The organism is Bradyrhizobium sp. HKCCYLS3070, from assembly GCF_051167575.1.
Lineage (GTDB): Bacteria > Pseudomonadota > Alphaproteobacteria > Rhizobiales > Xanthobacteraceae > Bradyrhizobium.
In genome coordinates, this window is record NZ_JBNPTI010000008.1 from 1 (window position 1) to 54154 (window position 54154).

Here is a 54154-nt window from a genome sequence, read left to right on the forward strand (position 1 = left end):
CGTGCGCCGTTCGGCCCTCTTAGTCGCAGCCGATCTAGCTTGAGGATGCGCTTGAGATGCGCGAACAGCATCTCAATCTTCTTGCGGAGCCGGCGTGAAGTGCGGCCTTCCCATGAGCTTGCGATCTCGCGTGCCATGTCGCGAGCGCCCTCGTAGATCGAGCGCGGCACTTTTCGAGCCGGGGTGTTGGGGCAACACCTGCTTCTTAGAGAGCATGCTTGACAATCGCGCTTGCTCGCACGGTAGAGGACCGTCGTGTCGTTGTTCACCAGCGTCCCTGTAGTGGTGAGGGGTTTGCCAGCGGGACAGCGATAGACGTCCCTGGTATGGTCGTAGGTGAAGGCCTCACGCGAGAAGGTCCCGTCGGTGCGGGCCGACTTGTCGAAAACGGTCACGTGCGGCTCGATCCCGTGCTCGTAGACCAGCCACCCGAGCATCTCAGCGGAGCCATAGGCTCTGTCGCCGAGAAGCCGGCTTGGATAAAGATCGAACCTTTCGATTGAACGCTCAATCATGCGCTTGGCGGCCAATACTTCTGCCTGGCGGATCGCCGTGGTCGCTTCGACATCGACGATGATCGCATTCTCGACGTCGACCAGATAGTTCGTCGAGTAGGCGAAGAAGGCTTGGCCGCCGTGCGCTCCCGTCCAGCGCGCCGCCGGGTCGGAGGGCGATATAAACTTGGGCGTGACCTCCGTCGCGGCACCGAACGCGGCATCATCAAGAACGGCAAGATACTCGTCGATCGCTCGACCCGCAGCCTCCGGCGGAAGCCTCTTATCGCCTTCGATTCCCTTCTGCCGATTGGCATCCGCCTTGATCAGGCTCGCGTCGACTGCGAACCCTTCGCCGCCGATCAGGCGCTCCCGGATGCAGCGGCGCAAGACGGTCTCGAACACGCGACGGAAGAGATCGCTCTCACGGAAGCGGCCGTGCCTGTTCTTCGAGAACGTCGAGTGATCGGGGACGCCTCCATCTAGACCCAGCCGGCAAAACCAGCGGTATGCCAGATTGAGATGGACTTCATCGCAGAGGCGCCGTTCCGATCGGATGCCGAAGCAATAGCCGATCAAGAGCATCCTGATCATCAGCTCCGGATCGATCGAGGGCCGCCCGATGTTGCTGTAGAACGGCGCCAGCTCCCGCCGTAAGTCCTCAAGGTCGACGAACCTATCGATCGACCGCACGAGGTGGTCGGCTGGGATGTGCCTTTCCAGCGAGAACTCATAGAACAACGCAGCCTGTTCGACTTGCCGATGCCCCATCATGACCTTCAGTCCTGCCCACTAGACAGACTGAATCACCGATATCTCTGCGTCGCAACTGCTGACTTTTTCAACGAAATCGGCCCATAACGGATCTGGTCGCCGGCTCGCGTGAAGGTCTGCTTCTGATTCTCAACCGGAAGCAGGGGCCCGGGAACAGCGCTCCGATTCGGCTGTATTTTGCTGTCTTCTTAGGGTTGAGGAAACCGGTTCGCGCTATTCGCCTGTGACCTTCAAGACGGTACGGTTGGCCCCATGTCCGGTGTACTTCATCGCGTTTATGATCGTGGTCGTCTTGACTGCCGTGGTGTCGCTTCGCCGATCCATGACTCTATCACGGAACGCTCGGGGGGCTGGCCCGGCCCAGCGGCTGGCAGCGCGGCGGCGGGCGCTTTGGCCTGTATTCTGCGCGGCAATTTTTGAGCTTGGGCTGATTGGACTCAGTCATGTTCAAGACAACCAGGAACTTGGTCCCTCCGCGACGATCCATCTCATGGCGCTTACGGCCGCTTTTATCGGCGGCTGGTTTCTTGGCGTCATTGGCGGACTAGATTGGGACTGAAGCGCCGCAAGAAACGCAAAGCAAAAAAGCCCGTCGGGCGAATCGGTCGCGCGATCTGGTCTGCAACGCCGTCGTTCGCGCTCGCCGCAACTACACGAAACGCCTGTGCCGAAACGGCAATTTTGCGCATTGTCTCAACGTGATCGCACCCGTAGCCTCTCCCGGGCAAAAGATTTCACTTTCGTTTTTCCAGAATATGTGTCTATCCTCCGCCCATCCCGCCTCAACGAGAGGGGCGTACGCGCGGTCGTCACGAGACGCGAGGCGGGCAGGCGGTGGACGTGTCGGGTTGCAGCGTGGCTTTGGCTGCGCGGACGAACAATCCCGATGCGGACGTGAAGTCGCGTGGTCCTGGCCTCCCGATGCCGAGGTCAAGCCTGAGCGTGATGCGAGAGCATCGGCGCAGGCGATGGGGGCAATCAAGCCGGTCCCCAGGGAGAGCGCGAAAGAAGCGTTAAAACCATCGCGCAGGGAAGGCTGGGCTCATCCGGCTGCACCTGTGGTTCCTGCCCCGTGCACTTTTGTTCGCACGGGGGCCATGGGCGTCAGCCGACGCCCAGCCTTCCCTGCGCCCTCGATTGAATGAGGGCCGAACGTCGGTCATCGCTCGGACGCATCGCGCCGCGAGGACGATGAGGCGTGTCTCGATGCTGTTTGAGATGTGAAGACGGATCTCGGCCCCGATGGGCGCTCTTCGTTTTGGCTCCGTCATTGCGCTCGCAATGACGCGGAGCTTGTCGACGTAGTTGTCGTAGCCTGGATGCGCGCAGCGATTTCCGGGGGCAACGAGGCTGCGGATGAGACCCCGGATGTCGCTGTGCGCATCCGGGCTACCCGCGAGGAGCGTGAGAACCTACTGCGTCGCGCGCGACAGCGAGAACTCGCCGTTGCGGACGCGCTCCGGCAGGCCTTCGACGAAGGTCGCCACCGCGTCCTCGCCATAGGTGGTGACGAGTTCGGCCAGCGCCGCGAACAGGCTGGCCTGCGCCAGGCAGTCGCCGTCGACGCCGTCATGGCGCGCTTCCGCCCAGGCTTCGTTGAGGTAGCTGAGCGCGGCCTGCTTCTGCTCGTGGTCGGGCAGGACGGCGGGGAGGGCGCTGAAAGTGACGGGAAAGCTCATTGAATTCAGTCTGGCGGGGCCGCGAGGCGCGTTGAATTCCGAACGCGGACGCGCCGGACCAGTGAGGTTTACCACGCAGGCGGCGGACGCCTAGGCCAGTTCTTTAGGAAAGGTTAACAAGGTTAACGCAAACGTGGATAACGCCCGCGCGCCGTCAACCATGGGCCGTCAGTTGGCGTAGCGCGCCGTGAGGTCGCGCGAGATCTTCGAGCCCTCGTCGATGTAGCGGCGGATCGCCACCATCGCCGCCGGCGTGCAGGTCCGGTAGGTCTGCTGAAAGCCGTTATAGCCGCGGTTGAAGCCGGCGATCATCCGGGCGCGGCGTTCGCCCGACGGCGTCTCGGCATCGATCAGAGCCTGCATCTGGTTGCGCCATTTGGCGCCTTCATTGCTGCCGCAGATGCCGCGGAGGTAATGCAGGGTTCCGAGGATCTCGGCCAGCCGCTGCAGATCGCCATCGAACGGCGCGGCCGCATCCTGCGCGCGCGCGGGCACAATGGCGCAGGCGGCAACGAGCATGAGGGCGGCCAGGAGGCGCTTGGGGATCATGGGGAACACCGACGTCATATGCCTTTGCCGGACGGCGGACGCAAGGCGCCTACACCAGGGTCCGTGCGGCGGCGATGATCTCCGGCAGTCCGTCAGTCAGCGTGAGGCCCTCGAGCGCATCGGGGAGGCGCCACTGAAAGTCGTCCAGTTCCGGGTTGAGGCGGGGCTCTCCGGCCTGCCAGCGGGCCGCAAAGGGAAGGATCACATAGTGGCCGCCGCCGCCCTGGGCCGGCAGGACCTCGCGCCAGCCGGCCAGCCCGACAATTGCGATCGAGAGTGCGGTTTCCTCCATGACCTCGCGCGCGACGGCCTCGTGCAGGGTCTCGCCGAGCTCCACCCGGCCGCCGGGCAGCGTGTAGACGCCCTTGGCGGGGGAACGCGCCCGGCGCACCAGCAGGAGCTTGCCGTCGCGGAAGATGGCGGCGCTGACGGCGAGTTGGGGGTGGCGGGGCGGCGTCGGGGCGGTCATGCCAATGGCTCCAGGCGTGGTCTGCGCCGTAGCGTGAAGACGACCGGGCCGGTAGCCCGTGCTGCTCAGAAGCTTGCCATGATGGCATCGACGGTGTCGACCTCGTCGACCGGGTCAGGGTCGACCTCGATGTCGCCATTGATGATGCCGCCGGCCTGCGTCACCAGCGGCTTGACCCACGCCGCAGCCTGCTCGGCGAGCTTGGCCTTGGTGGCGTCCTGCTTGGCAGCGCGCATCGCGCTGCCGACCGCGAGCAGGATGTCGGTCATGGTCTTCGTGAGATGATCGAACTTGTCGCGAATCGCCGGGTCGGCCTGCTCATAGGCCTCGATGACGAGATCGCGGGCCTTGAAATTGGTGTGCGTGAAATGTTCTGGATAGGTCAGCGGCGACCACGCCAGAAAATCCTCGGCGCATTCCGGAATATCGGGAATCATTTCGAGCAGCATCACGGCTTCGTTGAAATGATTCAGATAGTCGGTGGCGAGCCCGGTGCGCGGATTGATGTTGGCGGCGCGCAGCATCGCGGCCCGCGCCGGGTCAATGGCGCTGCCCGCCGGTCGTTGGGTCGTGCGATCGGTAGGCACGGAATGGGTCGCCGCTGCGGTCATCCGCTGCAGTGTTGGCAACCCAAGTTAAAAGGTGCTGAACACACGACGATTTGAGTGAGATTATGTGTGGACGCTTCGTGATCACTTCACCACCCGCGGCTCTCAGGCAGATTTTCGGCTACGAGGAGCAGCCGAACTTTCCGCCGCGGCACAATATTGCTCCGACCCAGCCGATTCCCGTAGTTCTTCTGGATCAGGACATCAGGCATTTTCGGCTCATGCGCTGGGGATTCATTCCGGCCTGGGTCAAGGATCCCCGTAATTTCACGCTGCTGATCAATGCGCGTTCGGAGTCCGTACACGAGAAGCCGGCGTTCAAGAATGCGATCCGGCGGCGCCGCGTGCTGGTGCCCGCTGATGGATATTACGAGTGGCAGGTGATCGATGGTCGCAAGCGGCCGTTCTTCATCCACCGCAGTGACGGCGCGCCGCTCGGCTTCGCGGCCCTCGCCGAGACCTGGTGCGGGCCGAACGGCGAGGAGGTCGATACGGTGGCGATCGTCACCGCGGCTGCGAGCCGCGATCTCGCCACGCTGCATCATCGTGTTCCCGTGACGATCAGGCCGGATGATTTCGCGCTGTGGCTCGATTGCCGTTCCGATGATCCTGAGGAGGCCATGCGGCTGCTGGTCGCGCCTCGCGAGGGCGAATTCGCGTGGTACGAGGTGTCCACGCGCGTCAACACGGTGGCCAACGACGACGAGCAGCTGCTGCTGCCGATGACCGCGGAGCTGCGTGCCGCCGAGGACGCGCAGCGCAAGCCGGCGAAGAAGGTTGCATCCCGCAAAGTTTCGCCTGCGCCTGCGGATGACGGGCAGGGGAGTTTGTTCTGAGGCGGGATATCTCGACAGAGAAGATCGTCAGTACCGCGAAAGCGGGGATCCAGTACGCCGGGGCCTCTCGCGCCGAAACGGCTGCTGGTGGAATACTGGGTCCCCCGCCTTCGCGGAGGACGACAGAGGAGCAAGACCCGCGACCGAGCGTTGGCCGCGCTCAGCCAAAGATCCTCAGCGCGGCGTGCTGCAGCAGCATGATGGTCTTGGCGTCCTGGATGCGGCCGTCGGCGATCATCGCCAGCGCGTCGTCGATCGAGAGTTCCAGCACCTCGATCTCCTCGCCCTCATGCGCGAGCCCGCCGCCGGCGCCGACGCGCATGTGAGGCTCGTATTCGGCGACGAAGAAATGGATCTTCTCGGTGACGACGCCCGGGCTCATGAACGCCTCGAACACGAACTTGACGTCGTGCAGCCGGAACCCGGTCTCCTCCTCGGCTTCGAGCCGGATGCGCTCCTCCGGCGAGGCGTCGTCGAGCAGGCCGGCCGCGGCCTCGATCAGCAGATCGTCATGGCCGTTGACGAACGCGGGATAGCGGAACTGCTTGACCAGGATGACGCTGCGCTGGGCGAGGTTGTAGGGCAGGATCGCCGCCGCGTTGTCGCGGTCGAACACGTCGCGGCTCTGCATCTGCCACGTGCCGTCGTCGCGCCGCCACTCGAACTTCGTCGAGGTCAGCGTCCCGTAATGGTCGGAGAGCACGCGCGTCTCGTGGACGCGGATGCGGTCGGAGATGCTCATCGCTCGCCTCTATTTCATGCCGGGCGTCGGCGGGCGCCCGTCGAGCCATTTCGAGAACACGACGCTGTCCTGCACGGCATAGTCGAGCGCCTGGTAGAATTCCTGCACCTTGGTGTTGTCGCCGCGCACCATCAGCATCAGCTTGGCGATGCCGCGCGCCCGCAGCCAGTCTTCGGCGGCGGCCATGATGCCGCGGCCATGGTCGCGGCCGCGATGCTCGGGATCGACGCTGACATAGTAGACCCAGCCGCGATGGCCGTCATGGCCCACCATGACGGAGGCTGCGATGGCGCCGCCGCTGCGGCCGACCAGCACGGTGGAGCTGTCGCCGCGGCGGGCGAGCGCGATGTCGGCGGCCGGATCGTTCCAGGGCCGCGTCAGGCCGCAGCGCTGCCACAGCGAAATGATCGCGGGCACGTCGGCATCGGTGATGTCGGAAATGGCGAGAGCGGGAGCAGAATCCATGGGAGCGTCGGCAGCCTAGAGCACCTTGCCGGGATTCATGATCCCGAGCGGATCGAATTGTGCCTTGATCGCGCGCATCAGCGCGATGGCGGTCGGATCCTTGACGTCAGGCAGCTCGTCGCGCTTGAGCACGCCGATGCCGTGCTCGGCCGAGATCGACCCACCCATGCGCAGCACGATCTCGAACACGACCGCGTTGACCTCGTGCCAGCGCGCGAGATAGTCGGCGGTGTTGGCGCCGATCGGCTGGCTGACGTTGTAGTGGATGTTGCCGTCGCCGAGATGGCCGAACGGCACCGGACGCGCGCCGGGCATCAGCTTCACCACGGCGGCATTGGCCTCGGCAATGAAGGCGGGCACTGCGGCGACCGGCACCGAGATGTCGTGCTTGATCGAGCCACCCTCCGGCTTCTGCGCCGCAGAGATGTCCTCGCGCAGCTTCCAGAACGCCATGCGCTGGGCGAGGCTGCCGGCGATCGCGGCATCGTCGACGATGCCGTCCTCGAGGCCTTTCTCCAGGATCGTCTCCAGCGTGGCGCGGGCATCGTCGCGCGACGACGACAATTCCATCAGCACGAACCAGGGATGGGCGCCCGACAGCGGCGCGCGGTTGCCGGCGGCGTGGCGGATCGAGAAGTCGAGCGCGATCGCGGCGATCAGCTCGAAGCTCGTGAGGCTGCCGGCGGCCTCGCGTTGCGCGATCGCCAGCAGCTTGAGCGCGTCCTCCGGCGACTTGAGGCCGACGAAGGCGGTCTCGATCGCGCGTGGCTTCGGGAACAGCTTCAGGCTCGCCGCGGTGATGATGCCGAGCGTGCCCTCGGCGCCGATGAACAGATTGCGCAGATCGTAGCCGGTGTTGTCCTTCTTCAATTTCGACAGCGCATTGAGCACCCGCCCGTCGGCCAGCACCACCTCGACCCCCAACGCCATCTCACGCGCCACGCCATAGGCGAGCGCGGCGGTGCCGCCGGCGTTGGTCGAGAGATTGCCGCCGATGGTGCAACTGCCCTCGGCGCCGAGCGACAGCGGAAACAGCCGGTCGACCTCGGCGGCCTTCTGCTGCGCCACCTGCAGCACGACGCCGGCCTCGGCGATCATCGTGTTGGAGGCGGTGTCGACGTCGCGGATCCTGTCCATGCGCCTCAGCGACACCACCACCTCGCCATTGTGCGGCGTCTGGCCGCCGACGAGGCCGGTGTTGCCGCCTTGCGGCACCAGCGCGATGCGATGCTGGCTGGCAAGCTTGCAGATTGCGGCGACCTCGGCGGTCGAGCCTGGGCGCAGCACCAGGGGCGAGCGGCCGTGGAACAGGTTGCGCTCCTCGGTGACGTAAGGCGCGACGTCGGTCTCCGCGGTCAGCGCCTGGCGCTCGCCGACGATGGCAGCGAATTGCGCGATCAAATCGGGCGGCAGCGGCGGCAGGGCAGGCTGGCTGATGTTCATGCTTAGTCGCTTCCAGTGTTATCTCGGCGCGGCGGCGCGGCGCAGCCGGTCGTTGATGGCCTCGCCCAGTCCGTCGTTGGGGATCGGCATTACCGCAATGCTGCGCGCCCCCTTGGCATCGAGGCTGCGAAGATAGCCGAAAAGATGCGTCGCCGCCTCTGCCGGATCGCCAGAGGGCGACAGGTTCAGGATCGCGGCGGCCTCGTGGGCTCCGGGCAAGGTGGTGGGTCCGAAGGCGAGCAGCGCCTCGCCGGGCGCGACCTCGCTGGCGTCGAGGCGCACGCGGGCGCGCGGGGCATAGTGGGAGGCCAGCATGCCCGGTGCCAGCGGCTGCTCGGACGTCTCGGTCTCGGCGGCGGGCCGCGCCAGCGCCTGGCCGAGCACGGCCTCGATCGCCTCGCTCGGAACTCCGCCCGGGCGCAGCAGCGTCGGCGCATCGAAGCAGCCGACGATGGTCGATTCGACGCCGACCTCGACCGGCCCGCCGTCCAGGATGAGGTCGATTCGCCCGGTGAGATCGGCCGCGACATGCGCCGCCGTGGTCGGCGACACGTGGCCGGAGATGTTGGCGGAGGGCGCCACGACGGCGCCGCCGAACGCCATGAGCAGAGCTTGTGCGGTCGGATGCGCCGGGACGCGGATCGCCACCGTATCGAGGCCGGCGGTGGCGAGGTCGGCGACGGGACAGCCGTCGCTCTGCGGCACCACGAGGGTCAGCGGTCCCGGCCAGAACGCAGCGGCCAGACGCTCGGCGGTGGCATTGAAGCGGCCGATACGCTGCGCCGCCGCGATATCGGCGACATGGGCGATCAACGGATTGAAGGCGGGCCGGCCCTTGGCCTGATAGAGGCGGGCGATGGCCGCGGCATTGGCCGCATCGGCGCCGAGGCCGTAGACGGTCTCGGTCGGGAACGCGACCAGTCCGCCGCGCGCGAACGTCGCCGCGGCTTGCGCGATTCCAGCCGCGTCGGCGGGCAGGATCCTGGTCTCGATCGCTTGCATGTCTGGGGCGGGCATCGATGGTACGGGACGGCGGTGGCTTCCGCGCTCGGCTATAGCGGGCGCGGACGTCCGAATGAAGCGCGCAAATCGCCTGTCGCCTTGCGCTCGCGCCATGGCCGCCGGACAAAGCCCCACGGCCTCAAGCAGTTAACCCCTCCGCCGACGATCGACGATTTCGATGCGATTTCCTGCCTTGTGTCCTTGCGAAGACGGAAACCCGACGCTATAAGCCGGCTTCCCAAGTCGGAGCGTGGCTCAGCCCGGTAGAGCACTGCGTTCGGGACGCAGGGGTCGCAGGTTCGAATCCTGCCGCTCCGACCATTTTTTCAGGCGCCTAGCTTTTCATCTCCCGAGAAGCGCAACGAAATCACACGGCGCCACCCTGCACCATCCGGCTATTCGTGAGCATTTCGCCGCGGCAGACGACAGCGCTTCATCGAGCGTCCAATTCCTTCAGCTTCCGGTCAAGCGTGCGCAGGCTGATGCCGAGGGATTCTGCAAGCGATTCTCGATTGCCGCGATGCGTCAACAGGGCGGTCCGAAGCGCTCGCGCCTCGCGCTCCTTCGATGACGGCGGGTTCTCACCGTCAGCAGGCGCCAGCTTTGTTGCGGTTCGCTGCACCCGGTCGCGTCCCTCAATGTCCGGCGATCGCAGCGTCAGAGCACGCTCGATCGTCGCGGCTGAGATGACATCGTCATCGCAGAGCAGGGCCGCGCGCTCCAACACGTTGCGCAACTCGCGAACATTGCCCGGAAAGGCGTAGCCCCCGAGCCGCTCGAGTGCCGGCTGGGACAAGGTGGGCCTTCGCTCCGGCGCCACGCGGGCAAGCAGCGCTGCGGCGAGAAGCGGTAGATCAGCGGCGCGGTCGCGCAATGCCGGCAGAAGGATCGGAAAGGTCGACAGTCGGTCGTAAAGATCGCTTCTCGACAATGCGAGACGCGTGCGCGCGATCAATTCCGGGGACCAGCAGAGCGCGATCAGGAAGGCCGGTGCGCGACCATTCCGATCAGCGCAGAGCGGCCGTGATGGCCGCTGCCTTCGCTGAGCTCCGTCTCGTATTCGCGCAGTTCGATGATCTCCAACTCACGGAACGCCTCTCGGAGCATGGTTTCCGTATAGAGGTGCGAGAGGGCGGAAGGGCCGCCCGTCTTGTACTCCAACTGCTTGGGCGTATAGCCCTGCAGGATCAGCGTCCCGCCCGGCTTCAGGCTTGCGATCATGCGCGCGAACAGCCGTTTCCTCAAATCTGGGGCGGCGAACTGCACAAAAATCGCTGCGATGCCGTCATACGCCGCACTTGGCCACGCGAAGCCGTCGCAATCGGCAAGCTGGTAGTTCACGCTGACTCCGGCTGACGCGGCAAGTTTGCTCGCTTTCGCCAGACCCACCTCCGAGATGTCGAAGGCGTCGACCTGAAATCCCTGCCGGGCGAGCCAGACGCTGTTGCGGCCTTCTCCGTCGGCGACGCAGAGAATGCGACTGCGGTACGGGAACGTGCCGACATGGCCGCGCAGCCGTTGATTGGGTTCGGTTCCGAAAACGAAATCATCGCCTTCGAACCGTCGGTTCCAGCGGCCGGCGCCGGTGTCTGGCGGTACCTTCGTGACCATCGGCAGTCCCACTTTGAAGATGACAAGCGTGTTTGTTGGCAGCCGCAAGGAGCTTGCGAACTCCTCGGTATCAGCTTGCGAACCCTTGATCGCAAGTTAGGTGAACTGGAAGCCGGATCGTAGTTCATCAGCCCGTCAGACGCGGCAGGCGCGTGAGCAGGGGACGATCGCGCCGGCGGCTCGATACCGTCTCGCACGAACCGCGCTGGGACAGGCTCGACCGCCTGTTTGTTATCGTCTCGCCAAAGTGATAGCAACACGGGACGGCCTTGCGGCATGACGCCGTGGCCGCCGATGTAACGGACCGAATTGGTCGATTGAGGAATATGCGGACGAATATGGCAACCAAGCGTGCACGCAGCAGGTCTTCGCTCGAGCCTGACGCGCTGCTCGAGAAGGCTCACAAGGCAAGCGAATTCCTCAAGGCGCTGTCGCACGAAGCGCGGCTTGCCATTCTGTGTCTGCTGCTTGACGGAGAGAAGTCCGTCAGCAGCATTGAGGATTCGCTGCAACTCCGCCAGCCGACGGTGTCGCAGCAACTTGCCCGGCTGCGCGCGGACGATCTCGTCAAGGTGCGCCGGGACGGCAGGAACGTGTATTATTCGGTCTCGCGGCCGGAAGTGATCGAGGTCATGTCCGCTCTCTATCGCGCTTTCTGCTAAGTGGTGCTGATGGAGTCTCGCTGCCCGCGGAGATCGTCCGTCAGGCGGAGCCGGGGACGGCGGCGACCGTGTTTCCTGCGGTCACTCGATCGATGAACCCGGCTGCCGCGGCTATCACCGCGGAGGTCGCCTGTTGGTGGGGTGCATGTCCACAGCCTTCCAGCACGCAGGTCTCGATCCGGGCTGGCACGAGGGCGCGGAGCGTCTCAAGCTGAATATGCGTGAAGAACTCGTCTTCGCTGCCCTGAACAGCCAGCACCGGGGCGCGAACCCGTCCAACGTAGGGCTTGATCCCCCAGTCGCGCGCTTCTTCCCCAGTCCAAGCATCGACCAGCCGGCCAAAAAGATGATCGGTTCTGCTGCCATGATACCGTGCGAGCCGCGCCCTCAGGTCGCCGTGCTCGAAGTCCCTGATCTGGGCGGCGATGCCGTCAACTGTCCGCTGTTCGCGGAAGAGATGAGGGGCGATCGCGACGACCCCGCTGACCTCATCGGGAAACGCGCCGGCAAACGTCAACGCGATCGCAGCACCGTCGGAGTGTCCGACCAGGATCGGACGCCGCGCTCCGGTCGTCCGTAGCACTTCGGGCAGGGCGTCGAGAGCCTCAGCGAGCAGATATTGCCGCGAATGGGGCGGCTCGAGCGGCTCAGAGTCACCCGAGCCCCAGCGGTCGAACACCAGGACGGAGCAGCCGGTCGCAGCCGCAAGCCGCTCGGGAAAATCGCGCCAGAGCCGGGCGCAGCCCAAGGCGTCATGCAGCAGGACGAGCGGCGGACGTTCCGGTCGCGTCGCCGCGAGCCAATGGCCGCGAAGCCTCCGGCCGGCCGCAACGAAGCTGAGCTGCCGCGCCGCCGCGACGACCACGTCGCGAATGTCCGGCGGGCCGAGATTGACGAAGTCGGCCGACGTGCGCGAGAAGAAGTCCTCAACGAGGGATCCGGCATCAGCCAGTTCGGCGCCGCGCAGCGCTGCCTCGAGATCAAAGATGACGCGTGGCGGTGTAACGAAGAAATCGCCGGTGATCAGAGCTTCGCGAATTCGCCTGCGGTCTGGCCCCTCGAGGCGGATATCGGCGCGCAGGCTGCCGCCGCGCCGCGTCAGAGTGGCACTGACCAGCGAGCTGTCCACCTCGGGAGCGTCGACCATCTCGACGAAGTCGTCGCGGCCGATCTCGTCGCGATACAACTGGTCGGCGAGCTCTTCTTCGTGCATCGACGCCTGGCCCCATTGCGGAACAATGCCGAGGCCTTCCGCCAGGCCGTCGAGCAAGCCTCGCTGGATGGTGGCCAGATCAGGGAGCTTGTCGCCGAGGATCTCGCGCATGCTGACGACGCGCTGGTGGGCCGAGGCGAGGTCGCGCTTGGCGAGCTTTTCCACCGGCACTTTGAGCGCAGCGATCATCTGCTCGGGGTCGAAGTCGATCAGCAGTGTTCCCTGGTAGAACAGAGTATCGCCGTCAAAGAAGCCGCCGGTGCCGCTGATCTTGCGGCCGTCGACGTCGATGTCGTTGCGCGGGCGGTAGCGCGCGGGGACGCCGAGCTTGTTGAGCCCGAGTGCGACGCTTTCGCAGATCCGGCGTGTCGTTTCGGTGAGATTCATGGCGCCGAGGCTGGAGCGGCCGAACACGAGCTCCCATCCGATCTGACCCTCGTCGAGATAAAGACCTCCGCCTCCCGTGATCCGCCGGCCGATCTCGATTCCCTTGCTCCGGCAATAGTCGAGCCGGACCTCATGGCTCAGGATCTGATGGATTCCGACCAGCGCCGACGGACGAAACCGCAGGAAGCGGATGGTATCGGGAATCCGCCGTGCCTTGTGAGCGTCGATGAGCGCCTGGTCGAAGGCGATATTGGCGCGTCCGCCCCGAATCCCGGTGTCGATGACCCGAAATGACTTGGCGCTGCTGGCCATCGCATCTTCCTCCCGGTTATTTGGGTAGTCCGCGCCGGAGTTGGCTGCGCACGTGGCGAATGTCGCGGCGATCGGGCTTGAAAGGGTATGAAGCAATGTCGCGCGGCGGCGAGTCGCCATAGGGGCGGTCGCAGGCGGACACATCGGCGGCCTCCTTGCCCGGGCAGCCGGACGTGCGGAAGGCCACGCCCGCGTCGATGATCGCGTCGACTTCGTCCTGCGGCAGACCAAAATCGACGAGTTGACCGCGCTCGTCGAAACGCATGCGCTGCAGGGAGTGGCTTCGATAGTCGATGAGATAGCGGGCGAGCTGGATGCGTCGCCATTGCGGGCGCGGCGCCGGCGGGAGATGATCCATCAACGAGCCTTGTTCGGGAAAGAACGCGAACAGGTGGCTGTGGCCGCCGAGGTCGCGAATTCTCTGCACCTGCGAGAGAACGTCGTGGTCGCTCTCGCCCATCCCGACGATGAGATGGGCGCCGAAACGTTCCGGGCCAAATATCTCGGCGGCGGCCAGCAGGATCTCCCAATATTTGTCCCAGCTATGCGGCGATTGAACCCCGCGGCCGCGGGTGCGGTCAAAGATGACCGGGTTGGCTGCATCGAGCGCGACCGTAAATATCTCGGCGCCGAGATCCTTGAGCTCCTGCACATCCAGTCGCGTCATCGTCGTCGGGTTGGACAGGATGGACACGGGTACGTGCCTGATGCGTTCAACCCATTTCCGCAGGACAATGCGGGTGTCCTGGTCCGACCGCGGATGCGTGATCATGCTGATACACATGCGATGGAAGCGCCCGCCGTCGCCGCCCGATGCAACGATGTCAATCACCTGGTCGTAGGGCACCGCAGGCCAGTCGACCCGAATGAAGTTGCGGTCGGCATAGTTGCGCTCCGCTTCGCGATGGCGCGCAAGCCCGCAATAGGCGCAGTTGGCGCGGCAGCCCTCCGGGTAGGTCAGCAGCAGGTTCAGGCAACGGGTGCAACTGGTGCGATGCATGTAGCCGTTCATGATGCCGAGGGTGATGGCCGCTGCCGTCGACATTTGCACGTACTCGGGCGACCGCATGTTCGGCGTCAGAACATTGTCGTTCGGCAGGTACGTGCCGACCGGCCGCACATCCTGCGCCCTCACGCGCCCGCCGTTGCGCGCTTCCGCCGGCACGGCGCCCGGCGCGCGCGGCCGCATGGCTTCTGCCGCGTTGAAGGTGCGCGTCTCCCCGGTGAGGAAATCCGGTACCGGATGCGTCGGTCCTTCGAGACAGCTCATGACGTCCTCCCCTGATCCTGCATCTTCACGCCCAATAGTTCGGCGAACTGATCCATCCCTCGGCGAGCGCAGTCGCGTCGGGGCGACGGCCGTCGCCATAGTGCGCCAGCACTTGCCGTCGTCGCAGCAATGCCCGGCTCAAGGCTGCATCGAAAATGTCGCCGAGCTCTTCGTCATAGTCATCGAGGGCGCCGCTGCGGCCGGACAGCATGTCTGCCGCGGCGTGCCCGGCGAGCGCCCCCGATTGCACGGCGGAGGCGATGCCGGCGCCGGTCACGGGGTTGGTCAGGCCTGCCGCATCGCCGGCCAGCAACACCTGGGTTGCGCCGAGCCGGCCTGTCGAACCCACCCTGCCGCCCACGGGTATCGCCCCGCCCGTCAACGCGAACGGGCGCGTTCCGATGCGGCGCGATGCCGACAGCGAGGCGAAGAGCGCGGCGAGCATCGGTTTCAGTCGCCGCCGGTCCTCTATCATGACGCCGACGCCGATATTGGCCACGGCGCCCTTGGGAAACAGCCAGCCATAGCCGCCGCGGTAGTCGGCGCTCAGGAAGATATCCGTGGCATCGTGCGGCACGATCAGCGGCGTGGTCAGTTGCCTCGTATCGACAAGCGCGCGATTGATCTGGCCGATGGCCGCGCCGACCCGCGAGCGAGGGCCGTCGCAGCCGATGAGGACGCGCGGTTTCAGGGCAAGACCATCGGACGTATGAACTGTGCCGTCGAAATCGATGGCAACCACGGAGGTGCCGTATCGGCACGCGGTTCCCGCGTTCGCCGCCTCATCAGCGAGCATTCGATCGAAGGCGGCGCGATCGATCATCCAGCCGCGGAAGTCCCGCGTTTCCTCGCAATCCGTCGCTTCGGTAAAGGTCAGCATGCGGGTGATCTTCTGTTGGGCGACGGTCGTGACGTTCGGAACGTCCCGCTCGATCATGGCGGGCACGAATTCGGCACACTGGACCGGGCGACCCGCCTCGAGCCGGCGGTCGACGGCGACGACGCGGTAGCCGGCCTTCGCGGCAATCGCAGCCGCACGACTCCCGGCCGGTCCAAGCCCGACGACGACGATATCCGCTGCCTCGGCGTTCATGGTGCACCTCAGGCTGCGCAAGCCCGCCGTCCGGCGAGGCCGTCAAGCGCGATCGAGCAGCAGGCATGCTCCTGCTCGACCGGCCGGCCGATGGCGCGGGCGAGAGCTACGATGCCGTCCGCGGGATAGGCGATACCGTCAAATCCCGCCATGACGGCGTATGCGTCGGTCATCAGCTTATGGCGGCCCGCGGGGCGGATACAGCCAAGCTGAACCGGCGCGTGATTGATCCGTTGCCGCGCGGCGACCAGCACCTTCGCCACGTCGTCGGTGGATGTCGTGGCGAAGGGCCGATCCGGCGGCGCATAGATCGGGGTCACCACCACCAGGATCAAGGCGGCAACCGGGTGGCGCGAAACGATGTCCAGCGCGGTTGCTTCGCCGAGTAGCCGGCCATAGTGCAGACCGATGACGATGTGTGGCACGACCTGCATCTTGGTGCCTGAGAGCGCGGCGAGCGTCGCCTCGAAATCCGCGACAGGACGGTCGAGGTGATAGACTTCGCGGATCGTCTGCTCCGAGCCGATCACGTCGAGCATCGCGACGTCGACCCCGGCGGCCTCCATGGATCTGGCGCGCCGTTCGTCGAGCAACGCGGAATGGACGGCGATGCGCAGATGGGGAAAGTCGCGCTTGAGCCTTTCGATGGTCGGATAGAAGCGATCGTACGGAACCTCGTTGCGGCGGTTGGATCCGCCTGAAAGCAGGAACCCGCGCAGATCCTTGAGCAGAATGAGGTCGCGCACCTTGCGGTCGAGTTCGTCCGGTGTCGTTGCCGCGATCATCGGTTCGAGGATCTTCGCCTGACAGTGATCGCAATTCAGCGCGCAGGCGCCGCCCGTGATGGAAAAGGCGGGAAAACTCGCCTTGCCGCAGCCCTTGAGTTCCTCGCTGGCATAGGCGCGGAACGTCGGCGTGTAGAACCGCATCGGTCCGAGTGCGCGCTCGCGGGCTGCCGCCTCGAGTGCATCGACGAGCCCACGATCAAAACGCAGGTCGTCGAGCGGTTCGATCTCCTGCAGCTTCTCATACCACGCCATTGCGTTCCTCGCTTTTCATATGCGAAAAAACATATATATTGTCGGTCCGCCGTCGGCTTCGGCCGTCATTGATGCCTCATCAGTTGTCGCGGTTCGCCATGAAGACACTCTGCGTCTTGCAGCATTTTGAGGCGGACTATCTCGGCTTGATGGAAGACCAGTTCGAAGGACGCAACGTCGGCTTTCGCTATTGCCGGCCGTTTACGGCCGGAGGATCGATACCTGCGACGGCCGGGGACTTTGACGGCCTCGTTGTTCTTGGCGCCGGACCGCTCGGAGTCGTCAGCGGCAACCTGCTTCCGAGCCTTGGGCCCGAGTTGCGGTTGGTACAGGATTTCCTGGCGCGCGACCTGCCCGTCATCGGCATCGGAGCTGGCAGCTGCATAGTTGCGACCGCGTGCGGCGGCGGCACTCAGGAAGCTCCGCTCCGCTTCGTTGTGGAGACGGCCCGACGGGTCGATCCCGCGGCGCTCGGCGGTCATCTGCCGCAATCCTTTCCCGTCGCGATCTACATGCGCGATCGCCCGGTGCTGCCGGCCGATGCCCGTGTTCTCGCGATCGACGCTGCGGGGGAGCCGGCGGTGTTTCAGCTTCGTGATAACTGCTTCGGGTTCCTCGGCCATCCCGGAATCAAGTCGGCCATGATCGAGGATCTGATCATGGAATCCGAAGAATGTCCTGATCGCACGGCGGAAACGCTCGCCGACCTGCGCGTGGTGCAGCGCGAGATCGCTGCGGCGCTCGGACCGCTGATGATTGGTTTGATCGAGTCGACGCATTTGATGCGGCCGCTCCCGTAGGACCGTTCTCCCGAGCAACGAATTATTTTCTTCAGCCTATAGATGTCATTCAAAAAATGGAATATGTTTTGTGCGCTCGTCCGACGGATTGGATGAATTCGATGTGAGCTTGTTGTTCACCCAGGACTTCGGTTCTTGGGCATGTTGATCTTCATCAACTCCAAGGTGATGCGCCTCAAGATAAACTTATTGTGCACGCTCGTGTGTCGATGTGCGTTGCGCACGCTCAATAGCAGATGATCGGGAGGACATCGTAAGAATGGCCAAAAAGCTCATCATCATCATGGTCAATACCGATCCTCGCAACGGCGAGGAACTGGGCGCGCCGTTCTTCCAGGCCACCGTTGCCGCGGCGATGGACTACGAGGTGGAGGTCGTCTGTACCGCGACGTCGGGGCAGCTCATGAAAAAGGGCGTGGCAGAGAAGCTCGTGGTCAAGCCCGGGTCTCCGAAAACCGTCTATGACTTCATCAAGGACGCGCACGGAGCGGGAGTGAAGTTCTATTGCTGCTCTCCGAACCTCGATCTGTTCGACATGACCGAGCAGGACCTGATCCCTGAATGCGAGGGTATCGTCGGGGGTGCAAAGGTCATCGAAGAGGTGATGGAAAACGATAATGCCAAGGTGCTGACCTACTGAGGAGAGCCGCCAGATGACGAGCGGAGCTTCAATGGAGCTGACCTCTATCGGCGACCCGGTCTCCGAGGCGCCGGTCGTTCCCTACGAGAAGCTGGAAGAGGTGTTCGACGACATTCGCTCGCACGTCCTCTACGATCATGAGCTGCATGGCTGTCTCAATTGCGGCATCTGCACCGCGACCTGTCCCTCGGCGCACTACTACGATTATTCACCCCGCGAGATCGTCCAGCTGCTGTGGACCGAAAATCTCGAAGGCATCTACGACGCGATGCAGGAGAAGATCTGGTCCTGCGCGCAGTGCTACACCTGTGCGGCCCGCTGTCCGTTCGAAAATTCGCCGGGCGGGCTCGTCATGATCATGCGTGAGGTCGCGATCAAGCACGGCATGCAGTCGGCGAAGGATGTACTGCGACCGTTCTCGCGGGTGCTTCTGAAGGTCATTTCCACGGGAAACCAGCTCGCGCCGAACATGATCACGCGCGATGCGTTTCCCGACTGGGGCCCGAACGTCGCCAAGGTCGACGCCCCGCTCAATATCCTGCGCAAGGCCATTCCGGTCCCGACCATGCACACCATGGACACGGCCTGGGAGGTCAACCTGAAGACGTCCGTCGAACTCTACACCATTTGGGAGGCGACCGGCGTGCTCGATCAGCTCGAGACGATCGACGAGAATTTGTTCGATGTCGTCAGTGACGTGATGGATGAGAAGCGCGAGGAGTACAACGAGTGGCTAGAAGAGCATCAGGAAGAATAGGCCGCTGAGATGACCACAACAGACGGCGAGATCAATCGCTGCGGTGGACGACGGAGGAAACGATGGACGAAAAGCGCAGTGACAGTCAGTCGGCTTACGCCGGCTTTGGCGCGGAGTGGCGCCCTTCCAATCTGACGCCGGGCGAGGCGCAGACAGCGACGGCCTGGGTGGAAACCCGGATCGACCGTCGCTCGATGCTGACCAACAAGGAGCGTGTCCACGACATCCGCGACGCGATGTGGGAGTTGGAGAAGGACGGCGAAATCGTCGTCCATCGGATCGACGAGCGCCACGAGCCGGTGGTGGCGCGCACGCTGTACGGCTGGGACAAGCGCATTCCCACCACCAACCTCTGGCAGCACAAGTCCTGCGGACAGTGCGGCAATATCCCCGGCTATCCGTCGAGCGTGATGTGGCTGATGAACCAGCTCGGCGTGCGCTATCTCGACGAGACCGATCAAACCTCTTGCACCGCCTGGAATTATCACGGCTCCGGGGTCGGCAATGTCGTCAGTCTGGCCGCCGTCTTCCTGCGCAACTTCCACCAGGCATACATGTCGGCCAAGGCGCAGGGGCTGCCGGTCGGAACCTACTTCCCGCTGGTCCACTGTGGCACGTCGTTCGGCAATTACAAGGAGATGCGCATCTTCTTGATGCATTCGGCTGAACTGCGCGAGCAGGTGAAGAAGATTCTCGGCAAGCTGGGCCGCCTGGTCGACGGCAAGCTGCTGATCCCCGAGGAGATCGTGCACTATTCCGAATGGCTGCACGTCATGCGTCACCGCATCCGGGAGCGGCAGGTCATAGACGTGAGCAGCCTTCGCGCCACCGTTCATCCGGCTTGTCACGTCTACAAGATGGTTCCGGAAGACGTGATCTATGACGACACCGTCATGGATGGCAATCGCGTCGCGGTATCGACCGGCCTGATGCAGGCGCTGGGTGCACAGGTGATCGACTACTCCACTTGGTACGACTGCTGCGGCTTCGGTTTTCGTCATATCATTGGCGAGCGTGAGTTCACCCGCTCCTTCGCCATCGACCGCAAGATCAGGGTCGCGGTCGAGGAGGCGCGGGCGGACGTCATGATCGGCCACGATACGGGTTGCATCACCACGCTCGACAAGAACCAGTGGATCGGCAAAGCCGTCGACAAGGTCTACGCGCTGCCAGTCATGGCCGATTGCCAGTTCGCGGCGCTCGCCCTCGGTGCGCATCCATACAAGCTCGCGCAGCTTCATTGGCACGCCTCGCCGTTCGAGGGGATGCTCGAGAAGCTCGGCATCGACTGGCAGAAAGCCAAAGCCGAATTCGAGGCCTACCTCGATGAAGTGAAGGCCGGCCGCATCGAGACGCTCTACGACCCCAAACGCGCGATTACGTCGGGCCCAGGCTATGTCAAGCCGACGGCGACCTTGTCAGGAGCCGCATCATGACCTGTCCCGTTCTCATCGTTGGCGGTGGGCCGTCGGGGCTTTCCGCCGCACATGCGCTGGCCGCGGCCGGCCAGCGCGTCGTTCTCGTCGAGAAGGCGGAGCAGCTCGGCGGCGCGCCGATCCAGTCGGGCTATGCCAAGCTGGTGCCGTCCGGCGAATGGGCCAAGGACGCCATCGGTGGCATGGTGCGCCGGGTCGAAACCGACAGCCGTATCGAGATCCGAAGGCGCGTCACGGTGAAGGCCTTCTCGGGCAGCCCAGGCGACTTTCGCGTGACGCTGTCGGATGGCACGGTGCTGGAGGCGGGGGCGGCGATCCTGTGCACCGGCTTCACGCATTTCGATTCCGTCAACAAGCCGGAATGGGGTTTCGGTACCTACCCTGATGTGGTCACGACGACCCAGGTCGAGCAGATGCTCTCCTCCGGCAGGGGCGTGCGCCGTCCGTCCGACGGACGCGAGCCGGAGCGGGTCGCGATCCTGCTATGCGTCGGCTCGCGCGACCGCCAGATCGGTCGCGAGTGGTGCTCGAAGATCTGCTGCACGGTCTCCGCCAACATTGCCATGGAGATCCGCGAGGCGGTGCCACGGTGCAACGTGTATATCTACTACATGGATATCCGCACCTTCGGCCTCTACGAAGATCTCTACTACTGGGAAAGCCAGGAGAAGCATCGGGTCAAATACATCAAGGCGCGGATCGCCGAAGTGACATCGGACGGCAGGCGGCTGATCGTGAAGGGCGAGGACACGCTGGTGAAGCGGCCGATCTCGATTCCGTTCGACATGGTGGTGCACGCCATCGGCATGGATCCCAATGTTGACAACATGACGTTGTCGGCGGTGTTCGACGTCAAACTGCAGAAGCACGGCCATATCCAGAAGGCATCGGTCTATTCCAACACATCGGCGACCTCGCGGCCCGGCGTCTTCGTCGCCGGCGCGGCGACCGGGCCCGAGACCATCGACGATTCCATCGCACAGGGCCAGTCGGCAGCGATGGCCGCGCTGACCCTGGTCCGCGGCGCCATGATGGAAGCGGCCGAGTGATGTGGCCGATCACCAGCCATAGAGGCAAGGCGGTGGCCGAGCCGACGCGGCCGGTGCTTGATCTGTCCGGCCCCAGGCTGCGGCGGGCGTTCGAGAACCTCGTGGAATCCGCCGACGACGCCGGTGGCGTCGAGCGTTATGTCGGAGCGCTCGCGCTCAAGGCCTCGCTGTTCGAGGAGGTGCTGGGCAAGGGGCGGGTCAGCGAGCTGACGGAGGCCGAATTCTGCGACCTCGCCACGTTCATCACGCCGGTGCGCCGGCGTGTGGGTGCGTGGCTCGGCCGCAACGGATTCGCGGCGATGCGCAGCAGGCTCGAGGTCCTGCTGTGCGGATGGTCCGATCTCGGCACCACCGACCAGCGCGTCGCCGCGTTCGTCACGAGCTTTCCAGCCGATCGCGAGCACCGCTGGTCGCGCGATCTTGCCGCCGAGCTCCTTCATTTCACCGCGCCCGACCGCTATCCGCTGATGACGCGCTGGATGTGGGACGCCAGGGTCAATACCGGCGTGTTGCGCGAGATATGGTACGACGAGGATGCCGAGGCCGGTACGATCGCCGTCGGCGACGGCCTCGCCACTTTCACGATGCTACGCGAGGAGCTCGAAGGATTCCTGCAGGCGAACGGTGTCTTCCGCGATCTGGCCTTCTACGTCGATCTGCTCTGCGCCCACACCTATGCAAACTATATCAACGACAAGGGCGGCCAGTTCCTGCACGCGGACTTCTGCGGCGGCTTCAAAGCAGACGCGATGGCGCATACTCGGCGTCTCCTGGGACTCGATGCGGTCGATACCGAGTCGGGGCGCACCCGCCTGAAGCTGATCGATGGCAGGGCCTATGTGCTCGGGCAGCCTCGCCTGCTGAGCGAATGAGGGAACATCCATGCCGATTCACGAAAAATCGCTGATCCGGCCCGAGAATCTCGTCACGCATGAGCACCTGGAAATCGATGGCGTCGATGTCTCCGGGCACTGGAGCACGTTCATCACCTCGCGCGCCATCACCGACTACAACGAGCAGATGCAGGAGGAGATCGCGGCGCTCCCGGGGGGCGAGTTCATCCACCGCTGCTGGCAATGCGGCTCATGCACCAACGCCTGCACGATCAACGCCGTGAATCCCGACTTCAACCCGCGCTATTGGATCTACCTGATCCGCATGGGCTTCGAAAGCGAGCTGCTGCGTGACAAGGACATCATCTGGCAGTGCGTCTCCTGCAACAAGTGCACCTATGCCTGTCCGCGCGACGTCAGTCCCGAAGGCGTGATGAAGGCCACGGCACATTGGCTGGAGCTGAAGGGCTATACGGAGAAGAAGCCGTCCACCGCGTTCGATGAGGTCTTCTCCGAGCAGGTCTTCGCCACCGGCAAGATCGAGGAAGGCCGCGTGTTGCGCCGGTTCTTCGCGCGGACCGGGCAGTCCCTGTCGCAGGGCTGGCTTGTCGAACTGATACGCAGTCTCGCCAGCCGATTGCCGGTCGGCCTCCTGGTGAAGTTGGGACTTGCCAGCGTGATCCGTCCCCGCACGCGCGGATGGCGGGGCGCCAGCCTCGCGATCGACGAGTATGTCCGTGAGTGCGAAGCAGCTGCCCGCAAGGCGCTTCGGCTGGACGTTCAGGGAGCTGAGTGATGAGCGACAAACACAAGCAGGTCGCCTACTATCCGGGCTGCGCGCTCGAAGGCACCGGGCACGCCTACAACCGCTCGACCAAGGAGGTCGGCAAGGCACTCGGCCTCGACCTGGTCGAGCTCAAGAACTGGAACTGCTGCGGGGCCATGGAGGTCAAGAACATCGATCCCAAGCTGCAGACCTATCTGTCGGCCCGCAACCTCTCGATCGCCGATGCGATGGGGTTCGATACCGTGATGGCGCCGTGCAATGGCTGCTATCACAATCTCAAGAAGGCCGAATACGACCTCGCCAAGGATCCCGCGTCGCGCGAGGTGACGGACCGACTGTCGCGCAAGGCCGGCCACGCAACCTACGAAGCGGGCAAGGTCACGACCATTCACGCGCTCGACTGGATCAAGGAATCGGTCGGCGAACAAGGCCTCAAGGCACGCGTGAAGAACTCGCTCAAGGGCCTGAAGGTCGCCAACTACTACGGCTGCATGTACACGCGGCCGCGTCACATCTTTCCGGAAAAGGACAAGGGGCCCGGCTCGGAATCGACCTCCAAGCCCCATTTCATGGACGACCTGCTGGCCGCGGCGGGGGCCGAAAATGTCGAGTACCCCCTCAAGACGGCATGCTGTGGCGGCGCTCACACGCTGTCCGACAGTGACACCTCGACCAAGCTCGTTCTCAACCTGCTCACGACGGCCGAGGCCTGCGGCGCGGACGTGATCGCCACCGAATGCCCGACCTGCCACACCGGGCTCGAAATGCATCAGGTGCGCGCCGAAAAGGTCTTCGGCCGCAAGACGAGCGTCAAGATCCTGTACTTCACCCAGCTCCTCGGCATGGCGCTCGGGCTGTCGGCGCGCAGGGTCGGCGTGCAGGAGAACTTCTCGGATTCGACCGGTCTGTTGCGTGCGCGGGGGCTCGGCTGATGGCGGATATCGGTATCACGAGCCTCGACAACGTCGCGATGCGGCTCGACGGCATGTTGGCCGCGTCCGATGCCGCACTCTCGGCGGCCGCCGCGCCGCTTGCCGAGGAGTTGCTGCAGCTCGGCGAAACGATTCTCGAAACATGGCTCGCTGCGCACGGCGAGATCGCGACCGATCGCAAGGTCGAGACGTTTCGCCTGTTGGCGCTGCATCGGCAGGGTGCGCGCGGCGATGCAAGCTTCAACGCATGCCGCGAAACATGCCGCGAGCTCGTCTATCATTATAATCTGGTGCGCCTCGAGCCAGGCCACGCGGAGGTCGCCCGGCGGCTGCGGCTGGGCACCATGGTCGCGCGGCACCTTATGCTGTTCATCGGAGGCAAGCTGGAGGTGGCCGGGCTCGGCGACTTCTGCTGCGCGTCCCGGCCGCTACGTCAACTCGATGCATCGATGCAGACCAACGAAACTGTTTGAGACAAGGAGAAGACGATGCCCATCGTCCGCGGCTGCAACCTTCCCGACGACCTCCTCTACGACGTCGAAAACAACATCTGGTATCGCGAGAACGCCGACGGCACCGTGACGCTCGGGATGACCGCCGTGGCAGCGGCCATGGCCGGTCAGCTTGTCGCCTTCACACCAAAGAAGGCCGGCCGGTTGGTCGATGCGGGCAAGTCCTGCGCCACGATCGAATCCGGCAAGTGGGTCGGCCCGGCAAAGGTCGCCTTCAATGCGGAAATCGTCGAGGTCAACGATGCAATGAGCGCAGCGCCCAAGCTCGCCAATACGGACCCATATGGCGAGGGATGGATGGTCAAGGTGCGCCCGAAGGACTGGGCTGCTGCCAAGGCCGGCCTCGTGCCGGGCACGGCGGCCGCCGCCCCTTACGAAGCGAAGATGGCTGCCGAGAATTTCGCTGGCTGCGCGTAAGGAAGTGGATAGGCCGTGACTGAGACCGTCGCAATCAGGACATCGATGATAAGTCGCGGCCTCGCGGCCTTCATGTCGCTGCCGACCTATTTCCCGGGTGTCCTGGCCAGTCTGATCATCGCGATCGCTGCAACCTTCCTGTCCGAGCACTATGGCGGGCCGGTCATGCTGTTCGCCTTGCTGCTTGGGATGGCCTTCTATTTCCTGTCGCAGGAGGGGCGCTGTGTTGCCGGCATCGAACTCGCCTCGAAGCACATCCTGCGCGTCGCCGTCGGCCTGCTCGGGGCGCAGATCACGATTGCCGAGATCATGAAGCTCGGTCCGACGCCCGTGATCACGGTCGTCGGCGCGGTGATCCTGACCATCCTGTTCGGCGCGCTGGCCTCCCGTGCCATGGGTTTGAGCCGGCGGTTCGGAATCCTCACCTCCGGGGCTGTGGCGATTTGCGGAGCGTCGGCGGCGCTCGCGATCTCGTCGGTGTTGCCCAAGGGGGAGCAGCACGAACGCGACACGGTCTTTACCGTGATCGGCGTGACCGCGCTCAGCACGATCGCGATGATCGTCTATCCGCTGGTGATCGCAGGATTCCATCTCGATCACGCTGCAGTCGGCATGTTTCTTGGCGGCACCATTCACGACGTTGCGCAAGTGGTTGGCGCCGGCTTCAGCGTGTCGGAGGAGACCGGAAACGTCGCGACCTTCACCAAGCTGCTCCGGGTTGCCATGCTGCTGCCTGTCGTGGTGATGCTGTCCTACGTGTTCCGCGCCCATCACGTCGGTAAGGCCGGGCGACAATTGCCGGGGTTCCTGGTGGTGTTCGCCGTTCTGGTGATGCTCAACAGCGCCGGCGTCATTCCCGCATTCCTGCTTGCCCTCATCAAGGACATTTCAAGGTGGTGCCTGGTGACGGCGATCGCAGCGCTCGGGATGAAGACGTCGCTCAAGGCGATGGCCGATGTCGGCGGCCGGGCGATCGCGCTGATCGTCGCCGAGACGTTGTTCCTCGCGGTCCTCGTGCTGATAGTCGTGCGTTGGAAAGCAGGAATCCAATGATGCGCGCGGTTGCGCCTGCGAGAGATCGAACGGAGAGATGCAATGGCCGATGATAACAATACCAAGCGCATGTCGATGATTGTCACCAAGGGCACGCTGGATTGGGCCTATCCGCCCTTTATCCTGGCCACGACAGCGGCGGCCATGGGCCTCGAAGTGACCATGTTCTTCACCTTCTACGGCTTGACGCTGCTCAAGAAGAATCTCGACCTGAAGATTTCGACGCTCGGCAATCCGGCCATGGAGATGCCGATGTTTGGAATGCACATCGGCATGCCGAATCTCGTATCGGCCATCCCCGGCGTCGACGCGGCGGCGACGACAATGATGAAGAACCTGATCAAGAAAAAGGGGGTCGCATCGATAGAGGAGTTGCGCACGATGGCCATCGAAGCCGAAGTCAAGATGATCGCCTGCCAGATGACCATGGATCTATTCGAGTACACCAAGGACGACATGATCGAGGGGCCGGTGCTCGGCGGCGCTGCGACCTACATCGAGACGGCGACCAAGAGCGACATCAACCTGTTCATTTGAATGTATCACGAAGCCAGCACCAGAAATTACGGAGAGACAGGATGGCTGACCAGGTTCTCGATGCCAAGGGACTGAACTGCCCGCTGCCGATCTTGCGCGCGAAGAAGGCACTCAAGGACGTGCCGATCGGTGGCACGCTTCAAGTGCTCGCCACCGATCCCGGCGCCGTGAAGGACTTCGAGGCGTTTTGTCGCACGACCGGAAATGATCTCTTGGAATCCAAGTCGGAAGGCAAGCAGTTCGAGTTCCTGATCAGGCGAACGTCCTGACGCTACGCAATCTCTGACAGGTTGGAGTGCCTTTCGGTTTGACCGAGAGCGGATCCGCAACCAACGGAGGCGACCGGTGCAGTCTGCACGCTCCGCCGCCGGCGTTTCGCCGCCGTTTGCCCACGCTGCAAGGCGTACGACTGTGAACCGTCACCCTTGCGTCTTCGCTGGGGCATCCTCGATCAGGTGGTCCGCAATGATCTCCACCAGGCTCGCGAGCCCGCCTTCCCATTTCCAGTGGGCCTTGCTCTCGTCCATGGTCAGCCGGCAGTTCGAGCATGCCGAGACCATGGTCTTTGCACCGGTCTTCTCCACCTGATCCATTTTGATCTTGAATACCTTGTGGCGAAGATCGGCAGCGCGCGCGATCGCCTGCACGCCGCCCCCGCCACCGCAGCACCAGTTGAGATTTCCGGTCGGGGTCATCTCGCGGAAGTCCTTCGCGAAATCCTGCAGGAGGAATCGCGCATCTTCGGTCGCGCCGCCACGACGGGAGATCTGACAGGGATCGTGATAGGTGATCGACTCCTCGATCGGCTTCAGCCTCAGTCTGCCGTCCCGCTTGAGTTGCGCCATGAATTCCGAAATGTGCACGACTGCGAAGGGCAGGGGGCGGCCGAGCATATTGGCGCCCGACCAGCGCAGCGCACCGAACGCGTGGCCGCACTCCGGAATCACCACCGTCTTGGCTCCCACCGCCTCGGCGGCCTCGGTGATCCGCTGAACCATGATCCTGGCGACGTCCGCCTTGCCGGCCAGATAGCCAAAATTCGTGGCTTCATAGCCCTTCGTGCTCAGCGTCCAGTCGACGCCCGCGTGGTTGAGCAGCTTGGCCATGGCCACCACGGAATCGGGGTATTTCATCGTCTCGACGGACGAGAGCGTCAGCAGAATGTCGGCCGTGTCCTTGTCGAGCGCGATGGGCACGTCGTGCTCATCTTCGAGCCATTCGATACGATCGCGCAGCTTTTCGGCCGTCACGCCCAGCGGGCTTCCATGATCGCGCGAATTGTCGGCGGCCTGCAGAAGGTCCTTCGGTCCAAGTCCCGCCTTGACGAAGGCCTGCCGCGCGCCGCCCACGATGGAAGCGATGTCGATCCCCATCGGACAGATCGTGGTGCAGCGACCGCACATGGTGCAGGTATCGAACAGCAGTTCCTCCCATTCCCTGAGGTCCTCTTCCGTGACGCGGGGGGCGAAGAGCGAGAGCGGGAATTTCTGCCGGCGATAGGCCTTGGCAATCGGAAACAGCTTGTAGGCGGGCGTGTGCCGCGGATCTCCGGAGGCCTGATAGAAGTGGCAGGCTTCGGCACAGTTCCCGCAATGGACGCAAGCCTCGAGATAGCTGACCAGATGTCCCTCGGTTCGCGCCAGGAACGTCCTGCTGGCTGCTTCGACGTCGATTTCGCCGCCCATCGCCTTACCTCACCCGCAATTGTATCAGCTCTTCGCCTTCCGGATCGATCACATGCACCGCGCACGCAATGCACGGATCGAAGCTGTGTATCGTGCGCTGGATCTCGAGCGGCTGCCGAGGATCGTGGAGTGTGTGGCGATCCATCAATGCCGCTTCGTAAGGTCCGGGCTGGCCCTTGGAATCACGCGGTCCCGCGTTCCAGGTCGAGGGCACCACGGCCTGATAATTATCGATGCGCTTGTTCTTGATCACCACCCAATGCGCCAGCGCCCCACGCGGCGCTTCCATGAAGCCGACACCCTTGGCTTCGGTGGGCCAAGTTGAGGGATCCCACTTGTTCGAATTGTGAACGTTCAGATCACCCGCGCGGATGTTGGAAAGAAGACGGTCGTACCAAGTCGACATCTGGTCGACGACGATCTTGCTTTCCAGGGCGCGCGCCGCAGTGCGTCCCATGGTCGAGAACATCGCCGTCAGGGGCAGTTCGAGCTTGCCCAGCGCGTAACCGGCCAGTTCGCGCGTCGGCTCGTGACCTTTGGCATGGAGCATCAGCACGCGCGCGAGCGGGCCGACCTCCATGACATGGCCCTTCCAGCGAGGCGCCTTCAGCCAGGAATAGCTCGCACCGACATCGAGCTGCTCGAAGGGAGGCTTGGGACCGGTGTAATGCAGATTGGTCTCGCCCTCGTAAGGATGCAGGCCTTTGTCCTTGCCGGTTGCATAGCCGTACCAGGAATGGGAGACGAACTCCTGGATTTCCTCCGAATTGTTCATGTCGACGGGATGGATCGTGGTCAGGTCGCGATTGAGGATGGCGCCCGCCGGGATCAGCCAACTGGCCGGGTCGTCCATGCCCTTTTCGGGGAAGTCACCGTAGGTCAGGAAGTTGCCCACGCCTTCGCCGCGCGCGAACCAGTCCTTGTAGAAGGACGCGATGGCCAGCGTGTCCGGCAGATAGACCTGCTCGACAAAATCCTTCATTCGGCCGATCACGGTCTTCACCGTCTGCAGACCGTCGATGCCGATGGCGGTGCCGCCGGTGTTCAGGCTGATCGCCGACGGGGCGCCGCCGACCAGGAAATTCGGATGCGGATTCTTGCCGCCGAAGACGGTGTGGAGCTGCACCACCTCGCGCTGCCAGGCGAGCGCTTCCAAATAGTGCGCGACCGCCATCAGGTTTGCTTCGGCCGGCAGCTTGAATCCGGGATGTCCCCAGAATCCACCTGCAAAGATGCCGAGCTGGCCGCCTTCGACGAAGGCTTTCAGTCTCTTCTGCGTGTCTGCGAAATAGCCCGGGCTCGACTTCGGAAAGCTCGAGATCGATTGCGCCAATTGCGACGTCGCCGCGGGATCGGCCTTCAACGCCGACACCACGTCGACCCAGTCGAGCGCGTGCAGATGATAGAAGTGCATGACATGGTCGTGCACATATTGTGCGGCAATCATCAGGTTGCGGATGAGTTGCGCGTTCGGCGGAATGGCGTATCCCAGCGCATTCTCCACGGCACGGACGCTGGCGATGCCGTGGACCAGCGTGCACACGCCGCATATTCGCTGCGCGAAAGCCCAGGCCTCGCGCGGATCGCGTCCTTTGAGGATCAGTTCGATGCCGCGCACCATCGTGCCGGAACTGTACGCGCCGGTGATGGCGCCCTGGGGATCTGTTTCCGCCTCGATCCGCAGGTGCCCTTCGATGCGCGTGATGGGATCGACCACGATGCGCTGGTTCATATCTCAACTCCCCGGCGGCTGTAGAAGATCCCGGTCTCGCTTCTGGTCAGGAAGACGAGGAAGGCATGCATGAGCTTTCCGAACGGGAACCAGATCAGGAACAGGCACACGGTCAGGATGTGCACGGACAAGAGCGTTTCATACGGCGCCCATAGGTGGCTCACCGTGATCAGCCCTGTCACGACCGGAAGGAACGTCACCAGCCAGCTGACGTAGTCGTCAAGCGTCGAAAGCAGTCTTAAGACCGGATTCGTCATCCGCCGCGCCAGCGCAGCCAGCAGCGACGCCAGCGTGAGCACCGACGCGGCCGAAATCACGCCGGTGGGCAAATTCGGCCATGAAAAGCCGAACAATCCGCGCAGGAATAGAATGTGCTGCGCCAGTCCGAACACGACGATGGCAAGGCCGACGTGAAAGACATAGCCGTTCACCGTGCTGAACAGCGACGCGCGCAGATGGGTGTTCGCGGGCCATAGGTGACGTACGAAGCCCCGGAACGCGCCAACCACGGCATGCGGTGCACCGGCTCGCTTCGCCGATCTGTCGTTGGTCCAGGGCAGGAGCAACAGTGACGCGAGCCGCCACACCACGCCGCCCACGAATATCGCGATTGCAATCTCGATCGCGGGCCCGCGCACGAAATCCAGCAGGCTCATGGCTGGGTCTCCCTCTCCGCTCGTTGTTTGCGTCGGCGCGCCAGCCGTGCGCTGGCAATCCCGACCGCCGCGCCCGCAGCTGCGGCGCCGCCGATGATCTCCGGATCATTCAACGTGTTTGAGGAAAGCGGCTGGTAGAAGCTGCCGCGATCCCAGAAATTCGGTTCGGAACACCCCAGACAGCCGTGTCCGGACTGGATCGGGAAGGAGACGCCACCATTCCATTTCACGGTCGCGCACGCATTGTAAGTCACGGGCCCCTTGCAACCGACTTCATAGAGGCACCAGCCCTTGCGTGCTCCCTCATCGTCGAACTGCTTGGCGAACTGCCCCTTGTCGTAGAACGGTCGGCGATAGCAGCGGTCATGAATCGTATCGCCGAAAAACGCTTTCGGCCTGCCCTTGTCGTCGAGCTCGGGAAGCTTGTTGAAAGTCACGAAATACGCAACCGTGCCAGCGATGGCTTCCGGAATGGGCGGGCAACCGGAGACATTGATCACCGGTTTGTCGGTGATGATGTCGCTGACGGCAACTGCGCCGGTGGGGTTGGGATTTGCGTGCGGGATGCCGCCAAAGGCCGCGCAGGTCCCGACTGAGATCACGGCGGCTGCATCTGCGGCCGTCTCCTTCAGCACCTCGAGGTTGGTCTTGCCGGCGTTGGTGGAGTAGACCCCGCCATCTCTCGTCGAGACTGAGCCGTCGACTACGACGACATATTTGCCCTTGTTCTCCTTCATGGCAGCGAGGCGGGCCGCTTCCGCGGCAGCACCCGACACCGCCATCAGCGTTTCGTGATAGTCGAGCGAGATGAGATTGAAGATCATGTCCTCGATGGTCGGACCGAAAGAACGCGTCAGCGATTCCGTACAGCCCGTGCATTCCTGAAATGAGAGCCAGATCACGGATTGGCGCCGCGTATTTGCCAACGCCTCCGCCATGCCCTTCGCGGCCATCGGGGGCAACGCCAGCAGGCTGGCAAGATAGGTCGTATATTTCAGCAGGGCGCGGCGGGAGACGCCCCGGCGCGTCAAGAGCTCGCCGATCGTCTGGGTTTCATGCATCTTCGGCATCCTCTGAAGAGACGCGGTCGATCAGATCTTCAGACAGTTTGTTGCTGGCCGCAGCGATGTCAGCCGCATGGCTTGTCAGGATCTCCGGGGACGCCGTGATTTCGATGCGTTCGGCGGCGAGCTTGTCCCCGGCGCCCAAATGGCGAACCCACCACACGCCGGCATAGCGCGTCTCCCAGATTTCGCTGACGCCGGCTGCGGTCAAAACGGCCTCCAGGTCACCATGGCCCAACCGCTCCTCCAATTCGCTGCGATCCGCAACCGTGAGAGGCAGGCTGCACAGATCGATCGCCGCGCAAGCGCCGGTTTTGGCAAGCACATCGAGGTGATGGGCGATCTCGCGGAGCAAGCTGTCGATCATCCCGGTGCGGAACCCCGCTGCGGCATCCGCTTCAACTGTCATGGTGCCACCTGCTGAGTAGCGCTTTGATCTGCTGACATGCGGTGGGAATGGCCGCGCCAACCGCGGGCGTCAGCGACAGGCCCCATTGTGTGGATTCGGGTTGAACTGCGACGAGCGCCCGACGCGCCGGCTCGCAGCCGGTCAGCCGCGCCGCCGACATCAGGTCGGCAAGCGCGACCTCATGAGCCGTCCGCTTCTTTCCCGTCAGCTGCCGGTCCATCTCCGGACCTTGAAAGATCCTTACGGTGCCGGGCTTCGCGCCCAGTTCCACGGCGTCGACGGCGATGAGCGAGCCGAAATCTTCGATCTCCGAAAACAGGGACAGCCCGAGCGTCCCGCCATCCCGCAGAGCAACACGATGCGGTATCTCGCCCGCACATTCCAGTGCATCGAGGGCCCGAACGACCTGCACGCCAATGCCGTCATCGCTCAGCAGGATATTGCCGATTCCGAGCACCAGCGTGTAGGTCGCCGCGACATGCGTCCGCATAGGAGAACTCCTGCGAGATCAGGCGCCTCATATTCTATGCAGCGAATATGATGCTCTTATCTTGATCCACGTCAAATCGAGTTCATCGATCGGGCTATGATCTAGCACCCAAGTAATTGCGTGGAACCGACATGTGCCTTGGCATCCCGATGCGGGTCGTGGAGTGTGACGGAGTCATGGCGCGATGCGAGGCCAAAGGCATCGAGCGCATGGTGAGTCTGTTTTTGCTTCAGCATGAAACGATCGATCCCGGCGATCACGTCGTGGTTCATGTTGGTTACGCCATCCGGAAGATGTCAGAAGCCGAAGCGTCGAGTGCATGGGATCTCTTCGACGAACTGCTTGCGGCGGAAGACGCAATGCGCGGCAATGCATGAACGCGCCGTCGCGGAGGCCTGCGTCAGCCGGATGAACGTGAGGGGGGCGCGCCGTCAGCGACCGAAGTCGCGAGGCGCTGGTGGGTGCGATCCCCGGCATCGGCTTCGGGCTGGCCTCCGGCAAGCGGCTGGCGCGCTGGTCAGGTAATGACGAAGCATCGATCCGATGTCACCTTGCGCCTGCTACCCTGGCGCAGCGTAGCCGGATTCGACGAGGTGTTTTCCACATGACAGCGCGATCTCCACGCGAGGCGCCGCTTGCGCGACGAACCGGAACGGCATGGCGGCACGCCAATGTCGGCCGGCTGCTCAACAATGCGGTGCGCCGGTTCGAATCCCGGGTTCTCCAATTGATGGCCGAGGGCGGCCACGGCGGGACGCGGATCGCCCATGTCAGCCTCACCCGCAATCTCGATGTCGAGGGCACCCGGCTGACCGAGCTCGCGCGGCGGGCCTCGATGAGCAAGCAGGCGATGGGCGAGCTGGTCGATCAATGCGTCGAGCTGGGTCTGGTGTCGCGCGAGGCCGATCCGAGCGACCGGCGCGCCCGACTGGTCCGCTTCACGCCGGCCGGACTGAAATGGCTGGAGGCGTTCGGCGACGCCGTCGACGTGGCCGAAGCCGAGATGCGCAAGGAGCTCGGCAAGGCCGTGATGGACGCGATCCTGCAAGGGCTGTCGGCCTACGGCGCCCGCTTCGATACGCTCGACGACACCAGATAGTCAGGTTGCTTGACTATTTTGCCGGGCGCGGTAGCCTTCTTCCGTTGCGAGGAGAAGCGCCGTGATCGAACGTCTGAGCGCCTCGGTGCTGATCGTGGGCGGCGGTCCGTGCGGGCTGATGCTGGCCAACGAGCTTGGCCGCCGCGGCGTGTCCGCAATCCTGGTCGACGAGAAGCCGGGAACGGCCTTCAACCCGCAGGCCAACGCGACGCAGGCGCGGACGATGGAGCATTTCCGCCGGCTCGGCTTCGCCGACGAGGTCCGGCGCGCCGGCCTGCCCGCGGATTACCCGACCGACGTCGCCTATTTCACGCGCTACACGGCGCATGAGCTGGCACGTTTTCAATTGCCGTCCGCAGCACGCGCGACGGAACTGGTGAAGGGTCTGTCCGGCTCGTGGAGCGCAGCAGAGCTGCCGCACCGGGTGTCGCAGAAATTCGTCGAGGCGATCCTGCGTAGGCACGCGGCGCAGCTTGCGGGCATTCAGTTGCGCTACGGACATCGGTTGATCGGCTACGTCGCGGATGACGGCGGCATTGCCGCCGACGTCGAGCGTGTCAGCGGCGGCGCGCGCTGCGAGGTCGCGGCTGAATTCCTGATCGGCGCCGACGGTCCGCGCTCCCCGGTACGACAATCGCTCGGGATCTCCTACGGCGGAACGACGGGAATACGGCGCGATTTCATGGGCGGCCGCATGCTCGCGGTCTATCTCCGCTCGCCGGAGTTCTACGCCAGTGTCCCGCATGCGCGGGCCTGGATGTATGTCTGCTTCAATCGAGACCGCCGCGCCTTCATGGCCGCAGTGAACGGACGCGACGAGTTTGCCTTCCACACCCAGCTGCGGCCCGGCGAGGACGAAAGCGCGATCACTGCCGATGATGCTAGGACAGCGTTCCAGCGCGCCTGCGGTGCGCCCATTCCCTGCGAGGTGCTTTCGCACCTCACCTGGACCGCGGGTCATGCGCTGGTCGCCGAGCGCCTGCAGCGCGGCCGGGTCTTCCTTGGCGGCGATGCGGCGCATCTGTTCACGCCGACCGGCGGACTCGGCTACAACACCGCGATCGAGGACGCGGTCAATCTGGGCTGGAAGCTCGCGAGCGTCGTCAAGGGAACGAGCCCCGTCTCGCTGCTCGACAGCTACGAGGCGGAGCGCCGTCCGGTGGCGCTGCGCAACACCGGCTACGCGCGCGGCTTTGCGGATTCGCTCGGCCTGTTTGCCGCGGTGCCCGAGATCGAGGACGCGACCGCGGCCGGCGACGAGGCACGGCGCATCGCCAGCGCCTATCTCGATCAGCATGCGCGCGCCGAGTTCAACATCCCCGGCGTCACCTTCGGCGGCCGCTATGATGGCTCACCGATCATCGTCCCCGATGGCACCCGGCCGCCGCCGGATGCGGCCAACGCCTACGTGCCGAGCGCCTGTCCCGGCGGCCGCGCGCCGCACGCCTGGCTGGAGCAAGGTATCTCGCTGTACGACCGCTTCGGCTTCGAATGGACGCTGCTGCGGTGTGAGGGCTGCGACCTCGATGAGGATCAACTCCGTGAGGCCATGGGGCCGCTGCGTGCCGATGTCGAGATCGTCACCTTGCCGCGGGCCCTGCGCGATCTCTACGAGGCCGACCTCGCGTTGATCCGTCCCGATCAGATCGTGGCCTGGCGCGGGAGCGCGGCGCAGGCCGGCCTGCTTCGACGCGTGCTGGCTCGGGCGCTCGGAGGAGATGCACGCACTCACTGAGCGCTGTCTGGCGCGGGTCCGATACCGAGAAGCCATCGATGTCGTGCTGCGGGGGCGTGCCGCAGCATTTGGAACCCGCCGCGTAGTTGCGCGCGGAAGCATTCTGCAGGGCAGCCACGCGGGGCTTAGGAACGATCGTCGGGCGAGGCTCTTGCCGTCGGGACGATCAAGAGCCAACCCCTCGGAGATCAACGATGAGCAGGATGATCCACAACCATCAGACGAAAGCGATCCGAATTGCCATGGCCGCCTCTGCTGTGACCGTGTTGGTGGCCGGCGGCGCGGTCGCCGCTCCGAAAGGTCAGTCGCCCGCCAAGGATCAGCATTTCATGACCGAGGCGATCGAGGGCGACATGTCCGAGGTGAACATGGGCAAGCTGGCGCAGCAGAAGGGGCAGAGCGATCAGGTCAAGCAGTTCGGGCAGGCCTTGCAGCAGGACCATAGCGAGCATCTGCAGAAGGCGCAGCAGCTTGCGAGCCAGAACGGGATGAAGATGCCGTCCGAGCCGAGCAAGAAGCAGAAGGCCATCTACAGCCGGTTGGAAGGCATGTCCGGCGGTCGGTTCGACCAGGCGTTCGCGCAGGCGATGGTTCGCGATCACCAGGAGGATATCAAGAAGTATCAGAAGCAGGCCGCGGCAAACTCACCGCTGTCGGACTTCGCCCAGCAGACCGTGCCGGTGCTGCAGAAGCACCTCGACATGGCGAAATCATTGGCGAAATGACATGGGCCAGAGCGACCACGATGCCTCAGCCTTGTCCGGGCGTCGTGATCGCCAATGATCGCGCCATCTGAAGAACAAGTTTGCCGACCACGAGGCCAATGCAACGCTGGCTGAGACGCTGGCGAAGCAGCCTCGCAAGATGGCCGAGCCGGGACCGGCGGAAAATCGCACGTCGGCACTGCGTGTTCGGCATCGGAGTGTCGTCCGCCCCAGCATTGCCCGACCTTCGTCCGGCTGCTAGCGTTCTCCCATGAGGCACGGGCAAGCGATAAGAAGATGACTGACGTGATGACCGAATCGGAAAAGGCGCAGCAGATCGTGGCTGCGCTGAGGGCGGCGGAGGCGAGCCCGCCGGAAGCGGCACTGCAGACGTTGAACGGCCTGATGGGCCTCGTCCGCAGCCCGAGCGCGGAGCAGCCGCTCGAGGTGGAGGAGGCGCGCTCCGCGGCCTTCATGTCGATCTGCGAGGTCGGCAAGGCACTGCATCGCGGGCAGCCGACGGAGGCGCTGTGGCCGACGGCGCTGTCGGCCAGCGAACGCTGGCTGGCGCTTGCCAAGTGAGCAAGGGCGAGTGAGGACGAGCCAGACCGGTGCGGACCGCATGAGTTGGCGTGCCATGGCGCCAAGCGATCTTGCTGACGTCGATGGAATCGCAGCCCGCGTGCACCCGAACTATCCCGAGGACAAGAGTGTTTTCGCGGAGCGTCTGCGTCTCCACCCTGATGGATGCCGCGTGCTGCGTGGGACCGGCGCCGGCATCGCCGGCTATGTGCTCAGCCATCCCTGGCATCTCGGCCGGCCGCCGGCCTTGAACCGGCTGATCGGAAGCATTCCGTCGGCTGCATCGACCTACTACATCCATGATCTCGCCTTGCTGCCCGCGGTTCGCGGCAGCGGCTCGGCGACCGTGATCGTCGAGGAACTGATCCGACACGCGCGTGCGCTCGGCCTGGAGTCGCTGTCGCTGATCGCCGTCAACGGCTCGACGCCATTCTGGGAGAGGCAAGGATTTGTGGTCGACAAGGCGGCCGCCGCGGATCCGACCGGCAGCTATGGCAGCGACGCGAACCTGATGATCCTGCGGCTCGCCTAAATTGCGCGAGCGTCTTTCGCGGCGGGGGTACAATGCGTAGCGGCCCGGCGATGGGTCGGGCCGCTCGCTGTTCTTGACGTGCTCTATTCCGGCATCGACATCGGCCGCCGCCACATGTCGCGCCGCCGGCTGAAGCGATTGGCGTGCAGCATCCATCCGGTGACAGGCTTGCCGTCGCGGTGACGGCCACCGCTCTCCGCAGCCGCCCAGGCGGCGACGGCGCCGAGCAGCAGCGCGGTGGCCACCGAGAACGCCAGGATGACGGTGCCGGCGCGCGTGCGCGAGATCGCGTTCTTGGCTTCTGCGATCACGCTGTCCACCCGCCGCTCGGCATCGGGAGCAGCGAGACCGGTCGTGCCGCTGACGAGCTGCACGAGATAGCTGCGATCCTCCGGGCTGACGCCATTGTGGCTCGACGCCGTGAGCAGGATGCGGCCGGCCTCGCCGCGTGCGGGGGCGAGATCCGGGCTGGGTGCTCGCCGCGGCGCGCGGAACAGATGGTCGAGCTCATAGCTCAGGATCGATGGTTCATTGGCCGTCGCCGGCGCAGTCAGTGGATTGGTCCGCGTCGCCGCGGACGCGCCGAGCACGGCCAGGATAGCGCCGAGCACGACTGCCAGCGCCCAGGCTGAGACGCCATGCAGGCCGTCGCGCTTTTCGATCTCTTCGCTTTCGGCAAGCCCGTGCGTTGCGCGCAAGCGGCCCGCCATGTAGCCGCCGCAGCCGAAGCTGATCAGCGCCTGCAGCACCAGATAGAGGCCGGACAGGAGCCAGAGCGCCACCGAGGCGTCGCGCCATGTCGGCGCGGTGGAGCTGACACCGAGGCCGACCGACATGGCAAAGCTGATCAGGATCGAAGAGACCGCGGCGGCGGTCAGGGCTCCTGCAACGACCGGCGTCCATTGCAGGGTCCAGCTATCGGCCGTCGCGCTTGAAAGGGGTGATGTGACGACCGGCGCAGTTTCCATGGCCATGATGTCGTCTCAGCGCAGACCGAAGAACGACAGAACGGCCATGATGACCACGATCAACCCCACGAGATAAATCAGTCCGTCCATGATGATCCTCCTCCGGTTCGACATTGGTCGCCGTATAAGCAACAGCGAGGCGCAATGTTCCGTGCACGTATCAGCGTAGGAGGAGAGGACGCGTGACCGCCGGCCTCGGATGGGACTTGCCGCAACAGCTAACGGATCATGAGCCAAAGGATCATGGTGCCGTTGCGCGATGCAATAGAGCAGGGCCAGGGGGGCGTGGCGGCCAGAGATGTCGCCGCCAGCCATGTTTCAATTGTTGCCAGGTTTGGATGGATCGCGCGGCTCATTCCCCGCGCGAGGGCTGACGCAATGACCCGTCAATAGCGTGGGTCGTAGCCGCGCTGCCGGGCATAGGCGTAAGCGGGGTTGATGCCGCAGCCCGCATCGGTCCCCGAGGCCGCCGCCTGGCACTGACGATAGGTGGAGAACTGACAGTTGCCCGGATAGCCCCACATCCTGCCCTGCAGGCAGAAGCGGTCTTGCGCGGCGGAAGCCGGTGAGATCGCGGCGAAGCTCGCGAGGACGGCGGTGGCAGACAGCGAGGCAAATAACAGGCGGCGCATGCGTTTATCCTTGCGTTGAAAAGTACCGTTGCAACGCGAGGGGGCGCAGGCCCGTTCCTCGCGCAACATCAACTGTTTTGTGTCGGCGGCGCTGCGACGCGTTCACTGGCCGACGAAATTGTCTGCATGTTGGCGCTTGCCCGAGTTGGCCTTTTGAAGATCGGAGGAGCCCACCGTTGCGGAGCTTGGCAACGCGCGTCATGGCGTGATGCCGGAACATTCGTCCACCGCTCCGGTTGCTTTTGGCCGCTGGTGATGGACCGATCCCATGTTTCGCCGATCCAAGACGTCAGACGCCGCACATCGCGACTCTTCGAGCGTTTTCGCGAGCCGCCCGCGCGCACCTGGCACCGGCGGGATGCTGGCTCTGCTCGGGTTCGCGTTCCTGATCCACTATTTCGATCAGCGGCCCGAACAGACGGAAGGCTCGGGAGGCGCGCGCCGGTCCGGCGCTGGACACGGCCGGCTGGCGCGTTCGCCCGCGGAGCTTCCCGCGCGCGGCTGGAAGGACGTCCTGTTCCGGGTCTATGAAAACGTGACCGAGCACAGGATCGTTGCGCTCGCCGCAGGCATGACGTTCTACACCCTGCTGGCGATCTTTCCGGCGCTGGCCGCGTTGGTGGCGATCTACGGCCTGTTCTCCGATCCGGCCAAAATCACCGGACATCTGGAACAGTTGCAGGGCGTGATGCCCGGCGGCGCCATCGACATCGCGCGCGACCAGTTGACGCGCGTCTCTGCCAACGGCCGTCAGGCGCTGGGCATCACCTTCCTCGTCAGCCTCGCGATCTCGCTGTGGAGCGCCAATGCGGCGATGAAGTCGCTGTTCGACACGCTCAACATCGTCTATCGCGAGCCCGAGAGGCGCGGCTTCATCAAGCTGAACGCGATTTCGCTGCTGTTCACCGGCGGCGCGATCCTGTTCGCGCTGCTTGCGATCGGCGCCGTCGTCGTGCTCCCGGTGCTGCTGAACTATCTCGGCATGTCCGGGGCCGGCGACCTGGTGCTGCGGATCGGCCGCTGGCCGGCGATCTTCATCTGCGTCGCGCTCGGACTGGCCCTGATCTATCGCTACGGGCCGGACCGCGAGGAGCCCAGATGGCGCTGGATCAGTTGGGGCAGCGCGCTGGCGGCGGCGCTGTGGCTCGCGGGCTCGGCGCTGTTTTCCTGGTATGCGGCGAATTTCGGCAGCTTCAACGCGACCTACGGCTCGCTCGGCGCCGCCATCGGCTTCATGACCTGGATCTGGATCTCCGCCATCGTGATCCTGATCGGTGCTGAGCTCGATGCCGAATTGGAGCATCAGACCCTGCGCGACACCACCACCGGCGCCGCACAGCCACTTGGCACCCGCGGCGCCACGATGGCTGACACGGTGGGCCGTGGGAGCTGATCTGCCGTCGGCTGAGAATGCAGGTGCGATCGGCTCGGCCATGCGAGATGCCGCACGGGGATCGCAACGCACGGGGCCCGCGCCACGGCGATCTCGTGGAACCGCCCGCCTGAGACGGAACCCGGGAACCCGAGGCGGATCCGCTGTGTTCCTATCGGGTCGTCGCGAAGCCCCGAATTGTCGGGTTCGCTGCGGCGTCGTCTCGATTGTCACGACGGAGCTTATGCATGACGGAGCAGCCTGTTCGCGGAAGCGACGAGGGTGGGCCCAGGGATCTGCCGCGCATTTCCACCGGAAGTGAAGGCCTCGACGACATTCTCGGCGGCGGCTTCGATCCCAATCGCCTGTATCTGTATGAAGGCCGTCCCGGCACCGGGAAAACCACCATAGCGCTGCAGTTCCTGCTCAAGGGCGCAAGTTGTGGCGAGCGCGTGCTGTACATCACGCTGTCGGAAACCCGGCGCGAGCTGGAGGTCGTGGCGCGGCGCCATGGCTGGTCGCTCGCCGGCGTCGACATGTTCGAGCTGGTGCCGCCGGAAACGACGCTCGACCCGGAGCGCGAGCTCACCGTGTTCCATCCGGCGGAGGTGGAGCTCAGCGAGACCACCGGTCTGATGTTCAACGAGGTCGAGCGCATCAATCCCAGCCGTGTTGTGATCGACAGCCTGTCGGAGCTCCGGCTGCTGGCCCAGAGCCCGCTGCGCTATCGCCGCCAGGTGCTCGCGCTGAAGCACTTCTTCACCAAGCGCAACTGCACCGTCGTCCTGCTCGACGACCTGTCATCCTCGCAGGACGACCTGCAGCTCCACTCGGTCGCGCATGGTGTCGTGATGCTGGAGCAGCTCGCGATCGAATATGGCGCGGAGCGCCGCCGGTTGCGCGTGATCAAGATGCGCGGCATCTCGTTCCGGGGCGGCTTCCATGATTTCACGATCGCCTCGGGCGGGCTCAGGATCTTTCCGCGCCTGGTCGCCGCGGAGCATCACCGATCCTTTGCCGGCGATTTCACCTCGAGCGGCAACGCCGAGCTCGATCAGCTTCTGGGCGGCGGGCTGGAGCGCGGCACCAATGCGCTTCTCATCGGTGGGGCCGGTGTCGGCAAATCCTCGGTGGCGCTGATCTACGCGATCGCGGCGGCCCAGCGCGGCGAGCACGCCGTCTTCTTCGCGTTCGACGAGGGCCGCGGCACCGTGGAAGCCCGTGCCCGGACGCTCGGCCTGCCGCTCGAGCGCCATATGGAATCCGGGCGCATCCATTTCCAGCAGATCGACCCGGCCGAGCTGTCGCCGGGCGAATTCGGCGCCATCGTTCGGCAGAGCGTCGAGCAGGACGGCGCCCGCCTGATCGTCATCGACAGTCTCAACGGCTATCTCAACGCGATGCCCGACGAGCGCTTTCTCATCCTGCAGATGCATGAGCTGCTGACCTATCTCGGCCAGCAGGGTGTGCTGACCATCCTCGTGCTCGCGCAGCACGGTCTGGTCGGGCCGATGGATACGCCGCTGGACATCAGCTATCTCAGCGATGCCGTGCTGATGCTGCGCTATTTCGAGGTGGGAGGGGCGGTGCGACGCGCATTGTCGGTGGTCAAGAAGCGCAGCGGTCACCACGAGCACAGCATCCGCGAGTTTCGCCTGAGCAGCTCCGGCATCACCCTCGGCCCGCCGCTCAGGGAATTCAGCGGAATATTTTCCGGCAATCCGCGCTTCACCGGAACGGACATCCCCGACATGGACGTGCGGGATGGGCATTGAGCGAGATCACCGCGTCCTCGTCTTCGCGCCGATCGGGCGGGACGGGCCGGCATCGGCAGAGCTGCTCCGCAGTGCAAGAATCGAGACGACCGTCTGCTCTGACCTCACGCAGCTGCTCAGTGAGTTGAGCGCAGGCGTGGGCACGGTCTTCGTGGCCGAGGAAGGGTTGTTCGCAAAGGACACCGCCGCCCTCACGCAATGGGTCGAGCGGCAGCCGGCCTGGTCCGATTTGCCCTTCATCGTGCTCACGAGTCACCGCGAGCAGAGTGCCGTCGTCACGTGGCGGCGCAATCTGGTAAGCGCGCTGCGCAATGTCTCGCTGCTCGAACGGCCGATTCAGCCGATCACGCTCACCAGCGCCGTTCAATCCGCGCTGCGGGCGCGACGTCGTCAATACGAGATTCGCGCTCTCATCCAGGCGCGCGAGCAGGCGGCGCAGCAGCTCGAGCAACTCGTCGTCGAGCGGACGCGGGCCCTCGCGGAGTCGAACGAGCATCTTCGCATCGAGATGGCCGAGCGCGCGCGGGTCGAGGAGACCCTGCGCCAGACGCAGAAGATCGAGGCCATCGGCCGGCTGACCGGCGGCGTCGCGCACGACTTCAACAATCTGCTGATGGTGATCTCCGGCGGGCTCGACATGCTCGACCGCCAGAGCGATCCGGCGCGGCGTCGCCGCCTGATGGACGGCATGATCCAGGCGGCGCAGCGCGGCGCCAGCCTGACCCGCCAGCTGCTCGCGTTCTCGCGCCGGCAGGAGCTGCGGCCCGAGCCGGTCGACATCGCCCGCCAGATCGGCGGCATGCGCGAGCTGCTCGACCGCAGCCTGCGCGGCGACGTGCACGTCGAGTTCGATTTCCCCGAGGCGCTCTGGCCAGTCGAGGTCGACCCCGGCGAGCTCGAGCTCGTCGTGCTGAATCTCGCCGTCAACGCTCGCGACGCGATGCCGACCGGCGGCACGATCGTGGTTCGGGCCGAGAACCTCCGCAACGTGCAAGACGATCAGATCGCCGGCGACTACGTCCGCCTGTCGGTGATCGACACCGGCACCGGCATGACGGAGGAGGTTCGCGTCCGGGTGTTCGAGCCGTTCTTCACGACCAAGGACGTCGGCAAAGGGTCCGGCCTCGGGCTGGCCCAGGTCTATGGATTCGTCACCCAGTCACGCGGCACTGTCCGCATCGACTCCGAGCCGGGCAAGGGGACGACGATTGCCCTCTACCTTCCGAGGTCAGAGCACGCGGCGTCCAGGGAGCCGCACCATCTCCTCGATCTGCAGCGGCCCCAGGCCCGCCGGCGCAACGAAGGCCGCGTGCTGCTGGTCGAGGATGACGATGAGGTCGCTGCGCTCGTCGGCGAGATGCTCCGCCAGCTCGGCTATGAGGTGACCCGCGCCTCCAGCGCCGCCGCGGCGCTCGGTGCGCTGGCCGACGGACGAATCGTCGATCTCGTGTTCTCCGATGTCATGATGCCGGGGGGCATGAACGGTGTCGAGCTGGCGCGCGAGATTCAGAAACGGCGCGGCGACATGCCGATCCTGCTGACCAGCGGCTATTCGGGCGCTGCCGTTCACGCCGCCAAGGAGGCGGGCGTCCGCATCCTGTCGAAGCCATATCGCATCGACGAACTGGCGACCGCACTCGATGCGGTGAAGATGGACCACGTCTGGTCGCAGGCGCGCATCTCGTGATACGGGGGCTGATGGCGAGCTGCTGATAGCGAGCTGCGGTCTCGGACCTCTCCAGTTCGCGATCAACCGCGCTCGATCAGCACCGAAACCGTGACATGCCCGACCTCGCCGTCATCGGAGCTGACCTTGAGGCGGACGTTCGTGGAGGAGAGATCGAGCCGGTCGCGCGCGATTGCAAGCGCGGTGTCCGCCGTCTGCATCAGCACCGTCTCGACATCATCGAAATCGACGCCATCGCCGCGCATTTCGCCAGGACTTGTCACATAGAAGCGCATCTCGTTCGTCCTGATCTGCCGTCACCCGAAGGCGGGAGCCGTCGATCTGGTGGAGATATGCGGGATCGAACCCTCCAGCAGCCACGACCATCTCAAAATCGAACATTGTGACAAGGTTCCTGCGGATGTCCGGAACACCCTGAACGCGGAACTCCTGAAGCACCCGCTTCACATGCACCGTGCTGAGAGCGAGGGCTTCGGCGAGCGCAGGCTCGTAATCGGGAACTGATACTCGTTGTCGCCGACAAGACCGACCTCCGCCAGGCGTTGTCGCAGCTCAGCGACGAGATGCGCCACGCGTGCCGCTGCCGAGCCAAAGCCGAGGTGCCGCGGTGTCGATGGTGTTCAGCTCGTGCCGTCGCAACCGGCGGGTCAGGATCGTCATGGGATGCCTGACCCGCTCGCGATGGCGAAGCTCAAGACCATCGGCTTGAGGCAGGGTCTGCAGGACCGGAGGCGATCATCGAAAACGGCCGAATGCGAGGTCTGTTCCTCGCGGATCAGTTTTTTGCCGGCAGCCAGCCGCGACCGAACCGGTGCTCACCGCCGGTCGTCCATCCAATTGACAGATCCGCAGGCGGTACAATTGAACAGACGCGCCGCTTCGCCGGTTCGTGGGTTCAGGATGCTCTGAACCGCGCGCGCCGGTTGTCCGCAGCCGCGGCAGCGCGCCGGCTCGGTCCGACCGCTGTGGGAGTCACTGCTCTGATCCGACACGTCTGCCATGGCTGCCCCGAAACGGACGAGAGCGGGCGGTGGATCAGGTCGACCGCGCACGCCGGTCTGAGATGGGAGTGGGGGCGCCCGACGCTGGCCTTTTCTGGTCGATCCGCGGTTCCCCGCACCCGGCCGCGCTGCGATGACCCGCCGAGAAAATAGATGGCGTCGGTGTCGGGCCGCCGAGCCTTGCATCGTCCTCTGCGAAGGACACGGAGGATTCCAGACATGACCCCCAGAATAGTCACCGCGGACGAATGGACCGAAGCGCATCGCGCCCACCTCGCCCAGGAGAAGGCCTTCATCAGGCAGCGCGATGCGCTGGCTGCCGCCCGCCGGGCGCTGCCGTGGGTGCGGGTCGAGAAGGACTACGTCTTCCAGGCGGGGGACGGACCCGTCAGCCTGGGCGATCTGTTTCAGGGACGGAGCCAGCTGATCGTCTATCATTTCATGATGGCGCCGGGCGATCCGCACCGCTGTCCCGGCTGCTCGTTTCTGTGCGACCACATCGACGGCGCCAACCAGCACCTCCGCCACCACGACGTCAGCCTGGTCGTCGTGTCGCGTGCGCCGCTCGCCGAGATCGCGCCGTTCAAGGCGCGCATGGGCTGGGCGTTCGACTGGGTGTCATCCGAGGGCAGTGATTTCAACTTCGACTTTCAGGTCTCGTTCTCGGACGAGCAGATCGCGACGGGCAAGGCCGCCTACAATTTCTCACCCTTGACGAGCAGGTCGCCCGAGCTCCCGGGCCTGACCGTGTTCACCAAGGACGACGCCGGCAACATCTTCTGCACGTTCCAGGTCCGCTCCCGCGGCGGCGATCCCCTGATCGGCGCCTATCACTATCTCGATCTCACGCCCAAGGGCCGCAACGAGACCGGCCGCGGCAACCTCTCCGATTGGGTGCGCCTGCACGATGAATATGAGGAAAGCGGCGCGCGAGACTGTCATTGCGGCCGGTAGATCGAAACGAGCAGGGCGGATCAGCGCAGCGTGATCCGCGGCGCCGTCAATGCCGCCATGCGGACACAGGAAATCGTGAAGGGTCCTCATAGGATCGATGCCCGGTCGGCGGACTTGTCGCGCGTGATGACGCATTCGAGGAGGCTTCCATGCGCCGAGCCATGTTGCGACTGACGATATCAGCCCTGGTTTTTGCCTGCGGCACCGCCGCCGCTCTGGCGCAAAGCCAGACCACGCCGGATCAGCAGAAGACGCAGCCGCCTGCGATGGCCCCGGGAACCGGCTCGCCGATGGGCGGCATGATGGGGCATATGCCCGGCCCGATGGGACGCGGCGGGATGGGCGGCGGCGTCATGGGCCCGGCATTGATGCGCATGGTGTTCGCACTTGTCGACGCCGACGGCGACGGCACGATCTCGCTGCAGGAATTCCAGGCGGCGCATGAGCGCATCTTCAAGGCCATGGACAGCAACAAGGACGGCAAGTTGACCCGGGAAGAGATGCAGGCGTTCATGCACGGGCCGCAATGACCGGCGTCAAACCGGCGTGATGGCCGGGCCTGCGCTGGCGCGAGTCCGGCAAGTGCGGCCATTTCGCTGATCTCGATCAAGTGCCCGCCGCACGGACGCGCAACAGTGCCGCCGTCAGATCCGATCGCCGCGTGCGACGAACTGCGTCGACGCGGCGGCAGACCAGCCGGAAAAGAGGCGAGCATGACCTACTATTTTGCCAAAGCGGTCAATCTATCGTTCGACGCGGCGATCGAGCGGGTGACGGCCGAGCTGAAGGCACGCGGCTTTGGCGTTCTGACCCGCATCGATGTGCAGGCGACGCTGCGCGAGAAGATCGGCGCCGACTTTCGGCCCTACACCATCCTGGGCGCCTGCAATCCGAAGCTGGCGCATGAAGCATTGCAGGCGGAGAGCCGGATCGGCACCATGCTTCCCTGCAATGTCATCGTCCAGGAGATCGGCGGGAGGGTCGAGGTCGCCGCCGTGAATCCCGTCGCCTCGATGCAGGCCATCGAGAACGCGGCGCTCGCGACGCTCGCCACAAAGGTTTCTGACGCCTTGAAAGCGGTGGTCGAGGCGGTCTAGCTCTGCCGTCCAACGGGACCACCGCTGATCGGAGGATCGCCGGCCCAGGTGCATGACGACACCAGGGATGATGGACCGCGGTGATCGCATGCTTCCGCAGCAGAGCTGCGGCAGGCATGCGATCGACCGACTTGACGCCCCACGATCTCCGCGCCACGCGCCCGATTGTCGACGCTCCGGGGGCCGCAGCGCAGCTTCCGCGCGACGTTATTGTATGTCGGACGTCATGTCACAGCGGTAGAACTACGGAAAAGCCGGAATTCTCAACGCGCTTTAACGAGAGTGGAACAAGTTGCATCAATTTTTGCGCAGACATGTCGCCGGGCGCGCGGGACGATCGTCGTCGCCGCCGACCATCTGCAAACGAACTATTCATCTGGAGGTTATCTTGTTGTTTCGATCGAACAGCCGCTCGGACGCGGAAGCACAGCTTGCAGCAATCAGTCGCGCGATGGCCGTGATCGAATTCCAGCTCGACGGCACGATCATCACCGCGAACAAGAACTTCCTGAACGCACTCGGCTATCAGCTAGAGGAAATCCAGGGCAGGCATCACAGCATGTTCGTGGAGCCTTCCGAACGCGACGGTGCCGCCTACCGCGAGTTCTGGGCGGCGCTGAGCCGCGGCGAGCTCAAGGCCGCCGAGTTCAAGCGCATCGGCAAGGGCGGTCGCGAAATCTGGATCGAAGCGTCCTATAATCCCGTCCTCGACAGCGCCGGCAAGCCGGTGAAGGTCGTCAAGTTCGCGACCGACATCACCGAGAAGAAGCTGCGCAGCATGGCCGACGGCTCCAAGCTTGCCGCCATCGATCGCGCGCAGGCCATGATCGAATTCAAGCTCGACGGCACCATCGTCAGTGCCAACAAGAATTTCCTGGACGCGCTGGGCTATCGCCTCGACGAGATCCAGGGCAAGCATCACAGCATGTTCGTCGAACCCGCGCTGCGCGACAGCGCGGCCTACCGCGAGTTCTGGGCAGCTCTCAATCGCGGCGAATATCAGGGCGGCGAATACAAGCGCATCGGCAAGGGCGGCAAGGAAGTGTGGATCCTTGCCACCTACAATCCGGTGCTGGATGCGACGGGCAGGCCAATCGGGGTCGTCAAGTTCGCAACCGATGTCACCGCGCAGAAGCTGACGAACGCCGACCTCGCCGGCCAGATCGAGGCCATCGGCAAGTCCCAGGCCGTGATCGAGTTCAACATGGACGGTACGGTCATCACCGCGAACGACAATTTCCTGCATGCGCTCGGCTACACGCTGGCCGAGATCCGGGGCAAGCATCACAGCATGTTCGTCGAACCGTCCGAGCGGGAGAGCGCCGCCTACCGCGACTTCTGGGCCAGCCTGAACCGTGGTCAGTACCAGTCGGCCGAATACAAGCGCATCGGCAAGGGCGGCCGGGAGGTCTATATCCAGGCCTCCTACAATCCGATCCTCGACCTCAACGGCAAGCCGTTCAAGGTGGTCAAATACGCGACCGACGTCACCCGGCAGGTCTTCGTTCGCATGGGCAACGAGCGCGTGCGCGCCATGATGGAATCGGTGGCGGCGGGCGCGGAGGAGCTCAACGCGTCCGTGCGCGAGATTTCCGAAGCCATGACGAAGTCGCGCGAGACCGCCATGGGCGCGGTGGACCGTGTCACCTCAGCCGATGCGCAGGCGCAGCGGCTCTCGGATGCCGCTCAGTCGATGAGCGGCATCGTCGAGATGATCCACAACATCACCGGCCAGATCAATCTGCTGGCGCTGAATGCCACCATCGAGTCCGCCAGGGCCGGCGAAGCTGGCAGAGGCTTTGCCGTGGTTGCCTCCGAGGTCAAGAACCTTGCCACCCAGGCAAAGACCGCCACCGACAAGATCGCGACCGAGATCGACAGTCTCAACAATATTTCCGGGGGCGTCGTCACGTCTCTCGGCTCGATCAAGCAGGCGATCCAGAACGTCAGCGAGTATGTGACGTCGACGGCCGCCGCCGTCGAGGAGCAGAGCACCGTCACGAGCGAGATGTCGTCCAGCATGGCGCGCGCCGCGGCCGAGGCTCAGGCTCTGGCCGAGCGCGCCGCGGCTTGAGGTCGGATCGGAAAGCACCGATCGCGCGGCGGCCTGTCAATCCAGGCCGCCGCGCCGTTGCAGGCAATGCCGCCGCCCCGCACGTCATGCGCCTGTCGTCTTCGCCGAATTCCACCTTTCCCATCGGGGCGATCCGTGGCTGATATCCTCGCATTTCCCGCCCGGGCCCCGTTGCGGATCATCGACGCGAGAGCAGAACGGCGGCGCGATGCGGTGGTCACCAGCGAGATCGGACGGCTGCGGCGCGAATTGGAGGCTTGGCGAAGCGCGGTCGACAATCTGGACCGGTGCATCAGGTCGGATCCGGCCCTCGCATCGCTTGCGGCCGAGTGCGACAAGATCCGCGACCTGATCTCCGTCACCGTGGGCAAGCTTGAAACATTGCTGTAAAACCGGCCGCCCCAGGGGGCGCGAGGAGTCGTGGTCAGGCTGGGACCGGCTGCTCCGGGCAGTTCGTCAGGCGCGCCGGCGTGCCCACGGCGGTGCAGCCCGACGGCACATCGGTGGTGACGACGGCACCGGCGCCGATCTTGGCAAAATCACCGATCGCGACGTCGCCCAGCACGGTCGCGCCCGAGGCGAGCAGCACGCCGCGGCCGATCCGCGGGGCGCGGCCGGGCAGCGCGTCGGGTCGTCCGATCGTAACGTTCTGCAGAATGGTGACGTCGTGGCCAATGCTGCTGTGGGCGCCAATGACGATGCCGGTAGCATGATCGAGAAACACCGCGGTCCCGAGCCGCGCCGAGGGATGGATGCTCACCTGCAGGGATGTTGACGAGTCCGCCTGCATCAGGAGCGCCAGGTCGGGTTGCCCGTTGCTCCAGAGCCAGTGCGCGACGCGATGCGCCTGCAGCGCGACGTAGCCTTTGTAGTTCAGCAGCGGCGGCAGCAGCGCCGTCGTCGCTGGATCCTGCGCCGCGATCGCCCCGAGGTCGCGACCCGCCGCCTCGACGAGCTCAGGCGCGGCGGCATACGCCTCGCGCGCGACCGCGGCAAATCGGGCGCGCGCGGCATCGCCACTGCCGAGGCGGATGCCAATCTGCTGCGCGACGGCGCTGCCGAGATCAGAATGATCGAGGATTGCAGCCGACAGGGCGCGGCTGAACACGGGATCGGCCGCGGCGATGCGCCGGGCCTCGTGCTGGATCGACGACCAGAGCTCGGGACTGGATGGGTGTGTGTCGGCCATGGCAAAGCCTGCTCGATAACAGGTGACGGCGACAATATAGCCTGACCTGCGCGTTGCAGAAACCTGGACGACGCCTCGCGGGCGTCGTCATCCGATGTGGCCGGCGACGATCCACGCCGAAGGTCGCAGTCCGTTCAGTTCTGCGCCGTCCGCGCCGCTGCGGCGGCGACGCCCGCACCGATCAGAAGGGTGCCGCCCGCCTTGTTGAAGATGCTGATCACCTTCGCGCTCCGTACGAGCGCGCGGGCGCGCGAGGCGATCAGCGCATAGCCGACGGCGTTGGCGAAGGCGAGCACGACGAAGGTCGATTCGAACACCACCATCTGCGTGAGGAAGCTGCCGTTCGGACTGAGGAACTGCGGCAGGAACGCGACGAAGAAGGTGATGCTCTTCGGGTTCAGCGCCGTGACGATCCAGGCGTGACCGAGCATCTTCAGCGCCGAGGTCCTGTCGGTCCGCGGCACGGCGTTCAGCGCGCCGCCGGCCTGCCACAGCTTGATCCCAAGCCAGACGAGATAGGCCGCGCCGATCCATTTCAGCACGGTGAACAGCAGCGCCGAGGTCGCCAGCAACGCACCGACGCCCAGCATGGACAAGGTCATGGCGGTGAAGTCGCCCAGCGCGACGCCGAGGGCCGTCGGCAGCGCGGTTCGCCACCCCTGGCCCAGCGCATAGGAGACCACCAGCAGAACCGTCGGCCCCGGGATCACCAGGAGGATGATGGACGTTCCCGCAAACGCGAACAAAGTCTCGATCGTCATGCTGATCGTCTCTCGCGAGGACATATGCGACGTTGGTATATCGAGGCGGATAGGGCCGCAATGATCTTTGTTGCGAGAGCCGCTTCGCCGTTTTCCTCGACGATCACAATCCGTCTGCCAACGCAAGACGTGTCATGAACGACCTTCGATCACTGCGGCGCTCCAAAAAAAGCGCTTTCGCTTTTCCAGAAAATGTGCTCTACTGCATCCATCCTGCTTCGCCACGAGGGGCGTATCGCGATCGTCACGACACGTGAGGCGGGGAGGCGATGGCCGCTTATCTGCCGCAGCGTGCTTGCACGCGGACGAACGGCAGCCGGCGGACGTGAAGTCGTGTGGTCCTGGCGCCGCGACGCTGGCGCTAAGCTTTCGGGCGATGAGTCCGAGGGCGACGGTGGCTAAAGAGCCGTACACCGGGGAGATCACGGTATAAGCGTGAAGACCATCGCGCGGGGAATGCCGGGATGTCTCGGCTGAACCTGTGGTTCCTGCCGCCTGCATTTTTTTCGCAGGCGGGCCATGGGGGCGGCCAGCTCCCGGCATTCCCTGCGCCCTCGTGTTTCGCGAGGGGTCGTCGATCCCATCAGCCCGGGCGCGTTGCGTCGCGGGATCTTGCCGATGCGCGCCAGAAGGCTCAGCCGGCGCGCGCGAAACAGAACGAGCGGGAGGACGCCTCCGTGCGCCGACGAGCGACCTGCCCAGTGGCCGTTTGCCCAGCGCGCGGGTGCTCGCGCCGCAGCCGGATTTGATCTACACGGGGGCGTTTACGATGGACCATTCATGACGTCTCGCGTGCACCGGTGCGTGGGACAATCCGGAGTTGCATATGTCGCCCAGCCAAGCATCGCCCCTGACACTCGTTGTCGAAACGGCCGAGATCCTGACCTCGCTCGGCGTCGCGCCGGAGCGGCTGCGCGGTGGGACGCGCGCCGCCCGTTCGCCGGTGACCGGCGAGGTGTTGGCCCATGTGCATGACGACAGCAGGGCCGATGCGACCGCGGTGATCGCGCGCGCGCATGCCGCGTTCTTGCAGTGGCGGCTCAAGCCGGCACCGAAGCGCGGCGAACTGGTGCGGCTGTTCGGCGAGGAGCTGCGCGCCCACAAGGCCGCGCTCGGCCGCCTGGTCTCGATCGAGGCCGGCAAGATCGTCTCCGAGGGGCTCGGCGAGGTCCAGGAGATGATCGACATCTGCGACTTCGCCGTCGGCCTGTCACGCCAGCTGTATGGCCTGACCATCGCCACCGAGCGCGCCGAGCACCGGATGATGGAGACCTGGCATCCCCTGGGGGTCACCGGCGTGATCTCCGCCTTCAACTTCCCCGTGGCGGTGTGGGCCTGGAATGCAGCGCTGGCGATGGTGTGCGGCAACAGCGTCGTCTGGAAGCCGTCGGAGAAGACGCCGCTCACCGCGCTCGCGACCGACGCGTTGCTGGCGCGCGCGCTGCAGCGTTATCGTCGCGGGGGCGGCGAGGCGCCGGAGGGGCTCGCCGGCCTGCTGCTCGGCGGCCGCGCGGTCGGCGAGATGCTGGTCGACGATGCCAGGGTGCCGCTGGTGTCGGCGACCGGATCGACCGCCATGGGGCGCGTCGTCGGCGCTTGTCTTGCCGGCCGCTTTGCCCGCGCGATCCTCGAGCTCGGCGGCAACAATGCCGCGATCGTCACGCCCACGGCCGACCTCGATCTCACCCTGCGCGCCGTGGCGTTCGCGGCGATGGGCACCGCGGGCCAGCGCTGCACCAGCCTGCGCCGCCTGTTCGTGCATGCCGACGTCTACACCCAGCTCGTGCCGCGGCTGAAGCAGGCCTACGCCTCGGTGGCGATCGGCAATCCGCTGGAGCAGGGCACCTTGATCGGCCCGCTGATCGATCGCGGCGCCTACGACGCCATGCAGGACGCGCTGAGCGCCGCGCGGGATCACGGCGGCCGCGTGTTCGGCGGCGAGCGCGTCGCGGTCGGCGGCTTTGCGGAGGCGTACTACGTGCGGCCGGCCCTGGTCGAGATCGAATCGCAATCCGGTCCGGTCGAGCGCGAGACGTTCGCGCCGATTCTCTATGTGATGCCGTATCGCGATCTCGATGCCGCGATCGAGCTGCACAATGCGGTGCCGCAGGGGCTGTCGTCGTCGATCTTCACCAATGATCTGCGCGAGGCCGAACTGTTCGTGTCGTCGCGCGGCTCCGATTGCGGCATCGCCAACGTCAATATCGGCCCCTCGGGCGCCGAGATCGGCGGCGCGTTCGGCGGCGAGAAGGAGACCGGCGGCGGCCGTGAGTCCGGCTCGGATTCATGGAAGGCCTATATGCGCCGGGCCACCAACACCGTGAACTACGGCCGCAGCCTGCCGCTGGCGCAGGGCGTCAAGTTCGACCTCGGCTGATCGATGCGATGGGGCTCTCTCATCGGCGGAACCGCTTCGCTGCGTCGTGCGTTGCGCGCTGATAAGGAGATGCACCATGGCAACGAAGAAGAAAGCCTCGACCGCAAAGTCAGCGCGCGGACGCAACCAGGATCGCGCCCGCGTCGCGGGTGGACAGGACCACGAAGTCCGCTACGAAGCCAAGAAGAGCGGCCGCTCGGCGTCCGCGGTGAAGAAGGCGGTCAAGAAGGTCGGCAACAGCCGCAAGAAAGTCGAGCGCAAGCTGACGCGCCAGTGACGTCAATGCTGCTTCGGCCGCTCCGGCGGCCGAAGCGATCCCCTCGCCCAGCGGAGCGCCTTGGGCGAGTGCAGCGGATCGGGCCCATCGCAGGTCGGACAAGCAAGCTCGCGGCGCCCGCCCTTGCCCTCGCGAACCGCGAGCGCACGGCCGCAGGTCGGGCATGGCTTGCGCAGCAGCCACGGGACCGGATGATTCGGCATGATTGCGTCTCCCGGTGGAGGCCTCAGGCTAGGGCATCTCGGGGTAGCTACGGAATCACTTATTTGAATCACGGCGGATATTCCGGCTCTCCGTGCCGTGAACAATCAGGGCAGGTGTCGCCGGTCGCGGCCAGGACGGCCTCGATCGCCGCGAGCGCGTCCGAACTACACAAGCCGCGTGGCGGATCGTCGCGTGCGATGCGAAGCGCCCGCGCCAGCGCATGCGGGTCGCCGCGCTCGCGCATCCAGCCGTGCTGTTCGCATTCGACGATCGCGCCGGCCTCGCGCAGGGTGGCGACCGCCCAGCGCTCGAGACGCTGGCTCGCGGAATGGTGTGTGACGGCAGTCTGCATCGGCCACGCTCTCCCGCCGGGAGAATCCATGAATCGGCTGGCGTATCCAGGCCCGTCCTGCAGGGCAGGGATTCCAAAATGGAGGGGCTGGCTTGCCGCGGATTATTCGGCGGCCCGGCTTGAGATCGCGGCGCGCTGGGGCCATCCTTGATGGAGTTTGAGTGAAACGGATGCAGACCGGAATGCAGATCAGGGCCAACGAGGATTTGCTGCTCATCATCGATGTGCAGAACGATTTTTGTCCCGGCGGCGCGCTCGCCGTGGCCGACGGCGATGCCGTGGTGCCGGCGATCAACCGGCTGAGCGGGATGTTCGATCACGTCGTCCTGACCCAGGACTGGCAC

The 54154-nt window shown here is 64.8% G+C and carries 60 protein-coding genes, 1 tRNA gene and 1 pseudogene (1 of these 62 cut by a window edge); 33 read left to right on the plus strand and 29 right to left on the minus strand.

Going from position 1 to position 54154, the window contains the following annotated elements; translation table 11 throughout:
- The 5 genes from ACQR03_RS22880 to ACQR03_RS22900 all read right to left on the minus strand — a co-directional run.
- A partial coding sequence (locus tag ACQR03_RS22880) for a transposase (RefSeq protein ID WP_434925367.1) occupies window positions 1–1268 on the minus strand: 1268 nt, incomplete at its 3' end.
- Window positions 1269–2680: 1412 nt separating this feature from the next.
- Window positions 2681–2947, minus strand: coding sequence for a hypothetical protein (locus ACQR03_RS22885; protein WP_315717207.1), 267 nt, complete (start codon window positions 2945–2947; stop codon window positions 2681–2683).
- 168 nt (window positions 2948–3115) lie between these two features.
- Window positions 3116–3514, minus strand: a complete 399-nt coding sequence (locus ACQR03_RS22890; protein ID WP_315782189.1) for a TIGR02301 family protein — start codon at window positions 3512–3514, stop codon at window positions 3116–3118.
- A gap of 31 nt (window positions 3515–3545) precedes the next feature.
- Window positions 3546–3965, minus strand: coding sequence for an NUDIX hydrolase (locus ACQR03_RS22895; RefSeq protein WP_315754043.1), 420 nt, complete (start codon window positions 3963–3965; stop codon window positions 3546–3548).
- 65 nt (window positions 3966–4030) lie between these two features.
- Window positions 4031–4552 carry a hypothetical protein gene (locus ACQR03_RS22900; RefSeq protein ID WP_315828341.1) on the minus strand — a complete coding sequence of 174 codons (522 nt, stop codon included), beginning with the start codon at window positions 4550–4552 and terminating at the stop codon, window positions 4031–4033.
- Between the two features lie 86 nt (window positions 4553–4638).
- Between ACQR03_RS22900 and ACQR03_RS22905 the strand changes: the two genes are divergently transcribed.
- Window positions 4639–5409: an SOS response-associated peptidase gene (locus ACQR03_RS22905; protein WP_434841907.1), complete on the plus strand. Its 771-nt coding sequence runs from the start codon at window positions 4639–4641 to the stop codon at window positions 5407–5409.
- A 160-nt stretch (window positions 5410–5569) separates the two neighbouring features.
- Here the strand turns inward: ACQR03_RS22905 and ACQR03_RS22910 are convergent, their stop codons facing one another.
- Genes ACQR03_RS22910 through ACQR03_RS22925 form a run of 4 tightly spaced genes read right to left on the minus strand, consistent with a single transcriptional unit; the run spans window position 5570 to window position 9076 of the window.
- Window positions 5570–6151: an NUDIX domain-containing protein gene (locus tag ACQR03_RS22910; protein WP_434841908.1), complete on the minus strand. Its 582-nt coding sequence runs from the start codon at window positions 6149–6151 to the stop codon at window positions 5570–5572.
- Window positions 6152–6160: 9 nt separating this feature from the next.
- The gene (locus tag ACQR03_RS22915) at window positions 6161–6616 is read right to left on the minus strand and encodes a GNAT family acetyltransferase (RefSeq protein ID WP_315717201.1); all 456 of its coding nucleotides are present in this window, start codon (window positions 6614–6616) and stop codon (window positions 6161–6163) included.
- 15 nt (window positions 6617–6631) lie between these two features.
- Window positions 6632–8059 (minus strand): FAD-binding oxidoreductase, encoded by a 1428-nt coding sequence (locus ACQR03_RS22920; protein ID WP_316193400.1) that lies wholly within the window; start codon window positions 8057–8059, stop codon window positions 6632–6634.
- Window positions 8060–8077: 18 nt separating this feature from the next.
- A complete protein-coding gene (locus tag ACQR03_RS22925) occupies window positions 8078–9076 on the minus strand; it encodes an L-threonylcarbamoyladenylate synthase (RefSeq protein ID WP_316193399.1) in 999 nt (332 codons plus the stop codon).
- Between the two features lie 229 nt (window positions 9077–9305).
- On the opposite strand from ACQR03_RS22925, the gene ACQR03_RS22930 reads away from it, so the two are divergent.
- A tRNA-Pro gene (locus ACQR03_RS22930) sits at window positions 9306–9382 on the plus strand.
- 112 nt (window positions 9383–9494) lie between these two features.
- On the opposite strand, the gene ACQR03_RS22935 is transcribed toward ACQR03_RS22930, so the two are convergent.
- Together ACQR03_RS22935 and ACQR03_RS22940 are read right to left on the minus strand one after the other, a co-directional pair.
- Window positions 9495–10016: a helix-turn-helix domain-containing protein gene (locus tag ACQR03_RS22935; RefSeq protein WP_316202470.1), complete on the minus strand. Its 522-nt coding sequence runs from the start codon at window positions 10014–10016 to the stop codon at window positions 9495–9497.
- A gap of 23 nt (window positions 10017–10039) precedes the next feature.
- Window positions 10040–10672 carry a class I SAM-dependent methyltransferase gene (locus ACQR03_RS22940; RefSeq protein WP_316193396.1) on the minus strand — a complete coding sequence of 211 codons (633 nt, stop codon included), beginning with the start codon at window positions 10670–10672 and terminating at the stop codon, window positions 10040–10042.
- Window positions 10673–11010: 338 nt separating this feature from the next.
- On the opposite strand from ACQR03_RS22940, the gene ACQR03_RS22945 reads away from it, so the two are divergent.
- A complete protein-coding gene (locus ACQR03_RS22945; protein WP_315715794.1) occupies window positions 11011–11334 on the plus strand; it encodes an ArsR/SmtB family transcription factor in 324 nt (107 codons plus the stop codon).
- Between the two features lie 40 nt (window positions 11335–11374).
- Here the strand turns inward: ACQR03_RS22945 and ACQR03_RS22950 are convergent, their stop codons facing one another.
- Genes ACQR03_RS22950 through ACQR03_RS22965 form a run of 4 tightly spaced genes read right to left on the minus strand, consistent with a single transcriptional unit; the run spans window position 11375 to window position 16649 of the window.
- Window positions 11375–13246 (minus strand): alpha/beta fold hydrolase, encoded by a 1872-nt coding sequence (locus ACQR03_RS22950; protein WP_316172792.1) that lies wholly within the window; start codon window positions 13244–13246, stop codon window positions 11375–11377.
- Between the two features lie 16 nt (window positions 13247–13262).
- Window positions 13263–14516, minus strand: coding sequence for a radical SAM protein (locus ACQR03_RS22955; protein WP_316202472.1), 1254 nt, complete (start codon window positions 14514–14516; stop codon window positions 13263–13265).
- 25 nt (window positions 14517–14541) lie between these two features.
- Complete coding sequence (locus ACQR03_RS22960) at window positions 14542–15609, minus strand: NAD(P)/FAD-dependent oxidoreductase (RefSeq protein ID WP_315752126.1); 1068 nt, start codon at window positions 15607–15609, stop codon at window positions 14542–14544.
- Between the two features lie 8 nt (window positions 15610–15617).
- Window positions 15618–16649: a radical SAM protein gene (locus ACQR03_RS22965; protein ID WP_315752125.1), complete on the minus strand. Its 1032-nt coding sequence runs from the start codon at window positions 16647–16649 to the stop codon at window positions 15618–15620.
- 83 nt (window positions 16650–16732) lie between these two features.
- Here ACQR03_RS22965 and ACQR03_RS22970 point away from each other — a divergent pair, with 83 nt between their 5' ends.
- From ACQR03_RS22970 to ACQR03_RS23030, 13 genes are all read left to right on the plus strand, one after another.
- Complete coding sequence (locus tag ACQR03_RS22970; protein WP_316205648.1) at window positions 16733–17449, plus strand: type 1 glutamine amidotransferase; 717 nt, start codon at window positions 16733–16735, stop codon at window positions 17447–17449.
- 259 nt (window positions 17450–17708) lie between these two features.
- Window positions 17709–18089, plus strand: coding sequence for a DsrE/DsrF/DrsH-like family protein (locus ACQR03_RS22975; protein ID WP_315752123.1), 381 nt, complete (start codon window positions 17709–17711; stop codon window positions 18087–18089).
- Between the two features lie 31 nt (window positions 18090–18120).
- Window positions 18121–18846 (plus strand): 4Fe-4S dicluster domain-containing protein, encoded by a 726-nt coding sequence (locus ACQR03_RS22980; RefSeq protein WP_315752122.1) that lies wholly within the window; start codon window positions 18121–18123, stop codon window positions 18844–18846.
- Window positions 18847–18908: 62 nt separating this feature from the next.
- Window positions 18909–20282 (plus strand): heterodisulfide reductase-related iron-sulfur binding cluster, encoded by a 1374-nt coding sequence (locus ACQR03_RS22985; protein WP_315752121.1) that lies wholly within the window; start codon window positions 18909–18911, stop codon window positions 20280–20282.
- Entirely contained in the window at window positions 20279–21331 is a 1053-nt protein-coding gene (locus ACQR03_RS22990) for an FAD-dependent oxidoreductase (protein WP_315752120.1), read from the plus strand. Before ACQR03_RS22985 ends, ACQR03_RS22990 begins: the two co-directional genes overlap by 4 nt.
- The gene (locus ACQR03_RS22995) at window positions 21328–22203 is read left to right on the plus strand and encodes a hypothetical protein (protein ID WP_315752119.1); all 876 of its coding nucleotides are present in this window, start codon (window positions 21328–21330) and stop codon (window positions 22201–22203) included. Before ACQR03_RS22990 ends, ACQR03_RS22995 begins: the two co-directional genes overlap by 4 nt.
- Before the next feature lie 10 nt (window positions 22204–22213).
- Entirely contained in the window at window positions 22214–22960 is a 747-nt protein-coding gene (locus tag ACQR03_RS23000) for a 4Fe-4S dicluster domain-containing protein (protein ID WP_315752118.1), read from the plus strand.
- Entirely contained in the window at window positions 22960–23883 is a 924-nt protein-coding gene (locus tag ACQR03_RS23005; protein WP_315752117.1) for a CoB--CoM heterodisulfide reductase iron-sulfur subunit B family protein, read from the plus strand. The genes ACQR03_RS23000 and ACQR03_RS23005 overlap by 1 nt, the downstream gene beginning before the upstream one ends.
- Before the next feature lie 38 nt (window positions 23884–23921).
- Complete coding sequence (locus tag ACQR03_RS23010) at window positions 23922–24356, plus strand: hypothetical protein (protein ID WP_315752116.1); 435 nt, start codon at window positions 23922–23924, stop codon at window positions 24354–24356.
- A gap of 15 nt (window positions 24357–24371) precedes the next feature.
- A complete protein-coding gene (locus ACQR03_RS23015; protein ID WP_315752115.1) occupies window positions 24372–24812 on the plus strand; it encodes a glycine cleavage system protein H in 441 nt (146 codons plus the stop codon).
- 15 nt (window positions 24813–24827) lie between these two features.
- Window positions 24828–25865 (plus strand): YeiH family protein, encoded by a 1038-nt coding sequence (locus ACQR03_RS23020; protein WP_315752114.1) that lies wholly within the window; start codon window positions 24828–24830, stop codon window positions 25863–25865.
- Window positions 25866–25874: 9 nt separating this feature from the next.
- On the plus strand, window positions 25875–26402 hold the full coding sequence (gene dsrE2 / locus ACQR03_RS23025; protein WP_315752113.1) for a sulfur carrier protein DsrE2: 528 nt from the start codon (window positions 25875–25877) through the stop codon (window positions 26400–26402).
- A 41-nt stretch (window positions 26403–26443) separates the two neighbouring features.
- Entirely contained in the window at window positions 26444–26671 is a 228-nt protein-coding gene (locus ACQR03_RS23030; protein WP_315715462.1) for a sulfurtransferase TusA family protein, read from the plus strand.
- Window positions 26672–26821: 150 nt separating this feature from the next.
- Here the strand turns inward: ACQR03_RS23030 and ACQR03_RS23035 are convergent, their stop codons facing one another.
- From ACQR03_RS23035 to ACQR03_RS23065, 7 genes and pseudogenes are all read right to left on the minus strand, one after another.
- The gene (locus ACQR03_RS23035; RefSeq protein ID WP_316172790.1) at window positions 26822–27775 is read right to left on the minus strand and encodes a (Fe-S)-binding protein; all 954 of its coding nucleotides are present in this window, start codon (window positions 27773–27775) and stop codon (window positions 26822–26824) included.
- Window positions 27776–28087, minus strand: a pseudogene (locus ACQR03_RS23040) (4Fe-4S dicluster domain-containing protein); the annotation flags it as partial. It lies immediately after the preceding gene.
- A gap of 4 nt (window positions 28088–28091) precedes the next feature.
- Window positions 28092–29819: a nickel-dependent hydrogenase large subunit gene (locus tag ACQR03_RS23045; protein ID WP_315752111.1), complete on the minus strand. Its 1728-nt coding sequence runs from the start codon at window positions 29817–29819 to the stop codon at window positions 28092–28094.
- Window positions 29816–30475: a hypothetical protein gene (locus tag ACQR03_RS23050; RefSeq protein WP_315752110.1), complete on the minus strand. Its 660-nt coding sequence runs from the start codon at window positions 30473–30475 to the stop codon at window positions 29816–29818. The genes ACQR03_RS23045 and ACQR03_RS23050 overlap by 4 nt, the downstream gene beginning before the upstream one ends.
- Window positions 30472–31536: a hydrogenase small subunit gene (locus ACQR03_RS23055; protein WP_434841909.1), complete on the minus strand. Its 1065-nt coding sequence runs from the start codon at window positions 31534–31536 to the stop codon at window positions 30472–30474. Before ACQR03_RS23055 ends, ACQR03_RS23050 begins: the two co-directional genes overlap by 4 nt.
- Window positions 31529–31948: a hydrogenase expression/formation C-terminal domain-containing protein gene (locus tag ACQR03_RS23060; RefSeq protein WP_316171956.1), complete on the minus strand. Its 420-nt coding sequence runs from the start codon at window positions 31946–31948 to the stop codon at window positions 31529–31531. The genes ACQR03_RS23055 and ACQR03_RS23060 overlap by 8 nt, the downstream gene beginning before the upstream one ends.
- Window positions 31938–32438, minus strand: coding sequence for a HyaD/HybD family hydrogenase maturation endopeptidase (locus ACQR03_RS23065; RefSeq protein ID WP_434841910.1), 501 nt, complete (start codon window positions 32436–32438; stop codon window positions 31938–31940). The genes ACQR03_RS23060 and ACQR03_RS23065 overlap by 11 nt, the downstream gene beginning before the upstream one ends.
- 131 nt (window positions 32439–32569) lie before the next feature.
- Between ACQR03_RS23065 and ACQR03_RS23070 the strand changes: the two genes are divergently transcribed.
- The 6 genes from ACQR03_RS23070 (at window position 32570) to ACQR03_RS23095 (ending at window position 37090) form a co-directional block, all read left to right on the plus strand.
- Window positions 32570–32815: a HypC/HybG/HupF family hydrogenase formation chaperone gene (locus tag ACQR03_RS23070; RefSeq protein ID WP_315752106.1), complete on the plus strand. Its 246-nt coding sequence runs from the start codon at window positions 32570–32572 to the stop codon at window positions 32813–32815.
- Window positions 32816–33042: 227 nt separating this feature from the next.
- Window positions 33043–33537, plus strand: coding sequence for a MarR family winged helix-turn-helix transcriptional regulator (locus ACQR03_RS23075; RefSeq protein ID WP_316171954.1), 495 nt, complete (start codon window positions 33043–33045; stop codon window positions 33535–33537).
- A 118-nt stretch (window positions 33538–33655) separates the two neighbouring features.
- Complete coding sequence (locus tag ACQR03_RS23080; protein WP_434841967.1) at window positions 33656–35272, plus strand: FAD-dependent oxidoreductase; 1617 nt, start codon at window positions 33656–33658, stop codon at window positions 35270–35272.
- Between the two features lie 194 nt (window positions 35273–35466).
- Complete coding sequence (locus tag ACQR03_RS23085) at window positions 35467–35997, plus strand: DUF4142 domain-containing protein (RefSeq protein ID WP_410052275.1); 531 nt, start codon at window positions 35467–35469, stop codon at window positions 35995–35997.
- 288 nt (window positions 35998–36285) lie between these two features.
- A complete protein-coding gene (locus ACQR03_RS23090; protein WP_315715796.1) occupies window positions 36286–36558 on the plus strand; it encodes a hypothetical protein in 273 nt (90 codons plus the stop codon).
- A 55-nt stretch (window positions 36559–36613) separates the two neighbouring features.
- The gene (locus tag ACQR03_RS23095) at window positions 36614–37090 is read left to right on the plus strand and encodes a GNAT family N-acetyltransferase (protein ID WP_316187358.1); all 477 of its coding nucleotides are present in this window, start codon (window positions 36614–36616) and stop codon (window positions 37088–37090) included.
- Between the two features lie 83 nt (window positions 37091–37173).
- Here the strand turns inward: ACQR03_RS23095 and ACQR03_RS23100 are convergent, their stop codons facing one another.
- Window positions 37174–38064, minus strand: coding sequence for a hypothetical protein (locus ACQR03_RS23100; RefSeq protein WP_434841911.1), 891 nt, complete (start codon window positions 38062–38064; stop codon window positions 37174–37176).
- A gap of 380 nt (window positions 38065–38444) precedes the next feature.
- Window positions 38445–38690 carry a DUF3551 domain-containing protein gene (locus ACQR03_RS23105; protein WP_315715474.1) on the minus strand — a complete coding sequence of 82 codons (246 nt, stop codon included), beginning with the start codon at window positions 38688–38690 and terminating at the stop codon, window positions 38445–38447.
- Between the two features lie 358 nt (window positions 38691–39048).
- Between ACQR03_RS23105 and ACQR03_RS23110 the strand changes: the two genes are divergently transcribed.
- The 3 genes from ACQR03_RS23110 to ACQR03_RS23120 all read left to right on the plus strand — a co-directional run bounded on the left by ACQR03_RS23110 (window position 39049) and on the right by ACQR03_RS23120 (window position 43524).
- Window positions 39049–40083, plus strand: a complete 1035-nt coding sequence (locus ACQR03_RS23110; RefSeq protein WP_315828053.1) for a YihY/virulence factor BrkB family protein — start codon at window positions 39049–39051, stop codon at window positions 40081–40083.
- Between the two features lie 227 nt (window positions 40084–40310).
- Window positions 40311–41837 (plus strand): ATPase domain-containing protein, encoded by a 1527-nt coding sequence (locus tag ACQR03_RS23115; protein ID WP_316171948.1) that lies wholly within the window; start codon window positions 40311–40313, stop codon window positions 41835–41837.
- On the plus strand, window positions 41827–43524 hold the full coding sequence (locus ACQR03_RS23120; RefSeq protein WP_434841912.1) for a response regulator: 1698 nt from the start codon (window positions 41827–41829) through the stop codon (window positions 43522–43524). Before ACQR03_RS23115 ends, ACQR03_RS23120 begins: the two co-directional genes overlap by 11 nt.
- A gap of 62 nt (window positions 43525–43586) precedes the next feature.
- Here the strand turns inward: ACQR03_RS23120 and ACQR03_RS23125 are convergent, their stop codons facing one another.
- Window positions 43587–43799 (minus strand): hypothetical protein, encoded by a 213-nt coding sequence (locus ACQR03_RS23125; protein WP_434841913.1) that lies wholly within the window; start codon window positions 43797–43799, stop codon window positions 43587–43589.
- Window positions 43800–44744: 945 nt separating this feature from the next.
- Between ACQR03_RS23125 and ACQR03_RS23130 the strand changes: the two genes are divergently transcribed.
- From ACQR03_RS23130 to ACQR03_RS23150, 5 genes are all read left to right on the plus strand, one after another.
- Window positions 44745–45479, plus strand: coding sequence for a DUF899 domain-containing protein (locus ACQR03_RS23130; protein ID WP_316171945.1), 735 nt, complete (start codon window positions 44745–44747; stop codon window positions 45477–45479).
- A gap of 149 nt (window positions 45480–45628) precedes the next feature.
- Window positions 45629–46009, plus strand: coding sequence for an EF-hand domain-containing protein (locus ACQR03_RS23135; protein ID WP_434841914.1), 381 nt, complete (start codon window positions 45629–45631; stop codon window positions 46007–46009).
- A 183-nt stretch (window positions 46010–46192) separates the two neighbouring features.
- Window positions 46193–46576 carry a DUF302 domain-containing protein gene (locus ACQR03_RS23140; RefSeq protein ID WP_316171943.1) on the plus strand — a complete coding sequence of 128 codons (384 nt, stop codon included), beginning with the start codon at window positions 46193–46195 and terminating at the stop codon, window positions 46574–46576.
- Window positions 46577–47027: 451 nt separating this feature from the next.
- Entirely contained in the window at window positions 47028–48650 is a 1623-nt protein-coding gene (locus tag ACQR03_RS23145) for a methyl-accepting chemotaxis protein (RefSeq protein ID WP_315715483.1), read from the plus strand.
- A gap of 135 nt (window positions 48651–48785) precedes the next feature.
- Entirely contained in the window at window positions 48786–49040 is a 255-nt protein-coding gene (locus ACQR03_RS23150) for a hypothetical protein (protein WP_434841915.1), read from the plus strand.
- A 34-nt stretch (window positions 49041–49074) separates the two neighbouring features.
- On the opposite strand, the gene ACQR03_RS23155 is transcribed toward ACQR03_RS23150, so the two are convergent.
- Together ACQR03_RS23155 and ACQR03_RS23160 are read right to left on the minus strand one after the other, a co-directional pair.
- Window positions 49075–49839 carry a serine O-acetyltransferase gene (locus ACQR03_RS23155; RefSeq protein ID WP_434841916.1) on the minus strand — a complete coding sequence of 255 codons (765 nt, stop codon included), beginning with the start codon at window positions 49837–49839 and terminating at the stop codon, window positions 49075–49077.
- A gap of 134 nt (window positions 49840–49973) precedes the next feature.
- Complete coding sequence (locus ACQR03_RS23160; RefSeq protein WP_316171940.1) at window positions 49974–50600, minus strand: LysE family translocator; 627 nt, start codon at window positions 50598–50600, stop codon at window positions 49974–49976.
- An 826-nt stretch (window positions 50601–51426) separates the two neighbouring features.
- On the opposite strand from ACQR03_RS23160, the gene amaB reads away from it, so the two are divergent.
- Both amaB and ACQR03_RS23170 read left to right on the plus strand, forming a co-directional pair.
- Complete coding sequence (gene amaB / locus ACQR03_RS23165) at window positions 51427–52977, plus strand: L-piperidine-6-carboxylate dehydrogenase (protein ID WP_434841917.1); 1551 nt, start codon at window positions 51427–51429, stop codon at window positions 52975–52977.
- Between the two features lie 76 nt (window positions 52978–53053).
- The gene (locus ACQR03_RS23170) at window positions 53054–53254 is read left to right on the plus strand and encodes a DUF3606 domain-containing protein (protein ID WP_315715488.1); all 201 of its coding nucleotides are present in this window, start codon (window positions 53054–53056) and stop codon (window positions 53252–53254) included.
- A gap of 2 nt (window positions 53255–53256) precedes the next feature.
- On the opposite strand, the gene ACQR03_RS23175 is transcribed toward ACQR03_RS23170, so the two are convergent.
- Window positions 53257–53457, minus strand: coding sequence for a hypothetical protein (locus tag ACQR03_RS23175; RefSeq protein ID WP_315715489.1), 201 nt, complete (start codon window positions 53455–53457; stop codon window positions 53257–53259).
- Window positions 53458–53525: 68 nt separating this feature from the next.
- Complete coding sequence (locus tag ACQR03_RS23180) at window positions 53526–53810, minus strand: hypothetical protein (RefSeq protein WP_315715490.1); 285 nt, start codon at window positions 53808–53810, stop codon at window positions 53526–53528.
- Between the two features lie 170 nt (window positions 53811–53980).
- Here ACQR03_RS23180 and pncA point away from each other — a divergent pair, with 170 nt between their 5' ends.
- Window positions 53981–54154 carry the 5' end (the start) of a bifunctional nicotinamidase/pyrazinamidase gene (pncA, locus tag ACQR03_RS23185; protein ID WP_315752148.1) on the plus strand. The gene runs 462 nt beyond the window's last position, so the window shows 174 of its 636 coding nt (coding positions 1–174); its start codon is at window positions 53981–53983; its stop codon lies off the right edge, out of view.

Excerpts from the sequence above, each read along its gene's own strand:
- ACQR03_RS23015 (WP_315752115.1), top strand. The coding sequence starts at position 24,372 with ATGCCCATCGTCCGCGGCTGCAACCTTCCCGACGACCTCCTCTACGAC.
- ACQR03_RS22985 (WP_315752121.1), top strand. The coding sequence starts at position 18,909 with ATGGACGAAAAGCGCAGTGACAGTCAGTCGGCTTACGCCGGCTTTGGC.
- ACQR03_RS23050 (WP_315752110.1), bottom strand. The coding sequence starts at position 30,475 with ATGAGCCTGCTGGATTTCGTGCGCGGGCCCGCGATCGAGATTGCAATC.
- ACQR03_RS23110 (WP_315828053.1), top strand. The coding sequence starts at position 39,049 with ATGCTGGCTCTGCTCGGGTTCGCGTTCCTGATCCACTATTTCGATCAG.
- ACQR03_RS23170 (WP_315715488.1), top strand. The coding sequence starts at position 53,054 with ATGGCAACGAAGAAGAAAGCCTCGACCGCAAAGTCAGCGCGCGGACGC.
- ACQR03_RS23000 (WP_315752118.1), top strand. The coding sequence starts at position 22,214 with ATGCCGATTCACGAAAAATCGCTGATCCGGCCCGAGAATCTCGTCACG.
- ACQR03_RS22940 (WP_316193396.1), bottom strand. The coding sequence starts at position 10,672 with ATGGTCACGAAGGTACCGCCAGACACCGGCGCCGGCCGCTGGAACCGA.
- ACQR03_RS23060 (WP_316171956.1), bottom strand. The coding sequence starts at position 31,948 with ATGACAGTTGAAGCGGATGCCGCAGCGGGGTTCCGCACCGGGATGATC.
- ACQR03_RS22885 (WP_315717207.1), bottom strand. The coding sequence starts at position 2,947 with ATGAGCTTTCCCGTCACTTTCAGCGCCCTCCCCGCCGTCCTGCCCGAC.
- ACQR03_RS22965 (WP_315752125.1), bottom strand. The coding sequence starts at position 16,649 with ATGGCGTGGTATGAGAAGCTGCAGGAGATCGAACCGCTCGACGACCTG.
- ACQR03_RS23090 (WP_315715796.1), top strand. The coding sequence starts at position 36,286 with ATGACCGAATCGGAAAAGGCGCAGCAGATCGTGGCTGCGCTGAGGGCG.
- ACQR03_RS22990 (WP_315752120.1), top strand. The coding sequence starts at position 20,279 with ATGACCTGTCCCGTTCTCATCGTTGGCGGTGGGCCGTCGGGGCTTTCC.
- ACQR03_RS23145 (WP_315715483.1), top strand. The coding sequence starts at position 47,028 with ATGGCCGTGATCGAATTCCAGCTCGACGGCACGATCATCACCGCGAAC.
- ACQR03_RS23075 (WP_316171954.1), top strand. The coding sequence starts at position 33,043 with ATGACAGCGCGATCTCCACGCGAGGCGCCGCTTGCGCGACGAACCGGA.
- ACQR03_RS23080 (WP_434841967.1), top strand. The coding sequence starts at position 33,656 with ATGCTGGCCAACGAGCTTGGCCGCCGCGGCGTGTCCGCAATCCTGGTC.
- ACQR03_RS22975 (WP_315752123.1), top strand. The coding sequence starts at position 17,709 with ATGGCCAAAAAGCTCATCATCATCATGGTCAATACCGATCCTCGCAAC.
- ACQR03_RS23130 (WP_316171945.1), top strand. The coding sequence starts at position 44,745 with ATGACCCCCAGAATAGTCACCGCGGACGAATGGACCGAAGCGCATCGC.
- ACQR03_RS23010 (WP_315752116.1), top strand. The coding sequence starts at position 23,922 with ATGCGGCTCGACGGCATGTTGGCCGCGTCCGATGCCGCACTCTCGGCG.
- ACQR03_RS23175 (WP_315715489.1), bottom strand. The coding sequence starts at position 53,457 with ATGCCGAATCATCCGGTCCCGTGGCTGCTGCGCAAGCCATGCCCGACC.
- amaB (WP_434841917.1), top strand. The coding sequence starts at position 51,427 with ATGTCGCCCAGCCAAGCATCGCCCCTGACACTCGTTGTCGAAACGGCC.
- ACQR03_RS22890 (WP_315782189.1), bottom strand. The coding sequence starts at position 3,514 with ATGACGTCGGTGTTCCCCATGATCCCCAAGCGCCTCCTGGCCGCCCTC.
- ACQR03_RS22905 (WP_434841907.1), top strand. The coding sequence starts at position 4,639 with ATGTGTGGACGCTTCGTGATCACTTCACCACCCGCGGCTCTCAGGCAG.
- ACQR03_RS22925 (WP_316193399.1), bottom strand. The coding sequence starts at position 9,076 with ATGCCCGCCCCAGACATGCAAGCGATCGAGACCAGGATCCTGCCCGCC.
- ACQR03_RS22960 (WP_315752126.1), bottom strand. The coding sequence starts at position 15,609 with ATGAACGCCGAGGCAGCGGATATCGTCGTCGTCGGGCTTGGACCGGCC.
- ACQR03_RS23160 (WP_316171940.1), bottom strand. The coding sequence starts at position 50,600 with ATGACGATCGAGACTTTGTTCGCGTTTGCGGGAACGTCCATCATCCTC.
- ACQR03_RS22950 (WP_316172792.1), bottom strand. The coding sequence starts at position 13,246 with ATGGCCAGCAGCGCCAAGTCATTTCGGGTCATCGACACCGGGATTCGG.
- ACQR03_RS22910 (WP_434841908.1), bottom strand. The coding sequence starts at position 6,151 with ATGAGCATCTCCGACCGCATCCGCGTCCACGAGACGCGCGTGCTCTCC.
- ACQR03_RS23005 (WP_315752117.1), top strand. The coding sequence starts at position 22,960 with ATGAGCGACAAACACAAGCAGGTCGCCTACTATCCGGGCTGCGCGCTC.
- ACQR03_RS22955 (WP_316202472.1), bottom strand. The coding sequence starts at position 14,516 with ATGAGCTGTCTCGAAGGACCGACGCATCCGGTACCGGATTTCCTCACC.
- ACQR03_RS23125 (WP_434841913.1), bottom strand. The coding sequence starts at position 43,799 with ATGCGCTTCTATGTGACAAGTCCTGGCGAAATGCGCGGCGATGGCGTC.
- ACQR03_RS23105 (WP_315715474.1), bottom strand. The coding sequence starts at position 38,690 with ATGCGCCGCCTGTTATTTGCCTCGCTGTCTGCCACCGCCGTCCTCGCG.
- ACQR03_RS23065 (WP_434841910.1), bottom strand. The coding sequence starts at position 32,438 with ATGCGGACGCATGTCGCGGCGACCTACACGCTGGTGCTCGGAATCGGC.
- ACQR03_RS23045 (WP_315752111.1), bottom strand. The coding sequence starts at position 29,819 with ATGAACCAGCGCATCGTGGTCGATCCCATCACGCGCATCGAAGGGCAC.
- ACQR03_RS22945 (WP_315715794.1), top strand. The coding sequence starts at position 11,011 with ATGGCAACCAAGCGTGCACGCAGCAGGTCTTCGCTCGAGCCTGACGCG.
- ACQR03_RS22915 (WP_315717201.1), bottom strand. The coding sequence starts at position 6,616 with ATGGATTCTGCTCCCGCTCTCGCCATTTCCGACATCACCGATGCCGAC.
- ACQR03_RS23140 (WP_316171943.1), top strand. The coding sequence starts at position 46,193 with ATGACCTACTATTTTGCCAAAGCGGTCAATCTATCGTTCGACGCGGCG.
- ACQR03_RS23155 (WP_434841916.1), bottom strand. The coding sequence starts at position 49,839 with ATGGCCGACACACACCCATCCAGTCCCGAGCTCTGGTCGTCGATCCAG.
- ACQR03_RS23035 (WP_316172790.1), bottom strand. The coding sequence starts at position 27,775 with ATGGGGATCGACATCGCTTCCATCGTGGGCGGCGCGCGGCAGGCCTTC.
- ACQR03_RS22980 (WP_315752122.1), top strand. The coding sequence starts at position 18,121 with ATGGAGCTGACCTCTATCGGCGACCCGGTCTCCGAGGCGCCGGTCGTT.
- ACQR03_RS22920 (WP_316193400.1), bottom strand. The coding sequence starts at position 8,059 with ATGAACATCAGCCAGCCTGCCCTGCCGCCGCTGCCGCCCGATTTGATC.
- ACQR03_RS23095 (WP_316187358.1), top strand. The coding sequence starts at position 36,614 with ATGGCGCCAAGCGATCTTGCTGACGTCGATGGAATCGCAGCCCGCGTG.
- ACQR03_RS23070 (WP_315752106.1), top strand. The coding sequence starts at position 32,570 with ATGTGCCTTGGCATCCCGATGCGGGTCGTGGAGTGTGACGGAGTCATG.
- ACQR03_RS23085 (WP_410052275.1), top strand. The coding sequence starts at position 35,467 with ATGAGCAGGATGATCCACAACCATCAGACGAAAGCGATCCGAATTGCC.
- ACQR03_RS23115 (WP_316171948.1), top strand. The coding sequence starts at position 40,311 with ATGACGGAGCAGCCTGTTCGCGGAAGCGACGAGGGTGGGCCCAGGGAT.
- ACQR03_RS23100 (WP_434841911.1), bottom strand. The coding sequence starts at position 38,064 with ATGGCCATGGAAACTGCGCCGGTCGTCACATCACCCCTTTCAAGCGCG.
- ACQR03_RS23135 (WP_434841914.1), top strand. The coding sequence starts at position 45,629 with ATGCGCCGAGCCATGTTGCGACTGACGATATCAGCCCTGGTTTTTGCC.
- ACQR03_RS23055 (WP_434841909.1), bottom strand. The coding sequence starts at position 31,536 with ATGCATGAAACCCAGACGATCGGCGAGCTCTTGACGCGCCGGGGCGTC.
- ACQR03_RS23030 (WP_315715462.1), top strand. The coding sequence starts at position 26,444 with ATGGCTGACCAGGTTCTCGATGCCAAGGGACTGAACTGCCCGCTGCCG.
- ACQR03_RS23180 (WP_315715490.1), bottom strand. The coding sequence starts at position 53,810 with ATGCAGACTGCCGTCACACACCATTCCGCGAGCCAGCGTCTCGAGCGC.
- ACQR03_RS22895 (WP_315754043.1), bottom strand. The coding sequence starts at position 3,965 with ATGACCGCCCCGACGCCGCCCCGCCACCCCCAACTCGCCGTCAGCGCC.
- ACQR03_RS23120 (WP_434841912.1), top strand. The coding sequence starts at position 41,827 with ATGGGCATTGAGCGAGATCACCGCGTCCTCGTCTTCGCGCCGATCGGG.